We start from the raw sequence: 57,671 nt of genomic DNA, 5'->3' as shown, positions 1-57,671 counted from the left end.
GGCGTTGTCGGTCGGGTCGCTTTGGGTCACGATTCAGCCTCCGGATCGAGCCCGTTTGCGGAATCAGTATCCGTCGCCGCCCACAGCCCCTTCCTTGCTTCCGAATAAAGCCAGGCTTTGTCAATCCGTGGCTTTTTTGGGGCGTAGCTAAGCGCGCACCGGCGGTAATTTGTTCTTCCAGGGCCGGACCTGTTCGAGCTGGCCGGCCAGGCGGAACAGAGTGGCCTCGTCGCCGAACTTGGCCGAAAACATCATGCCAAGCGGCAATCCGGCCTTGTTCCAGGCCAGCGGCACCGACATGGCCGGCTGCCCGGACATGTTGAACATGGAGGTGCCGGGCATGTAGCGGCGCAGGATCGGGGCAACGTGCGACAGATCGTTTGACATGGTGTTGAGTTCACCGATGCGCAGCGGCGGCGCGCATAATGTCGGGCACAGGAAGACGTCGCAGCTCTCGAAGAAGATCGCCAGTGAGCGGGAAATCTGGAAGGCGGCGAGCTGGGCCGCCACATAGTCGGTCGCCGAGGTCCTCGTCGCGTTGCGCGAATGCGCCAGCGTCAATACCTCGAGATCATTATCCGTCATCTCTCGCCCGAGCCGCTGCTCGATCAAACGAACCGTCAGTGCGGTGTTGCCGCTGACGATAGTGGTCATGACCGCGGCTGGATCGGCGGCAAGCGCCGGCGCCCGTTCCTCGACGTGATGGCCGAGCCCCGCCAGAAGGCTTGCGATCTCACGCACGGCTGCCGCGATTTCCGGATCGATGGCATCGCCATACGGCGACTTATCGGTGAACGAGATACGAAGCTCGCCCGGGTCGCGGCCGACTTCCTGCGAAAACGGCCGCTCCGGCGGCGGCGCGAAATAGGGGCTCGACGACTCCGGCCCGTGAATCGCGTCCATCATCACCGCGCTGTCGCGCACGCTGATGCTCACGACATGGCCACAGGAGAATCCGCCCCAGCCTTCGCCGCGATCGGGGCCGAGCGGATTGCGCGCCCGGGTCGGCTTCAGGCCGAACACGCCGGAAGCGGAGGCGGGGATGCGGATCGAGCCGCCGCCATCACTGGCGTGCGCGACGGGAAGGATGCGGGCTGCAACGGCCGCAGCGGCGCCGCCGGATGACCCACCGCAAGAATGCTCCAGATTCCAGGGATTGCGGGTTGGCCCGAACAGGCGCGACTCCGTCGTCGGCATCAGGCCGAATTCGGGACTGGAGCTCTTGCCGAAGATGGATACGCCGGTCCCGAGGAAACGCCGCGCCAGCGTCCCAGTGTGGTCAGCCACAAAATCCTTCAGGACGGTGGCTCCTGAGGTCGTGCGCGTGCCCTCCAGCAGGTCGAGGTCCTTCAACAGAAATGGCACGCCGGTAAAGGGACCGTCGGGCAGACCGTGTTCGATCTGACGCTCGGCATACTCGTAATGCTTGACGACCACCGCGTTGATCTGCGGATCGACCTTTGCCGTGCGGGCGATGGCCTCATCGAGCAATTCCTTGGCCGAGACCTCCTTCTTCCGAACTAGTTCGGCAAGGTCGACCGCGTCGTAATCGCCGTATTCCTTGAAGGCCATGCACACACCTCGCTTGCCGGCCGGCCGATAGACCGGCCATGCCCTGGACCATTTGCGATCTAGCCGAGCACGTCCTGATTGATCACGTTCTGGCGCAAGGGATCGCCGTCCAATACGCTCAGAATGTTGCGGGCGGTCTGCTCGCTCATCCGGTCCACGGCTTCCACCGTGACGCCGGCAACATGCGGCGCCATGATGACGTTCGGCAGCGCGAGCAACGCCTGACCGGCCGGCGGCGGCTCCTGCTCGAAGACATCGAGGCCGGCGCCCGCGAGCTTGCCGGATACGAGTGCGTCGTGCAGGGCGGCCTCGTCGACGATTCCGCCGCGCGCTGTGTTGATCAGATAGGCGGACGGCTGCATCCGCTTCAGCCTGTCGGCATTGAACATGCCGACCGTCTCCGGATTCTTGGGGCAATGGATGCTGACGAAATCGGCGCGCGGCAACGCCGCGTTGAGGTCGGCGACCGGGTCGCAACCGGCGGCCTTGATGTCGGCGGGGAGCTTATAGGGGTCGAAAACCAGGACGTTCATTTCCATCGCGAGGCAGCGCTTGGCGGTGCGCGTGCCGATGCGCCCGAAACCGACGATCAGGACGGTCTTGCCGAAGAGGTCGTAGGGCAGCATCCCGAGCCTATCAGCCCATCTGTCGTCCCTGACGAGAGAATGCATTTCCGTTGCGCGCTTGGCGAGCGTCAGCATCATGAACAGCGCGTGTTCGGCAACCGACGGCGAATTGGCGGTGCCGGCCACCATCAGCGGCACCTTGCGGCGGCTCAGCGCGGGGACGTCGACGGCGTCGAACCCGACGCCGATCCGCGTCACCACGAGCATGTCTTTCGAGGCTTCCAACTCGGGCTCGCCGAAGCGGGTGGCGCCAAGAGCGACACCGTGCACCGGCGCATGCTCCTTCAGCTTGGCTTCGAAATCCTTCTGCGAAATCATGTTGGGAAATTCGACGAGTTCGATATCGTCTCGCGCGTGAAGTAGCGCTCTTCCCTGCTGCGACATCGATTCCGTGATGAAGATTTTCTTCTTGTTGGTAGCCATTTCCTGCCCTTAGGTCACGCAATTGCGCCGTCAAAGGACGACGCCGGTCACCTCGTTTAGCAGGTGCATATTGTTGAGGTCCACAGCCAATCGCAGGGGAGCGCCATCCTCCGCGCCGGCATTGGGATTGACCCGGCCGCAGACCTGCGAGCCTTCCAGCGTAAAATAAATCAGCGTCTCCATTCCCATCGGCTCGGTGACGTCGAGCACGGTATCGAAGGCCTCCACGCCGGGTGCAAGATGCGGCCGAGCCTCGGTGATATGCTCGGGCCGCAGCCCCAGCAGCAATTTGTCGGTGCGCGGAATGCCCTGATAGCGGGCGGCACGGGCCGGCGGCAGGGGGAAGGCGATGCGGTCGGTCAGCCGGACGTGCAACTTGCCGGCGAGATCCTCCAGCCGGCAGGGGACGAAATTCATCGCTGGCGAGCCGATGAAACTGGCAACGAATTTCGTCGCCGGCTTGTGATAGAGCTCGTTCGGCGTGCCGATCTGCTCGATCCGTCCATGGTTCATCACCACCACGCGATCGGCCAGCGTCATCGCCTCCACCTGGTCGTGGGTCACGTAGACCGTCGTGGTGCGAACCTTCTGGTGCACCTTCTTGATCTCGATCCGCATCTGCACGCGCAGCTTGGCGTCGAGGTTGGACAGCGGCTCGTCGAACAGAAATACCTTTGGGTTACGCACGATGGCGCGGCCCATGGCGACGCGCTGGCGCTGGCCGCCGGACAATTGTTTCGGCTTGCGGTCGACGAGTTCGACGATGTCGAGCATGCGCGCGGCCTCGTCGATACGGCTCTTGATCTCGGCTTTCGGATAGCGCTTCAGCCGCAATCCGAACGACATGTTTTCCGCAACGGTCATGTGCGGGTAGAGCGCGTAGTTCTGAAACACCATCGCGATATCGCGATCCTTCGGCGGCACGTCGTTGACGATGTCGCCGCCGATCATGATGTCGCCGTCGGAGATATCTTCCAGGCCGGCGATCATTCGCAGCGTTGTCGACTTTCCACAGCCCGATGGTCCGACCAGTACCACGAACTCATGGTCCGCAATGTCGAGATCGATGCCGCGCACCGCCTCGACTTCGTCATAGCGCTTCACAACCTTACGCAACGTCACGTCAGCCATGAGATCAACCCTTCGTCGCACCGGCGGTCAGGCCGGCAATGTAGTAGTCCATCAGGAACGCGTAGATGATGAGCGGCGGCGCCGCGCCGAGCAGGGCGCCGGTCATGATCTGCCCCCAGTTGAACACGTCGCCCTTGATCAGCGAGGTAATGATGCCGACCGGCATGACGAGCTGGTCGGTCGACGTCGTGAACACCAGTGGATAGAGGAATTGCGCCCATGACACCGTGAAGGCGAAGATGGTCGCGGCAATGATGCCGGGAAAGGCAACCGGAATGAATATCCGCGTCAGCGTCTGGAGCCAGGACGCGCCGTCGATGACGGCAGCTTCATCCAGCTCCTTCGGGATCGAGGCGAAGTAGCCGATCATGATCCAGGTGCAGAACGGCACCGTGAGCGTCGGATAAAGAATGAGCAGCACGTACCATCTGTTGATGAGCTGGATGCCGGTCCAATCGCCGATCACCGCAAACATCTTGAACAGCGGAATGAAGAGCAGTGTCTCGGGGATGAGATAGGTCAGAAATACGCCGGTCGCGAGCGTCGCCGAGCCCCAGAACCGCATCCGCGCCAGCGCGAATGCTGCCGGCACCGATATCAGCATGGTGATGGTGACGACGAAGATAGAGACGATCGCCGAATTCCAGAAGAAGCGTAGGAACTGGTTCGAGGTCAGCAGACCGACATAGTTCTCGAGCGTTGGGTGGAACACCCACCACGGATTGGTCGCGGCCGAAATCTCGGCGCTGCTCTTCAACGACGTGATGAGCATGTAAATCGGAGGCGTCAGCGAGAAAATGGCGAAGATCACCAGGAAGAAATATGACCAGCGCAGCGCCCAGGCCCGGTCGCGGCTCATGCTGCCATACTTGACCTTGCGGGTCGGCGCTGCCTTGTCGACTGTCACTGTTGTCATCAGGCTTCGTTCCCGCGTTTGTTGATGTCGCGCAGGATGAAAATCGCTGCGATCGCCAGGATCGGCACCATGAAGAGGGAGACGCTGGCGCCCAGCGGTATATCGCTGCCCTCGATTCCGATGCGGAACGCCCACGTCGCGAAGATATGCGTGTGATCGAGCGGGCCGCCCGCGGTCAGGATGCGTACGATGTCAAAATTGGCGAATGTCACAATCAGTGAGAACAGCGTCGTAATCGCGATGATGTTTCGCATCATCGGCAGCGTGACGTACCAGATGCGCTGCCACCAATTGGCGCCGTCGATGGCGGCGGCCTCGTAGAGCTGTTCGGGCACGGATTTCAGCGCCGCCAGATACATGATCATGAAGAACGGCGCGCCGACCCAGATGTTGACGAGAATGACCGAGAAGCGGGCCCACATGGCATCGCCGGTCCATGGGATCGGCCCGATGCCGAAGAACGAGAGCGTGTAGTTGAATGCGCTGTAGGAGGGATCGAACAGCCACAGCCAGGCGAGTGTGCTCATCGCCGGCGGAATCACCCACGGCACCAGCAGCATGCCGCGCCATTTGCGCTGGCCCTTGGCCGGAATGTTGTGAACGAAATGCGCAATGATAAAGCCCAGCAGCGCCTTGAAGACGACGGCCGTGATCGCGAAGATGCAGGACTGCTTGACGACGAGCCAGAACGTTTCGCGCCTGAACAGGAACTCAAAATTGCTGAGCCCGACGAAGCGCTGCATCGACTTGTTCAACGTCGCCAGATGCAGCGCATAAAAGGCGGGATAGATCACGAGAGTGGCGATCAGCAGGATCAGCGGCAGCGTCATCAGGAACGCCACTGTCGATTTGCGCTTGAGCATCTTGTGTAGGCTTGAGCGCTTGCGCGCGGCTTGTGCGGCGCCCCGATTCGGCTGCAATGCGACGTCAGCCATGGTGTGCTTTCATCCCTATAACGTTTCTGTCGGCTTTGCCGGGCCTACGATTGAAGGTGGATAGGGAATGGCGGCCTGCGATCAGGCAGGCCGCCATGTCATCCTGTCCGTCAGCTCCGCATGAAGCCTTCGCACTCACCTTCGGCCCAGGCGAGCACATTTTCCATCGCTTCGCCCTTGTGATAGCGCAGGCACATCTTGGTCAGGGTCGCCTGCGTATAGATCTGCTGCGCAATCTTCGGCGGTGCGGGCGCCGCGGCAATCGAAAGGGTCTGGTGGTTGTGCGGGTTCGGATAGTGGTAGAGCGTGCCCTTTGGCGGCCCTTCCTCCTGCCAGACCTTCAGCATGGTTAGTTTTTCGTAGCAAGGTAGATCGTAGCCTCCGCTCGCCACACACATTTTCTCAATCGCATCCGCTTGCGAAAGCGCCCTGAGCACGCTCTTGGCCGCTTCCTTGTTCTTGGAAAACGACCAGGTGCCCCAGAAGTAGGAGAGGTAAGGCGCGTAGCGGCCCTTCGGTCCGGCTGGGAAACCATGAGTCCAGCACTGCTCGGCCACCTGCGGTGCGTCGCGCTTGGCCACCGCCCAGGCGCTCGGCGGGTTCATGACCATGGCGCCTCTGCCGGAGACCAGCCATTTGTTGTTGGAGGAGTCGTCCCAGGCGCCGGCGTCCGGCGGCAGGAAGGAGATCAGCTTCTTGTAGAATTCCAGTGCCTGGCGCACCGCGTCGGTCTTGACGGTGACGTTACCCTTCTCATCGACAAGGGCTGCGCCGAACGACTGGAAGATCGCGCCGGCCGTATCGACATTGTCGCTGGTCTCGCCAAGTCCGATGCCGAACGGAACGCCGCCTTTATGGCAGGCCTCTGCGGCCTTGAGGAAGGTGTCCAAGGTCCAATTGTCGGCCTTCGGCGCGGCACCGGCAGGATACAGTGCTTGCACGTCGATGCCGGCATGTTGCTTCATCAGGTCGATGCGGGAGCAGGGCCCCTTGATCTGGCTGCCGACGCTCGCGGGCACCGCGAGCCATTTGCCTTTGGACTGGCCGAGATATTTCACGGTGCCGTTGGGCTCGCCATTCTGCTTGATGAGGCCTTCCATGACGTCGTTCATGGGTTCCAGCAGCTCGGCCTGCGCATGCGGCCACCAGGTCGGCATGGCGAGAATGTCGTGGCCGGATTTCGCCTGTGCTTCGGCTGCGATGGTGAGCAGGTTCTTGTTGCCCTGGCTCGGGATATAGTCGATCTGAACCTCGACCTTCTCCTTCTCCGCCCAGGCGTTGACGATATCTGTCGAGGCCTTGTTGGCGCCGGGAACCCAGTGGTCCCAGAAGCCGATCGATAGCTTACCGGCTGCGTGGGCGCCGCGCACATAGGGCGCGGTGATGAGCGCTGCGGATGATAGCGCTGTCGCAGCAACGAATTGTCGGCGAGAAAGCTTCCTGCGTGACATAGCGTTTCCTCTTTGCTGAGCCAGATTTTGCTTCTTATTATTCTTCTCCGTCTGGAGGAGAGCCGCATGAGGCGGCCGCCAGCGGAGATTTTGTAATCGGATCAGACCAGAATTGTTTGCATCTGTCGAGAAAACACAACGGCCGCCGTCATTGAACTAACGTTGCGTGGAAATTCCGGGCTGCGGGAGCAAGGATGTTGTGGCCTCGACATCGTCAATAATTGACGCGGCAATATTGCGCCGCACACTTTAGCTCAAGCAGGTGTGCAGTTGCGCCGCAGCCGATCGAACGCGCATGTAACGGCTTTGCCCGGAAGCTGCTTCCTGCCGGGGAACCGTGCGGCGCAGCGGTGGACGAGTTTGGGGCGGAAACGATAGTTTAGGCAAAGAGGGATTCTCGCGCGCGTTGGCGATTGCGCGTGGCAAATTTCTCGATCGGACCATGGAGACCCGACAATGACACGTCCTCAGCAGCTTGCGCCGACGCCGTCGCGCTGGTGTTTTGTACTTGGCGCCATGGTTGCGCTGGCTCTTGGCACATGTGCGACCGCGAACGCGCAAGGGCTGGTGCAGGGCGTGCAACAAGGGGCGCGCGAAGGCAACAAGGCTGCCGGCCCGGTCGGTGGCGTGCTGGGCGGCGCGATCGGCGGCGTCGTCGGCGTGGTCACGGGCGTCACCGGCGTGCTGACCGGAGGCAACAATAACAACAAGGGTGGACAGGCTCCGGCGGCGAAAGATTCCAAACAAGGCGAGGCTGCCAAGCAAGGTGATGCCGCGAAGCCTTCGAAGGGGTCCAAAGCGACGAAGACCGCAAAGCAGCAACAACCGCAGCAGCCGGCCGTCCTCACCCAGACCGGTGCGCCGCAACTGACGGCCGAACAGATCGTCGCCAACAGCGACGCCAATATCGAGCGGATCAAGAAGGAACTAAATCTCACGCCCGAGCAGGAGAAGCACTGGGCCGCGTTCAATAGTGCGATGCACTATCTCGGTCATAACGGCGCCGATCGGCTCAATCTGCGCATTGCGCGCGCCAAACGCGATCCTCCCGACGACATCATCGAGCAGATGCGCAATGAGGCTCAATTTCTCAACGATCGCGCCGTCGATCAGCGCAACGTGGCCGATGCCGCCGAGCCGCTATTTGCCACCCTGAACGATAAGCAAAAGGCGATCTTCATTCAGGAAATGGTCAACCTGAGCCACGAGCGCGGGCTCGACTAGATGGTCGGCCGGACGAACAGCCGGGTACGTGTGCCCTGGGGTAGGTTGAAAGGCACGGCACCCGGCTATTCTGCCGCAGCGGCGCGGCCCCTCCCAATCTCATTGCAATGATGATGAAACCCTGACGGACTCGCGCCTTACTGATGGCTGACTTGCGGCGTTGTCGGGAACTTGGTTCTTTGACCGGTGGTGTTGCAGCCCGACATCACACGTAGGTCAGGTGGTGCAGCGGGCCCTTCAAGTTTTCGCAAAGTTCAGCTCCACGCCGACGCCATCGGGATCGTAGAGAAAGAACTGGATATCGCCGGTGCGCGGCACGACGCTCTCGCGGAATTTGACGCCTTTCGACTGCAGCCGCTTGCGCATACCCTCAACATCGGTGGCGGCAAAGGCGATATGGTCAAGCCGGCCGGTATCTTCATACTTCTTCTCGGTACCACGGACGACGATGCCCTCACGCGGCTTGCGCGTGCCCATCAGGTGCACGGTGGCCGTGCCGCCGGAATAGAGCCAGTAGCCGGGGAAATCGAGCGGCGGGCGATCGCCGTTTTCCAGCCCGAGCACATCGCAATAGAAATCCTTGGTGCGCTCGAGATCGGCGGGCTCGATGGTGTAGTGCTGCAGTCCGCCAAGTCCCATGGTCGCTCTCCCTAAACAAAGCTGAGGTCGGTATCGACGCCCATCATCCAGGCGCCGACGGTTTCAAAATGCCTGAGCTGGCCTTGCAACTGCTGGGTCACGGTATGGATGTCGCGGAACCGCCGCTCCAGCGGATGGTTCTCGAAGATCGCAGTGGCGCCGGCGGCGTTGTAGGCGAAGTCGACCGCCTCGCGCGCCTTGTGGATGGCATGGGTCGAGGCCATGCGGATGTTCATGCGCTGCGCGACCGTGATGGTGGCGCCCGCGGTGAGAGCCTTCCAGGTGTCGGCCATCGATTGCAACACGTAGCCTCGCGCGGCGCGAAGATTGACTTCCGCCTGGGCGAGGTTGCACTGGACTACGGCATTATCCCGCAACGAGATCCTCGCGCCACGCGGCACCTTGTTGCGCATCGTATCGACGAAGTTGTCGAGGGCGGTGCGGGCGATGCCGCAGGCGACACCGGCAAAGCCGACCTGATAGCAGGTGTGGTTGCTCATGCGGTAGAGCGGGCCGCGCTCGCGGCATTCCCGGTCGAACTCACGCGTGATCGAATGGTCGGCGCGCACGAAAAAGTCGTTGAGCGCGAACTGGTCGCTGGCGGTGCCGCGCAGGCCCACGGTGTTCCAGATGTCGGTCCACTCGACGTCTTCGGCGCGTACCAGCATGGTGCGCTCGAGCGGGACTCCATTGCCGTCGTATCTGGGCGATCCGTCGGCCGCATAGATCGGGCAATGCGCGCCGAGCCAGGTCGCATGCCGGCCGCCGGATGCAAAGGACCAGACGCCGGTTACCCGATAGCCGCCGTCGCATTCGACCGCGCGAACCCTGGGGCCAGGGCCCCACGCTAGTACTGCGCGCGGATCGCCGAAGATCGCCTGCGCCACCGGCAGATCGAGATAGGCCGCCGACATCGCGCAACCGCCGGCCTGGCTGAGACACCAGGCGGTGGAAGCATCGGCTTTGGCAATGGTTTCGATGACGTGGAAGAAAGTCACGGGATCGGTTTCGATGCCGTTGGTCGAGCGGGGCAGCAACAGCCGGAACAATTGCGCGTCGTGCAGCTTGTCGAGCAGCGCAGACGGCAGCCGCCGCGCGGCCTCGATGTCGTCGGAAGCTGCTGCGACATCAGAACGTATGGCCTCGGCCCGGGCGATCACTGCCTGGTCGCCGGCAACATCGGCAGAGTTTGCAATCGGTGTATTCAAGGCGAGCCTGCCGGTTCGTCGCGTTCGCGTGCCAGTGACCAGTAGATAGTGATCAGTAGATAAAGCTATCGCGCCATCGCCACGATCGGCAAGTCCATAGCGACGCGGAGCACGCCTGCGCATAGGCGAGGGGGATTTCGTACCGCTCTGCACAATGGGGCCCAACAATCCATACCCCAACATCCATACGGCGAACGCGTCCGACTTGTTTAAGGTTTTGCGCTAGCCTTTCGGTTTGGCCGGAATCGATCCGGGGATGGGATAGGCGGGATGGAAGAGCGACGAAGATATCCCCGAACGGAGATCGAGGAGCCTGCCTATGTTTCGTCGAGTGGCTCCGTGATGCGCTGTGTAGTGCGGAACATCTCACGCGAGGGCGCCGCGATCGATGTCGACAATCCGGCCTTCGTCCCGCAGCGCTTTCGCCTGGTGATGGCAAAGGATTCATCGATCGTGCACGAGTGCCGGGTAGCATGGATCCAGAAGAATCGTATCGGCTTGACCTTTATCAGGATGGTGGACGCGGTTATGAATCGGCCGACGTCGAACGGGACGCGCTGAGCACATTACTCGATCCGCAGCTTTGCATCGCGTACCACCTTGCCCCACTTATCCATCTCCAGCTTGATGCGCGCGCCGAACTGATCTGGCGTATTCGCGATCGCCTTGAAGCCGAGCGTCGTGAGGCGTTGCGTCACGTCCGGCTGTGCGACAATCCTGGCGATCTCGCGATGAAGCAGATCGACGATTTCCTTCGGCGTCCCTGCGGGGGCGACGATCCCGGTGAGTGTATCGGCCTCCTGATCCTTGATGCCCTGTTCGGCGAAGGTTGGGACGTCAGGCAGGCCTGCGGCCCGTTCGGTCGAAGCCACACCAAGCGCGCGCAATTGTCCGCTCTGCACCGCCGAGAGGGCAGGCGGCAGCGCGGTAAAAGCGATCGGCGTGTGGCCCCCGATGGTCGCCTGAATGGCCGGGGCAGCGCCCGTGAACGGGACGTGGACCAGGTCAAGCTTGAAAGCCAGCCGGAACAGCTCGCCACCCAGATGCGGCGTCGATCCGACGCCGGGGCCGGCAAAGCTGTATTTGCCGGGATTGTCCCTGACGAGCTGCACCAGTTCCGGCAACGTTTTGGCCGGCACTTGCGGGTTGACCACGACGACATTCGGCGAAACCGCGACCAGCGTCACCGGCGCGAAATCCTTGACCGGATCGTATGGCACCTTGGCATAAAGGCTGGGATTGACGACGAATCCGGTGCTGACCACCATGATGGTGTAGCCGTCCGGCGTCACACGCGCGACCTGGCCGGCTGCGGTGTTGCCGCCGGCGCCGCCGATGTTCTCGACAAAGAACTGTTGGCCGAGATGGTCGGTGAGCTTCTGCGCCACGATGCGGGCAATGGCATCGGTTGGTCCGCCCGCTGGGAAGCCGACCACGACGCGCACCGGCTTGCTTGGATAGTTTTTCGCCGAGGACGCCAGGACGCCGGACAGCAACCACGCGGTTGCCAACAAGACCCGCAAAGCCGTGGCCATGGCGCTCTCCCCAATATGTTTGTTGGGGCCATCATCGGCGAGGCCGCGACGCCGGACAAGGGGTTATTGCGACGGCCGGCGAGCGTTACTTCTTCAGCAGCGGCTTGAGCCGTTCTTCCAGCTCCTCGAACGACATCGAGCCCTGCAGCCGCACGCCGTTGAGGAAGAAAGTCGGCGTAGAGGTAACCTTCAGTTCGCTATAAGCGTATTGTTGGTCGGCGGTAAGCTTGTCGAATTGCGCCTGATCTTTCTCGCAGGTCTCGACTTCCTGCTCGCTCATTCCATGCAGTTTACCGACATGGATCAGCGTATCCTTGGTCTGCGCCATCAGGCGTTCCTGCAGTTTGAACAGGGTCTCGACTGCACTGAGATATTTTTCGGAATCACCCTTCCCGGCGCAGCGCGCCAGTATCGAGGCTGCGGCAGCCTTGATGTCGAGCGGAAATTCGCGGAACACGAAGCGTACCTTGCCGGTGTCGATATACTTCGAACGCAGCATCGGAAGCACGTTCTGGCTGAACGCCGCGCAATGCGGGCAACTCATCGAAGAATATTCAGTGATGGTCACCGGCGCCTTCCCAGACCCAATGGCGATTTCGGGGAGGGATCCCGGTTTGGCGACATTGGCGGCAATCGCGCTTTGCGCCAACGCGGAGCCCGCGAAGGCGAGCGACGCGAATGCAACGAGTGCGACGACGGCGATAGGACGATAGTCGTTCAACGGGGCTCCGAACCCGAATTTGACAAACAATCGTGCGACGAGAGTGCGTCTTTTATTGGTTTAGCGAGGCAAAAGCCACCGATCAGATTGATTGCGCGGCGGGAACCGTCGCATTTTGCAGGCCGCGCCGTGCAAAGGGATGTTGTCGCCTGTCATGACCGATGGTTTGATGCAAGCTTGATGCCTATGCCGGCCACCCACGCGGCCGGGCCTCATTCTGCTCAGCGAACTACAACAAGAGAACGTCATGACCGAGCACACGGCGCTGTTGAGCGAAACGCAGACAGCGGATGCCATATTGCGGGAGCGGGCCAAGCGGGTCGTTCCCGGCGGCATGTGGGGCCACCTGAATGCCGCGCGGCTCCCGGAAGGATATCCGCAGTTCTTCGCCTCCGCGGAGGGCTGCCGCGTGCGCGACGTCGACGGGCGCGAGTACATCGACTTCATGTGCAGTTGGGGGCCCATCCTGCTCGGCCACCGGCATCCCGAAGTTCAGGCGGCGGCTGAGGCGCAGGCCGCCAAAGGCGACTGCTTGAACGGCCCGGGCGAGGTCATGGTGGAGCTTGCCGAGGACCTCGTCGCCATGCTGCCGCATGCTGATTGGGCGATGTTTCAGAAGAACGGCGGCGATGCGACCACGTGCTGCGTGGCGATCGCCCGTGCCGGCACCGGACGCCGCAAGGTGCTCGTCGCGCGCGGCAGCTATCATGGCGCGCTGCCATGGTGCTCGCCGAGCGTTGCCGGCGTGACCGCCGAGGATCGCGCGCACCTGGTGCACTTCGAGTACAATGATGTGCAGAGCCTGCGAGCAGCGGTCGAGGAAGCGGGCAAGGATCTCGCTGCGGTCCTGGTGACGGCTTTCCGCCACGACATGGGGCGCGATCTCGAACTGCCGACGAAGGAATTCGCGGCGGCCGCTCGGGCCGCATGCGACGCGGCTGACGCCGCTTTGATCATCGACGAAGTGCGGGCCGGCCTGCGTCTCGATATCAGCGGGAGCTGGGAAGCGCTCGGCGTACGTCCGGACTTGTGTGCCTGGAGCAAGGCGATCGCCAACGGCTACGCGCTGGCCGCCGTTACCGGCAACGACCGCTTCCGCGAAGCCGCCACCAAGGTATTCGTTACCGGGTCGTTCTGGTGCGGCACGGTGGCGATGGCGGCAGCGCGAACCACGCTGCGGATCGCGCGCGAGACGGATGTGCCCGGGCATATTCGTGCGATGGGCATCAGGCTGCGCGAGGGATTGGCATCGTTGGCGAACGAGCACGGCATCGCGATCCGCCAAAGCGGCCCGCCGCAAATGCCGCTGATGCTGTTCGAGGCTGACCCGGAAGTACGCAAGGGTAGGGTGTTCTGTTCGGTCGCTCTCCGCCACGGCGCGTTCTTTCATCCCCAGCACAATATGTTCCTGTCTTCGGCACATCGCGCATCCGATATCGACGAGGCGCTGCAGGCGGCCTCGCGCGGCTTCAGGGCCGTGCGAGAATTGGAGGCGAGGTCCAATCGATAGATCGATTGGCGGGCATCAATAAAAATGCCCCGCAACGCGGCCTTTACGACCGGCGATGGCGAGACAGTCTTAGGAGAAAACGCCGAGAGCGCGCGCGGGTAGGTCGTTCCTTCAGCGGGAGGTGCCGGCGTGCCCAGCCCGCCTTTGTGTTCCATGCGCTCAAGAAATGGCAGAACGCCGTGGCTGGCGCTGCGCTGCCGATGTAGCCATGTTAGGGAAAGCTCGGGCGGGTCGATTGGACGGGATCAGGCATGACCCGCTCGTCGCGGAGAGACCGCACATGCTTGCGTGAGGATAGCGGACGAAATGCACGCCATGGTCCTGCAAGCGCCCGGCGCGTTACTGCGGTTTGAGCCGCGCGAGGACCCGGTGCCCGCGCCCGGCGAAGTGCGTATCAAAGTTGGCGCGTGCGGCGTATGCCGGACCGACCTGCACGTCGTCGATGGAGAACTGCCTGATATTGCCTACCCGATCGTTCCCGGCCACGAGGTGGTCGGTCGGGTGGAAGCTCTTGGTCCCGCTGTGACGTCTCTTAGGATCGGCGAAAGGGTCGGCGTTCCCTGGCTCGGTCATACCTGCGGCGACTGTCCCTATTGCCGGAGCGGCCGTGAAAACCTTTGCGACCGCCCGCGCTTTACCGGCTACACGCGCGACGGCGGATTTGCCACGCATCTCGTCGCGGATGCGCTCTATTGCTTTCCACTCGGCGAGGCCAACGACGACGTCGCTGTCGCTCCTTTGCTGTGTGCGGGCCTGATCGGCTGGCGCTCGCTGGTGATGGCGGGCGATGGAGAACATCTCGGCATTTTCGGCTTTGGTGCAGCCGGCCACATCATCGCGCAGGTGGCTCGCTGGCAGGGCCGTTCGGTCTACGCGTTCACGCGCGCGGGCGACGTCGCGGCGCAACGCCTTGCACTATCGCTCGGCGCAGCTTGGGCCGGCAGGTCGGAGGAGAAGCCTCCAGTGCCGCTCGACGCAGCTATCATCTACGCGCCGGTCGGCTCCCTAGTGCCGTTGGCATTGCAAGCTGTGCGCAAAGGCGGCCGCGTGGTCTGCGCCGGCATTCACATGTCGGACATTCCCTCATTCCCTTACCGCATCCTCTGGGAGGAGCGGCGGCTGCTTTCGGTTGCCAACCTGACGCGGGGCGACGGGATCGAGTTTTTCAGGGTCGCGGCGGAAGCTGACATCAAGACGCACACCAGCGTGTTTCCGTTGCAGGAAGCGAATGAAGTCCTCTCCAAGCTGCGCGCCGGACAGATCACGGGCGCCGCTGTGCTGCAGCCATGACTATGCGGCCCCCCCCAGATGCTGCCGTAGCCGATGCTGACAACCAGCAGCACGTGCTCGATTTCCTCGATGGCTCCAGTTTCGGTGCAGCCGGGGGCGGCAAGCGGATCGATACCCATGCCTCCATGGTTTTTCTCGGAGCTGATCGGGCATTGAAGATCAAGCGTGCCGTGCGGTTACCATTCCTCGATTATTCGACATTGGAGAAGCGCAAGAGCGCCTGCGAGGAGGAACTAAAGGTCAACGCCGGCAACGCTCCCGAGCTCTACCGAGGCGTTGTTCCCATTACGCGCAATTCCGACGGCGGTCTCGAAATCGGCGGCTCGGGCACGGTGGTCGAATGGGCGGTCGAAATGGCACGGTTCGACGAGACGCAGTCGCTCGACCGTATCGCCGCTTCGAAGGCGATCGATCCGTTACTTGCGACGGCCGTGGCCGATGCGGTTCTGCGGTCCCACGACAGGGCAGCGCGCCACGACGGCGAGAGCTGGCTTGCCTCCATTCTACCTATCATCGGCCGCAATACCGCAAAATTTGAAACCGTGCACGGACTTGATTCCGTTGCGATCGATGAACTCGATGCCGCCAGCCGCGCCTCTGCAACGACATTGCAGCCGCTGCTCAGACAGCGCGCCGAGCAAGGGTTCGTGCGCCGTTGCCACGGCGACCTGCATCTGGCGAATATTACATTGGTCGACGGCCGGCCGCTGCTGTTCGATGCCATCGAGTTCGATCCCGTCATTGCCACGACGGACATTCTCTACGATCTCGCGTTTACGCTGATGGATATGATCCACTTCAATCAGGCGGCAGCGGCAAACGCAGCGTTCAATAGCTATATTACCGCAACCGCCGATGAAGATTTCGATGGGCTACGCCTGCTGCCGCTGTTCTTGTCGATGCGGGCAGCGATCCGCGCGCACGTGCTGTTCGTGAAGAGCGAACATGCCGGAGAGAGCGACGCAGTGTGGCAGGAGGCGAAGCGCTATTTCGATCTGGCGAGACGCCTCATTGCGCCCACGCCGCCGATGCTGGTGGCAATCGGCGGGCTATCGGGGACGGGGAAGTCGGTGCTTGCTCGCGGACTCGCGGGTCTGATCGAGCCACCACCCGGCGCGCTCATCGTGCGCTCGGATGTCGTCCGCAAGCGCCTGTTCGGTATCAGCGAAACTACCGCTCTGCCGGAATCTGCCTATCGATCCGCAACGACGGAGCGAGTATATGCCGGTCTCTCGATCACCGCGCAGCGTGTGCTCGCCCAGGGCTGTTCGGTGGTGCTCGATGCCGCCTATCTGCAGGAGGGAGAACGAAAGGAAATCGAGAATCTCGCGGCCACGCACAATGCAGGGTTCGTCGGCCTTTTTCTGACGACCGATCTCGCGACGCGGCTGGCGCGGATCGAGCAGCGCAAGGATGATGCGTCCGATGCGACACGAAGCGTCGCCCTGAAGCAGGAGACTTTCGCGCTCGGCGCGGTACAATGGCATATGATCGATGCCTCTGGGACGCCGGAACAGTCGCTGCGCAACGCCCGGGCGGTCCTGCCTTTGGCGCCGGACGAGCCTTGACGATGCGCGGCCGCCCAACCAGTACATCCCGCCTGCACGACACCTCTGCGGTGAGCCTCGACTGTGCAACCGCATTCCAGACGATCGCGCTCGACTGCATCACCTCGATCAAGGCCCAGCACAGCAGCGCATGCGCCGGCGATGCCGAGGCAGTGCATCAAATCCGCGTCGCAATTACACGGTTGCGCGCCGCTGTGGCGTTCTTCGCGCCGATCGTGGTCGATGCGGAATGGCCGCGTCTGAAAAAGGAAATCGCCTGGCTGAATGGTTCGCTCGGCGCCGCGCGCGACAGCGACGTCCTAGTCGAATATTCGCGCCGCAAGCGTTACCGCGGTTGGGCGGAGCACATCATCAAACAGGTCGGTCAGCACCAGACGCGGGACCACCGCCGCCTGGTTCGTTGTCTGCGCACCGTTCGGACGCGCCGGCTGATCTCGGCAATCGATGACTGGATCAGACAGGGAGGGTGGCTAGCGCGGTGCAAACGGAATGAGACGGAGGCTCTGCAAGTCTATTGCGCTCGCGAACTCAACCGTTGGCACAAACGGTTGATCCGCAGGGGACGCCACCTGAAGGCGCTGGGTGAATCGCGCCGTCACCGGCTGCGGATCAAGGTCAAACGCTTCCGCTACATGCTGGAAGCGTTCACGGAAACGGTCGCGCTGCAGAGCCGCGGCGAATTGCATCACCTCCATCGGCCGGCAAAGCGAATGCAACGCGCATTGGGCGACCTCCGCGATCTCAAGCGTTTCGCCCGCCTTCCCAGCCGATCGCCGCAAGCCAAAAACGGGAAACGGAGTAAGGTGCCCCCGCCGGGCTATCGTCATCGAAGGGAAGAGCTGCTCGGCGCCGCCATCGCGTCTTATCGTGAGCTGAAACACGCCCGAGCCTGCTGACGTCATCGTTCGCAGCGCGCCCATTGTCGTGCGCGGTTGGTTGCGCTGATCCATGGCGGGCGGGGATGCGACCTTTGTTCCCCGCGAGTTCCTTGTCTCATCTCCTAGTGCGGTAACTGCTGTCGCAATAACGCCAGTTTGATGCAGCTAGATGTTCGGTGCGAAGCCGGTCAGTATCGCTTTCGGTGGAAATTCAGAAATCGGAGATTGTCATGTCAGAGCTGTCTGAACGGGCTGCTTCCGGTTCCTTTCCAGCAGCCGCAAACGCAGAAGCGGAAGCCACCAAGCTAAACCAGGGCGTGCTGGAGTTCATGCTTGGTGCGCAGAAGATAATGTTCGAGGAACTGCTGTTTCTCAGCGACGAGATGCTGGAGCGAACGCAGACCGAGATGCACTTGTACACTGAGTTCGTCGCGAAGATGGCTAGCGCGCATTCGGTACGGGACGTCAGGACGATGTGCCAGGAATGCGGCCAGCATCAGCTCGACTTCTTCCGCCGCGACTCCGAACGGCTGTTCAGGCACGCCGAGCGGATGATCGCGGCCACGTCGAACTTGATCAGTGGGCGCTCCTTGAGCTGATTGGCCAGTGCCATGCATCAGAAATCGCCCCTGCCGACGGCGGTAAGCCGCCCTCTTGCCGCTTCGCATAGGCCGCGACCTGCCGGTACTGGAAAACGATGTCCACCTATCGTCTGAAAAATTTGCTTTCGCCGCATTCCGTCGCATTGGTAGGGGCTAGCCCGCGCCACGGCTCCGTAGGCCGTGCCATTCTCAACAATATTCGCAAGGCCCAATTCAAGGGCGAATTCGGCCTCGTCAATCTGCGCTATCACGAGATTGACGGCGTCGCGGCCGCAGACAGCATCGCAAAACTGTCTTTTGCGCCGGAACTCGTTGTCCTCACTGCACCAGCCCACACCATCGCCGGCCTGATAGATGAGGCGGGTCAGCGCGGCGCGGCCGGCGCCGTCATCGTCAGTGCTGGGCTCGGCCACGGTCCGGGGTCGCTCGCGGAAGCAGCCGAGCGGGCGGCACAAAAATACGGCATGCGGCTGATCGGTCCGAATTGCCTCGGCATCATGATGCCCGACGTCAGTCTCAATGCGAGCTTTTCCGCACATATGCCGGCCGCGGGTCATTTGGCGCTCATCTCGCAGTCCGGCGCCATTGCCGCCGGCATGGTGGATTGGGCGGCACAGCGGGCCGTCGGATTTTCCGGCATTGTTTCAATCGGTGACCAGCTCGATGTCGATATCGCCGATCTGCTCGATTATTTCGCGCTGGATGAAAAGACCCACGCCATCCTGCTGTACATCGAGGCGATCAAGGATGCCCGCAAGTTCATGTCGGCGGCGCGGGCAGCCGCCAGAATAAAACCGGTCGTGGTCGTCAAGTCAGGCCGAATGGCACAAGGCGCGCGGGCCGCTGCAACCCATACCGGAGCGCTCGCCGGCGCTGATGCCGTCTACGACGCTGCGTTTCAACGCGCCGGCATCCTGCGCGTATCGGATCTGCGCGAATTGTTCGACTGTGCCGAGACGCTCGGGCGGGTCAAATCGCCGCCTGGAAAGCGGCTTGCGATTCTGACCAATGGCGGCGGCATCGGCGTGCTGGCGGTTGACCGGCTGGTCGAACTCGGCGGTATTCCGGCGGCTCTCTCGTCGGCGATCCGCGAGAAGCTGGACGCTGTTTTGCCGCCGACATGGTCGAAATCGAACCCGGTCGATATCGTCGGGGATGCCGATCCCGCGCGCTATGCCGCAGCGCTCGAAGCGTTGCTGGCCGATCCCGAAAACGACGCCGTGCTGGTGATGAACGTGCAGACGGCGATTGCGCGCGCCGACGAAATCGCCGTGGCCGTGACCCGCGTGGTGCAGAAATATCGCGCCGGGCAGCGCATGGCGCCGAAGCCCGTTCTCGCGGTCTGGGTCGGCGCGGAGCCATCGATCGGCGATCTCTTGAGCGCCGCCGGCATTCCGAACCATCCGACCGAAGACGACGCCGTGCGCGGCTTCATGCATCTGGTCCGCCATCGCGAGGTGGTGGAGGCGCTGGCGCAGGTTCCGCCCGCCATGCCGAGCGAATTCGCTCCCGATATCAATGCAGCGCGGCAGATCGTTGCTGCGGCGCTGGCCGACGGCCGTTCATGGCTCGATCCGATCGAGGTCAAGCGGCTCCTTGACGCCTACGATATCGCGGCCGTGCCGACCTTTGCCGCCGCCGATGCCGAAGAGGCGGTTACGCATGCGAATGCGATCTTTGCGCGGGGGGCGACTGTCGTGCTCAAGATCATGTCGCGCGACATCGTCCACAAATCCGATGTCGGCGGCGTGGTGCTCAATCTCACCAGCGCCGATGCGGTGCGCAAGGCGACCAGCGAGATTCTCGCGCGGGCAAGATCGCTGCGGCCGGAGGCGCGCATATCGGGCGTGATGGTGCAGGCGATGGTGGTGCGGGCGAAGGCGCGCGAGCTTATTCTCGGCCTCGCCGACGATCCGACGTTTGGCACTGTCGTCGTGTTCGGTCGTGGCGGAACGGCAGTCGAGATCATCAATGACAAGGCGCTGGCGCTGCCGCCGCTCGACCTGCAACTGGCGCGCGGCCTGATCGAACGTACCCGTGTCTCGCGGCTGTTGCGCGCCTATCGCGACGTGCCGGCGGTGAAGCATGACGCAGTTGCAATGGTTCTGGTCAAGCTGGCGCAGATGGCCGCCGACATACCCGACATCCGTGGGCTCGATATCAATCCGCTGCTGGCGGATGAGGCGGGCGTGCTGGCCGTCGACGCGCGGGTCGTGATCGGGCGCGTGGAACGAAAGTTTCGTGGTTCGGGCCCGGCGAACTTCGCCGTGCGGCCTTATCCCTCGCAATGGCAGCGTCACATCGAGGTCAAGGACGGCTGGCGCGTGTTCGTCCGTCCGATCCGTCCCGAGGATGAGCCGGCGATCCACGAGATGCTGAAACACGTTACGATGCAGGACCTGCGGCTCCGGTTCTTTGCACCGATGAAGGAATTTTCCCATGAATTCATCGCCCGCCTGACCCAGCTCGACTACGCCCGGGCGATGGCCTTTGTCGCCTTCGACCAGACGACCAACGAACTGGTCGGGGTGGTCAGGATCCATTCGGACTCGATCTATGAGAGCGGCGAATACGCGATCCTGCTCCGATCCGATCTCAAGGGCAGGGGGCTCGGCTGGACCCTGATGCAGATGATCATCGAGTATGCGAAGTCCGAAGGATTGAAGGCGATTTCCGGCGATGTGCTGACGGAAAACACGGTGATGCTGGCGATGTGCCGCAGCCTCGGCTTCGAGGTGAAGTCGGACCCGCAGGAGCACGATATCTGCAACGTCAGGCTGGCGCTTTAGATGTGGTCTTTCAGGAGTTGTCCATCTGGTCCGAACCGAGGAAGCTGATGAACGCTCAGCGAACGAAATTGCCAAAACCAAATGCCAAAACTGGAGGTAAGGATTGGTTCTGCTTAAAATTGGCGGAAGGGGTGGGATTCGAACCCACGGTGCCCTTGCAGGCACGCCGGTTTTCAAGACCGGTGCCTTAAACCACTCGGCCACCCTTCCAGCTCTGGAATTTCAGTCGCTTAGCGTAGGGCTGGCTTGAACGCAATGCGAACATCGCCCCAATGTGCATCCCATCGCTTTATTTTGGAGGAAACCCAGCGGCGAGGGCGTTGCCCTTTGGCCAGCCGCGTGCACGTTGCGTGGTGCACTTCATACGCGCCGGGAAATCATGGGTGGCGGCATCGGCCGCAATGCGTTCTCCGGCGGTTCGTCGGGCGGATGCTAATTCTGCCCGGGATCACATCGTCCCGGTACCGTCGCCGCAATTGGTTCGTGTCCTTGTTTAACCGAACGCAACGGCCAGCAGGCTGGAGCACAGCAGCACGAAGCTGGCAGTCGCCAGCGCAAGAAATCCGTTAGAGATGATGTCGTGGTTGCGCATCAGACACCTACCACACCAGATGCTCGTCCGAATTTGTTAGACCTTTCCGATTCCCCGATCGGAACTACCGAGCCATCTCTCTCTGAAGCCGGGCGGCTACCGCCGCCGGCTGTCAAAACTCACGCTCTGGAACGATAGCCTTCAAACGCATGCGCAAGGAAAATGCCTGCGCTTACCAGACCCATCAACGCTGTTACTGTCTCGATCATCGCACAAATCCTTTGCGCCCCTGCAACGCACAGAACGACTGCACCGTTGCACAGTCAAAAAGATTCACGGGCCAGAATCGCATATCGGTCGTGAGTGATGATTTGGTGCAACAGATTGTCTGAAAGCGGGCACAGAAAGGCTATGACGAAGGGCGCAAACACAGTGAATCGAACCGTTGCACCCAGTTCGACGGGCGCGCGAAGCAACCATTCATTCACCACGCGGGACCAGACCCCATTTCCGCCGTGTTCGGGTTGCGATATCTTCATCATGTGATGCGGAGGTGGGCCGCATCGTTGGGGTAAGGCCGCAACGCTTCCATAGGCGGTCGGCCGCTAGAAATGGTAGTTGGGGTGATGGGGATTCGACGGCCAACAACAATCGTTCTGGCAGTTCGTGGTACTGTTGCCATGGCAACATGCCTTGTCCTTGCCAATTGCGCTTCGTCGGACAAATTCGCCAGGCGGATTGATCCCAAATACGGCGTTTCCTCGAGCCCCCGCGTGGTGGCGTTCGGAGAGCCCGTGCCGAAGGGCGGGGGAACTTACCGTATCGGCAAGCCCTACACCGTCGCGGGCCGGGTCTACGTGCCGGAAGAGGATCCAAACTATCGCGCCGAGGGAATGGCTTCCTGGTATGGCGACGACTTCCATGGCCGGCTGACCGCTAATGGCGAAGTCTTCGACATGACCTCGCTGACGGCGGCCCATCCGACGCTGCCGATCCCGAGCTACGCCCGCGTGACCAATACTCGGAACGGCAAGTCGCTGATCGTCCGGGTCAATGACCGCGGCCCTTATCACGGCAACCGCCTTATCGACGTCTCGAACAAGGCGGCGGAACTGCTCGATTTCAAAGCAAATGGCGTCGCTCGGGTGCGGGTTGAATATGTCGGCCGGGCCCCGCTTGAGGGTTCCGACGACCGCCAGCTCCTGGCGACGCTGCGGACCGGCGAGCCCGCGCCGTCCCCGGCCACGGTCCGGGTCGCCTCGGCCCGCCCGTTTGTTCCCGAGATGCCGTCGTCCGCAGGTCGAATCCGGGGCGAGGTGCCGATGCCGGAGGGACGGCCCTATAGCCTCGGCAATACCTCGGCGGACTACGCCTCGATCAACGCGACCTCGGAAATGTCGGCTTCCAGTCGCACGCGTGGCCGTGCCACGGAAAATCCGCGCGCCGTGTCCTACGAGAACGAGGCCAGCTATGTGGCACCACGCCAGGCTTACCTGCCGGTCGATCCACGTGGTCCGAGCGAAGTCCTCAGCGGGCGAGGACTGTACTAGATAGCGTTTCAGGCGAAGCATGCCCTCGGACTTGATCCGGGGTGGCGCCCCGTTCGCGTCAAGAAAACGCGTCGAATACAGCTACCCCTTCAGGAAGGCGATCAGGGCGGCGTTGACCTCATCGGGCCGCTCCTGCTGAATCCAGTGACCGGCCCCGTCCAGTATGAGCTTTTGTCGCAAGTTCGGCAGCACACGCTCCATCTCGTTGACCAGCTTGGCGCCGATCAGGCCGGTGATGACGCCATCCTTCGATCCCGCGATGAACAGCGACGGCTGGTGGATTTGCGCACCCTGCCAAGGTGCGGTCAGTTCCCAATTGCGGTCGATATTGCGATACCAATTCAGTCCGCCGCGAAAGCCGGACTCCTGATAGACGGCCGCGAAATAGGCGAGGTCGGCCTCGGTCAGCCAGCCCGGCAACGGCCGATTCGGATCGGCGCCTGCGAGAAATCCCTTGCCCTCCTGAACAAATTGGTGGGCCGCCGGATCGGAGAACCCGCGCCCGGCCAGCACGATTCGCATGGTCGCTGCGACATCGCGCTCGAATTCGGCCTCTGCCACGCCCGGCGCCTGAAAATACTGCCAGTAGAAATTGGTGATGCCGTTGTTTCGCAAGGTCTCCAGCGGCAGGCCGCGTCCGCGGGAAGGGGGCGGAACGCTGAGGCCCGCCACTTTGGTAAAGATGTCGGGCCGGAACATCGCCGCATGCCAGGCGACCGGCGCGCCCCAATCATGGCCGACAATGACGGCCTGCTTTTCGCCAAGTGCCGCCACCAGCGCGACCATGTCGCCGACATTGTGGAAGATGGTGTAGGCGCCGACGTCCGCCGGCGCGCTGGTCCGGCCGAAGCCGCGCATGTCCGGGGCTACGAGATGGAAACCGGCTTCCGCGATGGCTCCGACTTGGTGCCGCCAGGAGTAGGATAACTCGGGCCAGCCATGGCAGAGCAGCACCAGCGGCCCCTGGCCCTGTTCGAAAACAAAGAAGTCGAGCCCGTTGACGGAAATAGTGCGTGAGGTTGGCATCGCGTTTCCGCCCTGTTTTTCGTATCTTGTTCTGAAATTGCAGCATCGCAACGATACGTTTCTTCGTTCGGCACCGCAATCAGATCGACACGGCCACAAGTCCAAAAACCTGTGTTGTTTGCGATACTTCCAACTGTTAGAACACATGGATTCAGGACATCGCCGATGGCAGCAGAGACTTCCGTTTCCCGCAAATCCGACACGGCGGCCATCATCCCGTGGCGCCGTCTGATGGCCGCCGTCTTCGCCCTCTCGGTCGGCTGGGGCGGCATCGTGTATGCCGCCAATAACAGCGTGCAGGGCGCTCCGAAGAAGGACGACGGCGGCTTCGATGGTGATGCGCCGACCGCGATCCTGGTCGAGGCGTCCAGCGGCAGCGTGCTGTTCGAGAAGAACGCCGACGAATTGCGGGCGCCGTCCAGCATGATGAAGCTGATGACGGTCGAGGTGGTGTTCGATGCCATCAAGCAGGGCAAGGTCAAACCGACAGACGAATATCGGATCAGCGAGAACGCCTGGCGCAAGGGCGGCGCGCCGGCCGGCGGTTCGACGATGTTTGCCATTCTCAACAGTAAGGTGTCGGTGGACGACCTGCTGAAGGGCGCGATCATCCAGAGCGGCAACGATTCCTGCATTGCGCTTGCCGAAGGCATGGCCGGCAACGAGCGGATTTTTGCCGCCGACGTCATGACCAAACGGGCGCGCGAACTCGGCCTGACGAAATCGACCTACGGAAACTCCAGTGGGCTGCCCGACCCCGCCAACAAGATGACGGTTCGTGAACTGGCCAAACTCGCCCGCCACCTGATCCTGGCCTATCCCGACATGTACAAATTGTTTGGAGAGAGAGAATTCACCTGGAACAAGATCCGGCAGCAGAACCGCAATCCGCTGCTGAACTCGCTAAATGGTGCCGACGGGCTGAAGACCGGCTACACCAAGGAGGGCGGCTACGGCATGGTCGGCTCCGCCGTGCAGAACGACACGAGGCTGATTGTCGCGATCAACGGACTGGATGATCCCGACGATCGTGCCTCAGAGGCCAAGAAGATGCTGGAGTGGGGCTTTCGCAATTTCGAGACGCGCACGCTGTTCGCGGCCAACCAGCAGGTTGGCTACGCCAAGGTGTTTGGCGGCGAAAGCCGCTCAGTGAAGCTTGCGAGCCCCGAGCCGATCAAGGTGATGGTGCCGAAGAACGGCAGCGAGAAACTGATCGCGCGGATCGTTTACAAGGGCCCGATCCAGGCGCCGATCCAATCCGGCCAGCAGGTCGGCGTCGTCAAGGTGTGGCGCGGCGCCAACATCGCCGTGGAGGCACCGGTCTATGCCGCTGAAGCGATCGGCACCGGTTCGACCGTGCGTCGCGCAATCGACGGGGTCAGCGAGCTCGTCATCGGCATGTTCCGCGCGGGCGCAGAGAAGCTCTGAGCATGACCCAGGCAACGCTGCAGCGGCCTTCCGGACGCGGGAAGTTCATTACGTTTGAAGGCGGCGAGGGCTCGGGCAAGTCCACGCAGATCAAGAAACTCGCCGAGCGCCTTGCTGCGGCAAAGCTGCGTACCATCGTCACCCGCGAGCCCGGCGGCTCGCCGGGCGCCGAAATCATGCGGCATCTCGTGCTGTCGGGAATGGGCAAGCTGCTGGGACCGGACGCCGAGACGTTGCTGTTCGCCGCCGCCCGCGACGATCACGTTCGCACCGTCATCCAGCCCGCGCTTAGCCAAGGAACATGGGTGCTGTGCGACCGCTTCTCGGATTCGACCCGCGCCTACCAGGGCAGCCTGGGGCAGGTCTCTCCGATCGTGCTCAACGCCATGCAGCGCGTCACCATCGGTGATCTGAAGCCGGACCTCACCATCATTCTGGACATCCCGGTTGAGGTTGGTTTGCAGCGCGCGGCCGCTCGCCGCGGCAGCGGTGTGCCTGACCGGTTCGAGTCAGAGGACCTGCAATTCCATCAGGACCTGCGCAATGCCTACAGGCAAATCGCCGCCGAAGACCCGCAGCGCTGCGTGCTGATCGACGCCAATGCCGATGCCGACGCGGTTGCTGCCCGCGTATGGACGGCGGTGCGCGACCATGTGTTCGCGGTCCCGACCTCGGCGGGGACGGCATGAGCGCGTGCAAGGTCGAGCAGGAGACGGCGGTCACACATCCTCGCGAGACGGCCGATCTGTTCGGTCACCGCGAGGCGGAGACGGCCCTGCTGAATGCCTATCGCAGTGGACGCATTCCGCATGCCTGGCTGATCGGCGGCCCGCAGGGCATCGGCAAGGCGACGCTGGCCTATCGTATGGCCCGTTTCGTGCTTGCCAATCCCAATCCATTGCTGCCTTCGGTGCAGCGCGCCGAGACGCTGGCACTGGATCCGGGTGATCCGGTCGCGCGTCAGATCACTGCCGGTGCCCATGGTGGGCTGTTGGTGCTGGAACGAGGTCTCAACGATCGCGGCGTGATACGCACAGTCATCACAGTGGATGAGACGCGGGAGACGATTTCGTTTTTCGGCTCGACCGCGGCGGTCGACGGCTGGCGCGTATGTATTGTCGACACCGTCGACGAGCTCAATCCAAACGCCGCCAACGCGCTGCTCAAGATTCTCGAGGAGCCGCCGCACCGATCGCTGTTTCTGCTCGTCAGCCATTCGCCGGCGCGGGCTCTGCCCACGATCCTGTCCCGCTGCCGAAAGCTGCCGCTGCGGCCGCTTGCGACCGGCGACGTCGTGCGCGCCGCGGCGCGAGCCGCCGACATCGCCCCTGATGATCCCGCGCTGTCGGAAGCTGCCGATGCCTCGGAGGGGAGCGTGTCCCGCGCGCTGACGCTGCTCGGCGGCGACGCGCTAAAGCTGCAGCAGCGGACAGCGGCGCTGCTGGCGACGCTGCCGCAGGTCGACCCGCGCGAGCTGCATGCGCTTGGCGATGCGCTGGGCACCAGCGACCGGGTGGCGCTGGCTGCTTTCATCGACGGCATCGATCGTTGGATCGGCGAAAAGCTGCGCGCTGGCGACGCCAATGCAAATCTGCCCCGCCTTGCACGGCTGGCGGAGGTATGGGAAAAGATCATCCGCGCCGCGCGCGATACCGAAGCGTACAATCTGGAGCGAAAACCGCTGGTTTTCTCGGTGTTCGGGATGCTTGCGGAAGCGACGCGGTAACGCTCCGTCCGATAATAATCCCGACAATCGTTGAGTTGAGAAGGAATTCGTGGTGGCGAAGGCTGGAAAGAAAGCTTCGAAAAAGCTCAAGGCGAAGAAGACTCGTAAAGCGCTGCCCGCCCGCGCCAGCAAAAAAGCCGCGACGAAAAAGCGTGCCGCCAGGAAAGGTGCGACCACGAGCAAGCGCGTCGTGAAGAAGTCCGGCAAGCCTTCGAAGAAAGCTGCAAAGAAAGTCGCGCGGAAGTCACCCAAAAAGGCTGCGAAGAAGGCGGCCACGAAATCTGCCAAGAACTCGGCAAAGAAATCCGCGAACAAAACGAGGAAGGCGCGCGCGGTAACTTCGCAAGAAGCCAACCCTGTCGTACCGGCGGCCCCCGTAGCTGAACGTGCAAAACCAACCAGGCCGCGCGTGAAGCCGGCTGCCGCGGCCCAGCAGGCGGTGGCTGCCGAGCGCAATACTTACTTCGTCACGACGCCGATCTTCTATCCGAACGGTATACCGCACATCGGTCATGCCTACACCGCTATGGTAACCGACGCGATCGCCCGCTTTCAGCGGCTCGACGGATTCGATGTCCGGTTTCTAACCGGAACCGACGAGCACGGCCTCAAGATGCAGCAAACCGCTGTCGCGGAAGGCCTCGCGCCACTCGCTCTTGCGGATCGCAACTCCGCGCTCTTCCGCGAGATGATGACCGCACTCAACATCTCATATGACGATTATATCCGTACTACCGAGCCGCGCCACGAGCGAGCGTGCCAAGCACTCTGGCGTGCGATCGAGAAGAACGGCGATATCTATCTCGGCAAGTATGCAGGCTGGTATTCGGTCCGTCAGGAGGCTTATTTTGACGAAGCGGAAACCACCGTCGGGGCTGACGGTATCCGCCGCGAACCGCTGGGTTCGCCGGTCGAGTGGGCCGAGGAGGAAACCTATTTCTTTCGCCTCTCGGCCTATCAGGACAAATTGCTCACTCTCTATGCGAATGTGCCCGACTTCGTGCTGCCGCGCGAGCGGCTCAATGAAGTAGTGAGTTTTGTCAAAGGTGGCCTGAAGGACCTTTCCGTCTCGCGAACGACGTTCGATTGGGGCATCAAGGTGCCGGACGCTCCATCTCATGTGATGTATGTCTGGATGGATGCGCTCACGAACTACATCACGGCCGCCGGCTATCCCGATGTCGAAAGCGACGAATTCCAGCGTTACTGGCCAGCCAATCTGCACGTCACCGGCAAGGATATCGTCCGTTTCCACGCCGTGTACTGGCCCGCATTCCTGATGGCGGCGGGCGTCGCGGTTCCACAACGGGTGTTCAGTCACGGCTTCTTGCTCAACCGTGGCGAGAAGATGTCGAAATCCGTTGGCAATGTTGTCGACCCCTTCACCATGGCGGCGCATTACGGCGTCGACCAAGTGCGCTATTTCTTTATGCGAGAAGTGTCGTTCGGTCAGGACGGCAGCTACAACCACGAAGCCATCGTCGCGCGCATCAACGCCGACCTCGCCAACGATCTCGGCAATCTGGCGCAGCGCTCGCTATCGATGATCGCGAAGCAACTCGGCGGGGTGCTGCCGGAGCCCGGCGAGTTCACCGACAACGACAAGACGATCCTGGCGCAGGCCGACGCCATGCTGGAAACCTCGCGGACCGCGATGGCGACGCAACAGATCCATCAATGGCTGAACGCCGTATGGGCCGTGGTGGCGGAAGCCAACCGTTATTTCGCGGGCGAGGCACCCTGGGCGTTGGCCAAGACCGATCCTGACAGGCAGAAAACCGTGCTGTACGTGACGGCGGAGGTGGTGCGTCAGGTGGCCATTCTCACCCAACCGGTGATGCCGGATGCATCCAGCAAGCTGCTGGATAGTCTCGGCATTCCCAACGAGAAACAAGTGCGCGATTTCGCGGCGCTTGCCACGCGGATTAAGCCGGGAACGACGCTGCCGCCGCCGGTCGGTGTATTTCCGCGCTACGTCGAACCAAAGGTGGATTGAGCCGTTTGCAAGCCATGCTCGTCGACAGCCACTGCCATCTCGACTTCCCGGATTTTGCGGATGATCTCGACGCCATCGTCGCGCGCGCCGAGGCCGCCGGGATCGGTCGTATCGTCACGATTTCAACCCGGGTGAAGCGACTCGGCGGGCTGCTCGCCATCGCCGAGCGGTTCCCTAACGTCTATTGCTCGGTCGGCACTCATCCGCATCAGGCCGATGAGGAAGACGGCATCCCCGCAAGCGAGCTGATCGAACTAACCAAGCACCCGAAGGTCGTGGCGCTCGGTGAGGCGGGGCTGGATTACTTCTACCAGCACGGCTCCCGCGAGGCGCAGGAGCGCGGGTTTCGCGCACATATCGCGGCCGCGCGCGCCACGGGCCTGCCGTTGGTCATTCACACTCGCGAAGCCGACGAGGATTGCGGCCGTATTCTCGAAGACGAAGTGGCAAAGGGACCTTTTAAAGCTGTCCTCCATTGCTACACCGGCGGACGCGAGCTGGCGATGAAGGCAATTGCGTTGGGCCTGTCGATCTCGTTCACGGGCATTTTGACGTTCAAGAAGTCGGAAGCCTTGCGCGAGCTCGCCGCCGAACTCCCGGCCGACCGCATCATGGTCGAAACCGACTCGCCCTATCTGGCGCCCGGCAAGTTTCGCGGCAAGCGCAACGAGCCGTCTTACGTGGTCGAAGTCGCCAAAGTGCTGGCGGAAACGCGCGGCGTCTCGCTGGAAGAGATTTCGCGGCAGACGACCGAAAACTTCTTTCGCCTGTTCTCCAAAGTGCCGGCGCCGAAGGTTGCGGCATGATGCTGACGCTGACGATCCTCGGTTGCGGCTCCTCGGCCGGTGTGCCCCGCCCGGCGCTCGGCTGGGGCGCCTGCGATCCCAACAATCCCAAGAACCGTCGCCGCCGCTGCTCGCTGCTGGTCGAGCGGACGGGTGCCCACGGCACCACGCGGATCGTGATCGACACCTCGCCCGACCTGCGCGAGCAATTGATCGACGCGAACGTCGATCACATCGACGCGGTGTTTCTGACGCATGAGCACGCTGACCAGACCCATGGCATCGACGATCTGCGTTCGGTCGTGCTGCACCAGCGCCGCCGCATTCCCGTCTACTTCAACCAGTCGACCGCCAAAGACATCATGGCGCGGTTCTCCTATTGCTTCATCTCGCCGGAGGGGAGCGACTATCCGCCGATCCTGACGCGCCACGCGATCGAAGCCGGCGAGAGCCACACCACCGAGGGCAGAGGCGGCCCGCTGAAGCTCTCTGCGTTCCTGGTTCAGCACGGCAAGATCCCCGCGCTCGGCTTCCGCATCGGGGCCGCCGCCTACACCCCCGATCTCCACGACATTCCCGAGGAGAGCTGGCCGTCGCTCGAAAACCTCGACCTCTGGATCGTCGACGGCCTGCGCTATGCCGGGCATCCCAGCCATTTCAGCGTCAACGACGCGCTGTCCTGGATCAAGCGCTTCAAGCCGAAGCAGGCTGTCATCACCAACATGCATTCCGACCTCGACTACGAGGTATTGCGCCAGAGCCTGCCGCCGGGCGTGATCCCGGCCTATGATGGCTTGCGGCTGACGCTGAACAGCGCAGGCTGAGTCTGCCGCGGCAAGTCTGCGCGCCGGGCGCGGAGGGACGTCGATGATTGGTCTGTTCTTTGAAGTCCAGACAAGGCCCGGGCACCGCGATCAATATCTCGATCTTGCGGCCTCGCTAAAGCCCGAGCTTGAAGCGATCGGCGGCTGTCTCTTCATCGATCGTTTCAGGAGTTTGACACGGGAGAACCTACTGCTGTCGTATCAGATATGGCAGGACGAGGGGACCCTGACGGCGTGGCGCACCCATGCTCACCATCACGACGTCCAGACAATCGGCCGCGAGAAGGTCTTTTCGGACTATCGCATCCGGGTCGCCCAAGTGATCCACGAAGCGAGGCCCGGACAAGCAGTCTGGCAGCCCGAGCGGCGTACGTCCTACAACGATCCGGCAAGGCGCAAGCCGACATATGTGCTGCTGGCTGAGTCGAAGAACGCCACGCTGCCGGCACAGACCGGATGGCGCCGTGACGCTTTCGCAAGCGTCTATCGTGACGGGCACTTCGCGCATTTGATCGATCTACCAGACGATCAAGCCGGCATCGAATTCGGCACCAGGCTGTTTGCCGATCCGACAACCGAGTATTTCCGCGTTTTCGAGGTCATGCGCGATTACGGGATGTACGAACGGACCGAAGCGCCGCAGTACTATCCGCCCGTCACGCTTCGCTCGCAATAACGTGTCACGCCGATATCGCCTTTGCCGATTCCACCTTGTTGCGCAGCATGAATTTCTGGATCTTGCCGGTGGATGTCTTCGGGATCGGGCCGAACACCACTGCCTTGGGCGTCTTGAAGCCGGACATGTGGCTGCGGCAGAAGGCGATGATCTCGGCCTCCGTGGCCTTGGCGCCATCCTTCAGCTCGACGAAGGCACAGGGCACTTCGCCCCATTTGGGGTCAGGCTTTGCGACGACGGCTGCGAACAGCACGGCGGGGTGCTTGTAGAGGACATCCTCGACCTCGACGGAGGAAATGTTCTCGCCGCCGGAGATGATGATGTCCTTGGAGCGGTCCTTGATGATGACGTAGCCATGCTCGTCGAGCACCCCGAGATCGCCGGTGTGAAACCAGCCGCCGGCGAAGGCTTCCTGCGTCGCCTTCTCGTTCTTGAGATAACCCTTCATCACGATATTGCCGCGGAACATGACCTCGCCGATGGTTTCGCCATCGCGCGGCACCTCCTGCATGGTCTGCGGGTCGAGCACGGTGACGGCTTCTTCCAACGGGTAGGGCACGCCCTGCCGGCGCTTGAGCTGCGCGCGCTGGTCGGCTGGCAGTTCGTCCCAACCCGGCTGCTCGGCGCAGACGGAGGCGGGGCCGTAGACCTCGGTCAGCCCGTAGACATGCGTCAGTTTGATGCCGATGCTCTCGGCGCCCTCGAGCACGGCAACCGGAGGTGCTGCGCCCGCGATCAACCCGACCACGCGGCGAGCCTTGTCGCCCTTGGGCGCACCGGGCGCGTTGATCAGCGTGTTGTAGACGATCGGTGCACCGCACATGTGGGTAACGCCGTGCTTCGCGATCAGCTCGAAGATTTTTGCCGGATCGACCTTGCGCAGGCAGACATTGGTGCCGGCGGCGGCAGCGACCGTCCACGGGAAGCACCAGCCGTTGCAATGAAACATCGGCAGCGTCCAGAGATACACCGGATGCTGGCCGAGATTGCCGGCCAGAATATTGCTGACAGCATTGAGATAAGCGCCGCGGTGATGAGTGACGACACCTTTCGGGTTGCCCGTCGTGCCCGAGGTATAGCTCAGCGCAATCGCGTCCCATTCATCGCCCGGAAGCCGTGCGACGAAGCCGGGATCGCCCGCCGCGACCGCCGCCTCGTACTCGATCTCACCAATCCGTTTGCCGCCTGCAAACGCCGCGTCGTCGACATCGACGGCGAAAGGCTTTGGCCCCTTCATCAGCGTCATCGCTTCCGCAATCACGCCGGCGAATTCTGGATCGACCAGGATGATTTTCGCGCCGCCATGGTCGAGCTGGAAGGCAATCGAGGGCGCGTCGAGCCGGATGTTCAGCGCGTTAAGGACGGCACCGGCCATTGGCACGGCGAAATGCACCTCGTTCATCGCGGGGACATTCGGCAACATCGCCGCGACCGTGTCGCCGACTCCAATACCCCGCCCGGCGAGCCAGGACGCAAAGCGTCGACAGCGTTCGTAAGTCTCGGCCCAGGTAAAGCTGCGGCCTTCATAGACCGTGCTGATGTGGTCGGGATAGACAGCGGCGCTGCGGGCAAGAAAACTCAGCGGCGTCAGCGGCACGTAATTCGCCGGCGTTTTGTCCAATCCGATCGAATACTGGTTCTGGGCTGCGCTCATTGGCTGTGTCCCATCTACAAAGGTTTGACCTTACAAGAACCCGATGGAAATCCACGGGAAGATCGCCACGATAATCAGGCCGACCATCAGCGCCAGCAGGTAACCCCAGATCGGGCGGATACCCTCGGCCGGATCGACGCGTCCGATGGCGCAGGCCGCATAATAGCCCACTCCGAAGGGCGGCGCGAATAGCCCGATACCCATCGCGAGAATAACGATCATCGCGTAGTGGACCTCGTGGACGCCGACCGCACGGGCGATCGGAAACAATAACGGCCCAAACAGCACGATCGCCGGAATGCCCTCGAGCACGCTGCCCAGGATCACAAAGGCTACGATCGAGACCGCGATGAACGTCGCCGAGCCACCAGGCAGGCCGGTCATGGCGGCCGCCAGCGTCCGCGAAAAGCCGGACTGTGTGAGGCCCCAGGCCATGCCGGTGGCGCAGCCGATGATCAGCAAGATCGCGCCCGACAGGCACGCGGTCTCGACCAACATTGGCACGATCCGGCGCCAGTCGAAGTTGCGGTAGATCAAGAGACCGTAAATCAGGTAGCCGACGACAAAGGCATATACGATGCCGATGGTCGAAACCTCGGTCGCGGTCGCGATGCCTTCGACCACGGCGTAGCGGATCACGAACGGCAGCGCGATGGCGGGCAGGGCGATGGCAAACGCGCGGGCGATCTCGTTGACGCTCGCCCGCGTGACGTGCCGCAGATCCTCGTTCCGGTAACGCCACCACACGAGCGCCGATAGGGTGATTGCCAGCACCAGGCCCGGCAACAGGCCGCCGGTGAACAGCGCCGCGATCGATACGCCCGTGACCGAGCCGATGGTGATCAGCACCAGGCTCGGCGGAATGGTCTCGGTCTGCGCGCCCGTGGCGGAGAGGAGGGCGACCAGATCGCCCGGCTTGGCGCCGCGCGCCTTCATCTCGGGAAACAGCACCGGCGCCACGGCGGCCATGTCAGCGGCCTTGGAGCCGGAGATGCCCGACACCAGATACATCGCCCCGACCAGCACGTAATGCAGCCCGCCGCGGACATGACCGAGCAAGCTTGCGAGGAACGCCACCATGGCGCGCGCCATGCCCGTCATCTCGATCAGCAGGCCAAGGAAGACGAACAGCGGCACCGACAGGAGGATGAGGTGGCTCATGCCCTCGTCCATGCGCCCGACCAGCACCATCAGCGGCGTGCCCGTGGTCAGCGCCAGATAGCCATAGGTTGCCAAGCCAAAGCCGAACGCGATCGGTACGCCGGCAAACACGCAGAAGCCGGCCACGCCGACAAAGAAGATGATCAGATTGAGGTTGCCGAGCGGCTTGAGCGAGCCCCTGAGCAGCCAGAATATCCCGATGACGAGCGCGACCGACAGGATCGCGCCCAGCACCATGCGAACGTTGCCGACGCGGGCCAGACGCAGGAAAGCAAACAGCGCCATCAGGGCAATGCCGACCGGCAGCGCCGCGGCACGCCAACTATTGAGAACCTGCAGGGCCGGCGTGGTGATGTAGCTTTCCTCGTAGGCGTATTCATAAGCCGGCCAGGCGATCAGGATAAGAAACGCCAGGGCGGCTGATGTCGCCACCAGATCGAGATAGGCGCGCATCGCGGGCTTCGCGTTGGCGACGACCGCCGTCATCCGCATATGCTCGGCGCGTCGGAACGCAACCGCGGCGCCAAGCATGGCGAGCCACAGGAACAGGATTGAGGCCAGTTCGTCAGACCAGATCAGCGGCCGGTGCAGCGCGTAGCGCGCCACCACGCCGGCAAACAGGATGATGATTTCGGCGACGACCAGCAGCGCTGCGGGAAGCTCGACCAGCATTCCCAGGGCGTGTTCGATGGAAGCCAGCAACGAACGGCGGCGAGGGGGCTGAGCCACCTCACCGCCAACCACTTCACTCAGTTCGGCATGAGCCACGACGGCCCCTCACATGCGCTTAGGACAGCTTGCCCACGGATTTCTCGAGCAGCTCCCAAGCCTGGTCGCCGTATTTACCTTTCCATTCCGCGTAGAAGCCGGCCGAGCGCAGCTTGTCGCGGAACGGCGTCACATTGGGCTGGTTGAAGGTCAGGGCCTTGCCGGCCAGTTCCTGCTGCAGCCCGGCGTTCAGCTTGGCGACGTCCTCGCGCTCCTTGATGGCCGCCGCGTTGATGTTCTTGGCGACGATCGTCCTGACATCCTCAGGCAGCTTTTCCCAGGCGCGGCGGTTTGCCAGGAACCAGAAGCCGTCCCACATGTGGTTGGTCAGCGAGCAGAACTTCTGCACTTCGTATAGTTTTGCGGTCGAGATGATCGCCAGCGGGTTTTCCTGGCCCTCGACGATCTTGGTCTGTAGCGCCGAATAAACCTCGCTGAAATTGATCGAGGCGGGCGCTGCATCGAACGCCTTGAACATGGAGGTCCAGAGCGGCGACACCGGCACCCGGATCTTGAAGCCCTTGAGGTCCTCCGGGCCGCTAATGGGTTTGGTCGAGGATGTGGTCTGGCGGAAGCCGTTATCCCAGATCTTGTCCATCACCACGAGATTGGCCTTGGTGATCTCGCCGCGGATATAGGCACCCAAGCCCCCGTCCATGGCCTTCCAGACCGTGTCGTAATCCGGGAACGCAAAACCGATGCCGCTGATGGACGCCGCCGGCACCAGCGTCGCCAGAATCAGTCCCGAGAGCGTGAAAAACTCGACGCCGCCCGACCTGATCTGGCTCAGCATGTCAGTATCGGAACCGAGCTGGTTGTTCGGGAAAATCTGCAGGTCAAACCGGCCGTTGGTCTCGGCCTTGATCGCCGCCGCCATTTCCTTGGCGCGAGCGTTCATGGGATGGCCGTCCGGAAGATTATTGGCGTATTTGTAGGTAAATTCCGCGCTCTGGGCCCGCGCCACCAACGGTGCGCCGATGCCGCCCAAAACCGCTGACGCAGCGGATGCCTTGAGAAGCGTGCGTCGTGAAAAGCTCATCTCATTCTCCCTTGAGAGTTATTGTTCTTGAGGTCCGAGACACGAACCTGCAGTCCACGGGATCACCGCGCTCGCGCGCTTATTGCAGCGTCAGCAGATGTCGGCAATAGGAATGGCCGGGACGCAGCAGATCACGACGGCCATGGCCGGCCAGAGCTGACTGGATTTGCCAACATATCCGTCTAAATATCTGATCTAATTGTAGATATAAATATTCCATAATATACCTTATGCGAATTACGGATATCTGAGCTGTCGTTTGATTTGCTCCGCTCAATCGCCTCTGTTGCGTTTCACGCCCTATCGTCGCGCGCAAATCGGGTGAATACCAAATCCTGATCTTTGAGATCTGGGTTGATGCATCGACCAACCGTGGAGAACGCAGAGTGATCGGCCATGGGCTGCTCGACGGGCTGCGATCAGGTTGTTAAGCCCCGCCTCCCTAGAGAGACTTTGAGTCGATACATGACCGTTGCGATCGAGATGGGACACACGACCGCAGGCGCCCCGGCGACTTTGGACCTTGAGGAACTGCTTGCGACCCGCCTGCTGGTCCAAGGCAATTCGGGCTCCGGCAAATCCCATCTGCTACGCCGGCTGCTGGAACAGAGTGCCCCCTGGGTGCAACAGACCATCATCGACCCCGAAGGCGACTTCGTCGCGCTTTCCGACCGTTTCGGCCACCTCCTGATCGATGCCGAGGACCATACCGAGCGGGGTCTGCAGGTGGCCGGCGAACGAGCGCGCATCCATCGCGTCTCCACGGTGCTCAATCTCGAGGGGCTCGACGCCGAGAATCAGATGCGGCGCGCCGCCGCCTTTCTTAGCGGGCTTTTCGAAGTGGTCCGCGACCACTGGTATCCTATGCTGGTGGTGGTGGATGAGGCGCAGCTCTTCGCACCGGCAGTCGCCGGCGAGGTTTCGGACGAGGCGCGCAAACTCTCGCTCGCCGCCATGACGAACCTGATGTGCCGCGGCCGCAAACGCGGACTTGCCGGGGTTATCGCCACCCAGCGACTGGCGAAGCTCGCCAAGAACGTCGCGGCCGAGGCGTCCAATTTCCTCATGGGCCGAACTTTTCTGGATATCGACATGGCGCGCGCCGCCGATCTTCTGGGCATGGAACGGCGGCAGGCAGAGGCCTTCCGGGATCTGGAGCGTGGACAGTTCATGGCGCTGGGACCGGCCCTCTCCCGCCGTCCGCTAGGGCTGCGTATTGGTCCAACCGATACCACGCCGCGCAACGCGACCCCGCGCCTGATGCCTCTGCCGGAAGCGACACTTGACGCACGCGCCATCATCCTGGCGGCGCCGCCGCCCGAGAACAATCGGGCCCAGCGTCGGTCGCCGCCAGACCTCCTCGCCCAGCTCATGGCGGCGAAGTCAGCGGCGCTGGAGATCCGTCCCGAGGCGGTGGAGCAGCCACTCAGCGCTGAGGAGCTGGTTGAGCGGCGTGAACGAGTGGACCGTATTCTGCGCGCCATCATGGCGGAACCCGAGGCCGGATTCCGTGCCGTCGGCGTGCTCTATCAGGAGTTCGTGGTCCGCTGCCGAATAGAGGGCCTCGGTTCGGCCGTGCCGGACCTAGGTGACTTCCGTCGCATGCTGACACGCGCCCGCGCCGGGCTCAGCTCCGATATGGCAGAGGATGACGGGTGGCAGGATGTCTCGGTCCGCGCCTCACTTCTGCCGGAGGATATGCAGGGCGTCTTCATGATGATCGCCCGCGCCGCGAAGGAAGGTTGGCCCTGCCCGGGCGATGCAGCGATTGCGCGCGCCTACGGCTCACATTCGTTGCGCCGTGCACGGCGTCTGCTGACCTACATCGAGGAGCAGGGCCTCATTGTTTGCCAGCTTGACGGTGCCGGTCGGCGGATCGTGACGCTCGTCGAACTGGCCTGGGCCACGGCACCGGGCGACCCCAATGCCGAGGAACTGCCGGCCGAGCTAGGCTGCAGCAATTCGGCTCTATGATGCGACGGTCGAGCGCGCACTCAGACATTACCATGCCTAAAAGGAGTTCCGAGCTTGAGCGTTGCCTTCGCCAAGGAAGACAGTGCCGAAACTGCGTCGGAGACTTTGCTTCCCGACCGCCCGGTTTCACCTCATCCGAATCTTGTTACGGAAGCGGGATTGCAGGCTCTGGAATCTGAACTCCACCAGGCCCGCGAGGCTTATGAGACGGCGCAGAAGATCGAGGACGTTAATGAACGACGGCGGCAAGCGGCAATCCCGCTGCGCGATATGCGCTACTTTGCGGCGAGAGTTCGGACGGCTCAGGTCATCCCCAATCCGACGTCGACTGACACTGTCGCCTTCGGGAGCACGGTGACCTTCAGACGCGACGATGGACGCGTACAAAAATATCGTATCGTGGGGGAGGACGAGGCAGATCCTAAGGCAGGATCCATTTCCTTCGTGTCACCAGTAGCAAGGCTGCTGATGGGCAAAGCCGTTGGTGATGAGGTCGACGCATCAGGTCAAAAACTTGAGATCATTTCGATCTCGTAGCACCTCCCGCGCCGGACGCCGCCGATGTTCGGGATGGCCGATTTGCGCCAAAACCGGACCTCTACAACCGCCGATCACTACCCCTCGCCCGTGGCGCGGTATCCAAAGCAAGGCTGGCATGCCGTTTTCGGTTATCGGCTGAGTTGAGGCGGAAAAACGAAACGGCTTTGGCATTTTGGTTGTGGGCACGCTGCCCGGCAACATCTAGTTAGCGCGCTTGCGGCCCGCCACAAAAGCAAGCGCGCGCTCAGCCTCGCGAGCTGATTGAGCTGTCGCTGGTCCGTCTATCAGATCGGCAACGTTCACCGCATCGTGAAGGCACGCTCAAGGCGAGGCTTGAGCACCAATAGGCTCTCAAGTTGTTGTTGGCTTCGAAAGCAGGACCAGAGTTGCCGCCAGAAGCAGGCGCTTCTGATCGAAGGCGTTGGACTCGTCTCTTGCCGGGACTGGCAGCGCTTGTCGTCCCGCCAGTCGCGTGCCTTGTGCCCGGCGCCATCGCAAAATGAGTGGCGGCAATTCCTCGGCGGGCCCGCCACTCTGCTGCGCCAGCAAACGTGGGTCCAGGACTTGGTAGATCGAGGACTTGGACGTCACAGACAAAGCATGCCGATATTGAAACCTGTCTACGAAAGGAGAGCACAATGAGCGATCTGGTCGTTCTCGGCTTTGATGGACTGCACACCGCAGATGAGGTGCTCAACAAGCTGCGGTCTCTGCAGAAGGAGTACCTCATCGATCTCGAAGATGCTTGCGTCGTTGAACGCGAGAAGGGCGGTAAAGTCTACCTCAAGCAAGCCGTCAGCCTAACGAAAGTTGGCGCGGCCACCGGCGGGACCACCGGCGCCTTGTGGGGCGCGCTTGTCGGTCTGCTCTTCCTGAATCCACTCGCCGGAATGGCGCTCGGTGCAATTGCCGGTGCCGGCATGGGCGCTTTATCAGGCTCTCTCACCGACTTCGGAATCCGTGACGACTTCATCAAGAAGCTCGGAGAGACGATTCCGGAAGGATCCTCCGCGCTCTTTGTGCTCTTCAGGAAAGTCACCGAAGACAAGGTGCTGCCGGAGATCGAACCATTCAAGCCGCGCGTCCTTCGAACTTCCCTCTCAACCGATGCGGAGAAGAGGCTCACGGCCGAGCTAAGCAAGGCGGCGTGAGTCGAGGAAACAGCTTAAGGCACTAGAAGAGGCTCGCGCTGCTAAACTACGGATTTGGCAGCTCGAGCTATTTCGTTCTGAATTTTAGTTCTTGATCACATGGAGGCGGGCATGAACACCCGGGCCGTATGCGGCGCTTTGATCATGAGCGGATTGGTGGCGGTCGCTGCACCTTCAAATCTGTCCCTGGCTCAATCGACTGACACCGGCGTGTCCGCGCCAAAAGGATACCGGCGCATCCGCCCCCAAGAGTGCCACGCCAAATACGAATATGAACCCGACGAAACACCGGTATTGGCGTCAGCGCGGCGGAAGGCATCCGCACTATGGCAGCCGGCGCGTTCGTACCTAGGCGCAGGCGTCACTTGGGCGGCGTTTCTCGGGGAAACTAACGGCTCCCTAGCGTTTTCGCGATCGAGGCTCAGACGCAGCCGGAAACGACAGCCAGCGTTCGTCAATCTGCATTGGAGCTCGCCGATTTCACCGCTGGTAGGAACCCCGCTTCCCACTCACAATGCGGCTCCAGGCGAAACACAAAGCCCCGAGGCCGGTTGGTTCAAGCCGGCCGCAACGGAGGTCCTCATCATGCAAGAACACGTCAGTCGCCCGACCGAACCTCGCGCCATTCCATTTGACACCGCCAAGCTCGACTCCCTTATGGAAGCGGCTGGACTCGATATCCTGGTCGCGACGTCGAAGCACAATGTCCAATACCTGCTCGACGCGGAGCGCGCGATCTTCTTCGACTACATGGACGCGCTCGGCGTCACCCGGTACTTGCCCGTCCTGATCTACCCGAAGGGCGCGCCCGACAAGGCGGCCTATATCGGGCACCGGCTGGAAACGCACCAGCGGACCGTGGCGCCACTTTGGGTTCCGCAAGTTCGCACCGAGGGCAACGGCTCGTTGGATGCTGCTTCGCTGGCGGCAGGCCTGATCAAGAGCGCGGGCGTACCGATGAAGCGCATCGGCGTCGAAATGCCGTTTATGCCGATGGATGCCGGCAAGGCCCTTTCGGACGCCCTGCCCGATAGCGAGATCAAGGATGCGCTGTTGGTGCTCGAGCGCCTGCGTGCCGTGAAGTCGCCGGCGGAGCTGGCCAAGCTGAAAAAGGCCTCGGAATTGGTGATCGAATCCATGGACGAGGTGATCGCAAACCACGGCCCGGGCACCACCAAGCAGCAGCTTTTCGACGCACTGAGGATCGCAGAGGTCAAGCGCGGATTGACTTTCGAGTATTGCCTGCTCGCCTGCGGCGCCAGCCACAACCGCGCGCCTTCCGCCCAGCGCTGGGAAACCGGCGACGTGCTGTCGCTGGATTCCGGCGGCAACTATCACGGCTATATTGGCGACCTCGCGCGGATGGCTGTGCTGGGCGAACCGGACAGCGAGCTCAAGGACCTGCTGGCCGAAATCGAAGCCATCCAGCGGGTCGCGTTCGCCGCGGTGCGGCCGGGCGCGATGGGCGGCGAAATCTATGCCGCGGCGGAAAAGCGGCTCGCGCAGTCCAGTCAGCACGACTGCACCGACTTCCTGGCGCACGGCATGGGGCTAGTCACCCACGAGGCCCCTCGCCTGACGGCCAACGGCCCTATTCCCTACGATGACCCGGACGCGCGCCGGCCCTTGGAGCCCGGCATGGTGGTATCGATCGAAACGACGATGAAGCACCCGCGCCGTGGCTTCATTAAGCTGGAGGACACGGTTGCAGTGACCGCAACCGGCTACGAGATATTCGGTGAAGGCAGCCGCGGCTGGAATATTGGCGGCAGCGCAGTGGCGCGGTGAGGTGCTTTTGAAGTCAGGTTGCGACGACCGTCGCGCGATGCGCGGTCGTGCGCGAATGTTGGCTTGAACCTCAGCCCTTTTCGACGTCTCCGCCTGCGTCCAACCAGCCTTTGAAGCCGCCGAGATTGCGTACGTTGCCGTAACCCATATCCTTCAGCGTCTTTCCCACCAGCGCGGAACGCCCGCCGGATGCGCAGTAAGCAATAACCGTCTTGGTCCGATCGAAGGCCTTATCATGCATCGCTGAGGCAGGATCCGCCTTGAACTCCACGAGGCCGCGCGGTATGGCGACGGCACCCGGAACTTTTCCAGAGGCAGTAACTTCCGCCGGCTCCCGAACGTCGAGGAAAACCACATCGGCCCTCCCCAGCAATCCCTTGGCTTCATCGGGACTGATACGCGGGACTTCAGCATCGGCTTCGGCGAGCATCGCTTGTACGGTTTTCATTAGGCCTTCTCCATATGTGGGCTCGCCAATAACGGCGGTGTACAATCTAAGCTCCCGCAAGGCACGCAATGCTCGCAGGTTGCAAGGGGCAATTAGCCCATCCTGTTTTGATTTCGATCATGCAATTGAAGGATGCTGCGATATATTTTTGGGTGTGGCAATCCCACTGGTTGTCGCGGCAAATCCGGCTAACACGGCCATACCGCGCTATTTCCCCCTGAACTTCGGCTTGCGTCGCTCCAGAAACGCCGCGACGCCTTCCTTGTGGTCCTCGGTCATGCTCGCCAGCGCAAACTGGTCGACGTCCATGTGGCTGGCGAGATCATCGAGCGCATGCGCAAGGCGATTGACGGTCAGCTTGGTCATCGCGACGGATAACGGCGGCTGAGCAGCTATTTTATTGGCGAGCGCCATCGCTGCGTCGAAAGCCTTGCCGGGATCAGCGACCTCCTCCACCAGGCGCCATTCGTAAGCCTCGGCCGCGGTGATGCGCTGGTCGGCCAGGATTACGGCCTGCTTGGTGCGGGCCGGTCCCATCAGGTGCAGCATGCGCGGCACGCTCTGCCAGCTCATATTCATGCCGAGGCCGATTTCGGGCACGCGCATATGGGCATCGCGGGCCATCACCCGGAAATCCAGCGCAACCGCCAGCGCCACGCCGCCGCCGACGCAAAAGCCCTCGATGGCGCCGATCGTGATCTGCTCCATGTCCTGCCACGCCCGGGTTAGCCGCGGCCCGAGCTTCAAGTGCCGGCGCAAGGCTCCGAGGTCCATGGTCTTGCGCGAACGTCCCTCGGGGTCCTTGAGATCAAAGCCGGCACTGAACGACTTTGCGCCGCCGGTCAGCACCACGACCGAGGTCGCGCCGTCGTTTTCAAAACTGCGGGCGGCGTCGGTGAGCTGGCGCAGCGCCTCCGGCGACAATGCGTTGATGCCGTCGCCGCGGTCGAAGCGCACGACAGCGATACGGCCGTCGGGCCCGAGGCCTTTTTCAATCGTCACAAACCCGGTCAATCCATCGCTCCCTATCGGTCTTTTCCGAAAGCTTAGACCAGAAATAATTCCGGCGAACCTGAATCCTTCGTCCATTCCGGTTCGTCTTGTTCGCGAAACCATCGCATCCGCTTGGCGCGGATCGGGGCGAACAAGGAGCATTTTGCAGATGGGACCATCATATCGCTGGGTGATCGTCGGCATGGGTGCATTGATGACATGCGTCGGCATCGGCGCCATGTTCTCGCTCGCCGTTTATCTGGAACCGATATCGACGGAAACGGGATGGTCGCGCGCCGGAATTTCGGGTGCGATGACCATCGATTTTCTGACTATGGGCATTGCCGGGTTTGCCTGGGGCGCGGCCAGCGACAGGTTTGGCACGCGTCCGGTCGTCCTCTGCGGCGCCCTGCTCCTGGGTTCGGGCCTGTTTCTTGCCAGCCGCGCGACCTCCCTGTTCGAATTCCAGCTCACCTACGGCATTCTCGTCGGCCTCGCCGCGGGCGCCTTCTTCGCGCCTATGATCGCCGCCGCGGCTGTGTGGTTCGAGAACAACCGCAGCCTTGCCGTCTCGCTGGTGTCCGCAGGCATGGGCGTGGCGCCAATGACGATCTCGCCGTTCGCGCGCTGGTTGATCTCGACCTACGATTGGCGCACCGCAATGATGATCGTGGGCTTGATGGCGTGGGCCTTGCTGATACCGGCCGCGCTGCTGGTCCGGCAACCCCCGGCAGTGAGGCCATCCGCCTTGCCGGCGTCGCTCGCTGGCAACGATCCGGGGGCGGGATGGTCTGTTGCGGGTGCGCTTCGCTCGCCCCAATTCCTGGTGCTGGCGCTGACCTTCTTCGCATGCTGCGCCGCGCATTCCGGGCCGATCTTCCACATGGTCAGCTACGCGATGCTTTGCGGCATCCCGGCCATGACCGCGGTCAGCATCTACAGCGTCGAAGGCCTGTCGGGGCTCGGCGGGCGTCTCCTACTCGGCATCCTCGCCGATCGGCTGGGCGCCAAGCGGGTGCTGGTCTGCGGCCTCCTGGTGCAGGCGCTGGCGATTGGAACCTATCTCTACGTCAGCAAACTCGGCGAGTTCTACGCGCTCGCGATCGTGTTCGGAACGGCCTATGGCGGCGTGATGCCGCTTTATGCCGTGCTGGCGCGCGAATATTTCGGCCCCCGTATCATGGGAACGGTGTTCGGCGCCGCGACGATGGTATCGAGCCTTGGCATGGCGTTCGGGCCGTGGGCCGGCGGCATGATCTTCGACACCTTCCACGACTATCGCTGGCTTTACATCGGCGCGCTCAGCGTAGGTCTTGCCGCAATGGCGATCGCGTTGACGTTCCCGCCACTGCCGTCGCGATCACGCGAGCGGCTGCAGCCGGCTTAAGGGGCGGATTCCCTGCCTCGACATAGCCCGGATTTTGCGCCTATCCTGACGCCATGAGCGACCATGACCACGACAACCACGGCCATCATCACCACCACGACCACTCCGAACTCTCGGAGACCGAGCTGCGCGTGCGCGCACTGGAATCGATCTTGACCGAAAAGGGCTATGTCGATCCGGCCGCGCTCGACCTCCTGATAGATCTTTACGAGAAGAAGATCGGACCGCGCAACGGCGTTCGCGTGGTCGCCAAGGCATGGAGCGATCCCGGCTACCGCGAACGGCTGATGAAGGACGCGACGGCTGCGATTGCCGAGCTCGACTATTCCGGCCGCCAGGGCGAGCACATGGTCGTCGTAGAGAACACGCCCGAGCAGCACAACATGGTCGTGTGCACACTGTGCTCCTGCTATCCGCACCCCGTGCTGGGGCTTCCGCCAGTCTGGTACAAATCCGCACCCTATCGCTCCCGCGCCGTATCCGATCCGCGTGGCGTGCTCAGGGATTTCGGTGTGACACTGCCGGACACCACCAAAATCCGGGTGTGGGATTCCACCGCCGAAATCCGTTACCTCGTGCTGCCGATGCGCCCTGAGGGCACCGATGGCTGGAGCGAACAACAGCTCGCCGAACTCGTCACCCGCGACAGCATGATCGGCACCGGCCTGCCCAAGCAGCCCGGCGAGGCTGCCTAATGGACGGCGCGCATGACATGGGCGGCGCCAAGGGTTTTGGGCCTGTCGTCCCTGAGCCGAACGAGCCGGTGTTTCATGCTGACTGGGAGCGTCGGGCCTTTGCGCTGACTGTTGCCATGGCACGCCCCGGCGGCTGGAATATCGATATGTCGCGGTTTGCGCGCGAGAACCGGTCGCCCGATGATTACCTCAGCAAGAGCTATTTCGAACTATGGCTGGCCGGGCTGGAAACGCTGATGATCGAGCGCGGGCTGGTGACGCGCGAGGAAATCGAGGCGGGCAAAGTGCTGTCGCCGCCTAAGCCCGGCGTCAAGCCGATCGCTCCAATTGAGGTCACGCCGGCGATCCGCCGCGGCGGCCCGACCGAGCGCGAGCCGAAAGCGCCCGCGATGTTTGCGGTCGGCGAGACCGTGCGAATGAAGAACATCCATCCGGTGACGCATACGCGGCTGCCACAATATGTCCGTGGCCATCTCGGCACGATCGAGCTCAATCACGGCTGCCACGTCTTCCCCGACACCAACTCGCTCGGCCAGGGCGAAGACCCGCAATGGCTCTACACCGTGCGTTTCGACGGACCGGAATTGTGGGGCAAGGACGGCGACCCGACGCTCAGCGTCTCCGTCGACGCCTGGGAATCCTATCTGGAGCGCGCGTGATGGATTTGACCCCGCAACAGGCCATGCGCGCCGCGGTCGCCGTTCCCGGCGTGCCGCGCGATGAAGACGGCCCGGTGTTTCGCGAGCCATGGGAAGCGCGCGCCTTTGCGATGGCGCTGGCGTTGCATGAGGCCGGCGTCTTCACCTGGAAGGAATGGGCGGAGACGCTGGGTGCGCAAATCAAGCTCGCGCAGGCCGAAGGCGATCCAGATACGGGCGAGACCTATTACCGGCACTGGCTCGCAACGCTGGAAACGCTCGTCGCCGCCAAGGGCGTCACAACGTCAGATGTCCTGCATCGCTACCGTGACGCCTGGGACCACGCCGCCGACCGCACCCCGCACGGGACGCCGATCGAACTCACGCCGGCGGACTTTACTCGTTAGGCCAGCGCCGCATATTCCCGCCAGCCCTTCGCCCGCAGCGTACAAGCCGGGCATTCGCCGCAGCCATAGCCCCAATCGTGCTGCGCGCCGCGCTCGCCGAGATAGCAGGTGTGAGAGTGCTCGCGGATCAGGTCGACCAGCCCTGCCCCGCCAAGCTCGTGCGCGAGTTTCCAGGTGGATGCCTTGTCGAGCCACATCAGCGGCGTATGCAGCTCAAAATTCTTCGCCATGCCGAGATTGAGCGCGGACTGCAGCGCCTTGATGGTTTCGTCGCGGCAGTCTGGATAGCCGGAGTAATCGGTCTCGCACATGCCGCCGACGATGTGGCGGATGCCACGCCGGTACGCCAGCGCCGCGGCGAAGGTGAGAAACACTAGGTTACGGCCTGGCACGAAGGTGTTGGGTAAGCCGTCAGCGCCCATCTCGATCGCGACATCGCGGGTCAGCGCGGTATCGGAAATCTCTGCAAGCGTCGGGATCTCCAGCGTGTGGCTCTCGCCGAGTTTTGTCGCCCAATCCGGCCGCAACGACCTTAAGCCCGACAGCAGCCGGTCGCGGCACTCGAGCTCGATGGCGTGGCGCTGGCCGTAGCTGAAGCCGAGCATTTCGACGCGCGCAAAGCGCCGCAAGGCCCAAGCCAGGCAGGTAGTGGAATCCTGCCCGCCGGAAAACAGCACCAGCGCGGTTTCGGACGGTGATTGGTCGCTCATGATGGGCAATTAGCACTCCCGCTCCCCAAGGCCAACCGGTGGAAATTGCCTCGACTTTAGCCTCTTCCGCTGGGATCGGTCGACCGCTTGCGGCATAAAGCGACCTGCCCCTCCAAGCGACGGAAATCCCATGACCCCTTCCCGCGATATTTCCCGCCTCATCGAGATCATGGCGGCGCTGCGCACGCCGGTCACGGGCTGCCCGTGGGACCTCGAACAGAACTTTGCGACGATCGCGCCCTACACCATCGAAGAAGCCTACGAGGTGGCCGACGCGATCACACGCGGCGATCTCGATGATCTCCGCGAGGAACTCGGCGATCTCCTGCTGCAGGTCGTTTATCACGCCCGCATGGCGGAAGAGCAAAACGCCTTTAGCTTCGGCGACGTGGTCGAGGCGATCACAGGCAAGCTGATACGCCGTCATCCGCATGTGTTCGCCGACAAGGACGGCAACATCGCTCCCGCGGGCGTCAAGAGCGCGTGGGAACGCATAAAGGCTGAGGAAAAGGCCGAGCGCGCGGCGCGGCGGCCGCCGGAGGAGACCACGCACAGATCGCTGCTCGCAACCGTCAAGGCCGGCCAGCCGGCGCTGACGCGCGCGATGGAATTGCAGCGCAAGGCCTCCACCGTCGGCTTCGACTGGAACGATCCCCGCGCGGTGCTGCACAAGATTCGCGAGGAGGCTGACGAGATCGAAGCAGCCCTGGACAACGGCAAGCCTGACGAACTCGCGGCCGAAACCGGCGATCTCCTGTTCGCCTTGGTCAATCTGGCGCGGCATGTCGGCGCTGATCCCGAAACCGCGCTGCGCGGCACCAACGCCAAGTTCGAGCGCCGTTTTGCCTATATCGAGCGCGTACTGGCGGCCAAAGGCCGTTCGCTCGAGGACGCAACACTCGCCGAAATGGATGCATTGTGGAATGAAGCCAAGGATGCGGAACAGCCAGCCGCAGCCTCAGCGCGGAGTGATCGAAGATAAGGTGCACGTTCGCGCGACAATTATGCCACCCGCGGAACGGCATCAAACCGCGACACAACGATATCGCGCTTGGTCTCGTCGACGCGCACCGTCATGTCGAAGCGTCCGTCGCGGAGCTCCTTGTTGAGCACTTCGGCATTGCGATGCAGCCAACTGATGCCGGCGCCATCGGAAGCGTCGATGGAGAGGTCGAGCGTCGTACGCGTCGCCGCCAGGCGATCCTCGATCGCGGTCAGCAACGCATCGATCCCCTCGCCTGACGCGGCGGAGACCAGGAAGCACGGCCGTTCCGGCGGGCGACGCGCGGCGATGTTGCGCAGGTTCTCGCGTTCTTCGGGATCGAAGCGATCGATCTTATTCCAGACCTCGAGGATACGTGCGCCGGCATCCGGATCGATGCCGAGCTGACGCAGCACGGCATCAACGTCGCGCTCCTGCGCCTCCGCGTCTTCATGCGAGATGTCGCGCACGTGGAGGATGATATCGGCCTCGAGTACCTCTTCCAGTGTGGCGCGGAAGGCGGCGACGAGCTGCGTCGGCAGGTTGGAGATGAAACCGACGGTGTCCGAGAGCATCGCCTTGCCGCCATGCGGCAGGCTCAGCGCGCGCAAGGTCGGATCCAGCGTCGCAAACAGCATGTCGGCCGCCTGCACGTCGGCACGTGTAAGCCGGTTGAACAGGGTCGATTTGCCAGCATTGGTGTAGCCGACCAGCGCAACCACGCGATACGGCACCCGCTGCCGGCCGGCGCGGTGCAGCCGCCGCGTCGCCTGCACCTTCTTCAGTTCATTTTCCAGCCGCGTGATGCGGTCGCCGATCAGGCGGCGGTCGGCCTCGATCTGGGTCTCGCCGGGGCCGCCCATGAAGCCGAAACCGCCGCGCTGGCGCTCCAGATGGGTCCAGGACCGCACCAGACGGCTGCGCTGATAGTTCAGGTGCGCGAGCTCGACCTGCAGCGCGCCTTCCTTGGTTTTGGCGCGGCGGCCGAAAATTTCCAAAATCAGCCCGGTGCGGTCGAGCACCTTGGTGTTCCAAGCCTTCTCGAGGTTGCGCTGCTGGATCGGCGACAACGCGCAATCCATTACCACCAGCTCGATATCATGGCCCGCGATCAGGCCCGTGATCTCCTCGACCTTTCCCTTGCCGAGGTAAGTCGCTGGACGGATCTGGGTCACTGGCGCAATCAGCGCGTCGGCGATCGTGAGGTCGATGGCGCGCGCCAGACCCGTGGCTTCCTCGAGCCGGCCCTCGAAATCGCGCGCAGCCTCGTTCGCCTGCGCATCGGCATCGCCGCGGCGCATTCGCAAATATGGGCCGATGACGATCACCCGCCCGCTTTGTTTGGCCCCCGCCGACCGCGGACGGTCGGCGCTCCCTTCACGGTCGAAGGGTTCCAATCAGTTCACTCTCAAGCCGGAGCATCCTCACCGCCCTCGAACAACTGGATCGGAGCGCCGGGCATGATGGTCGAGATCGCATGCTTGTAGACTAGCTGCGAGTGGCCGTCGCGCCGAAGCAGCAAGCAGAAATTGTCGAACCAGGTGACTATCCCCTGCAGCTTTACTCCGTTGACCAGAAAGATCGTCAATGGCGTTTTTGTTTTACGAACGTGATTTAGGAAGGTGTCTTGTAGATTTTGTGCGCGGTCTGCCGCCATTGTTTTTGTCCCGCCGTCTTGTGCTTCTTTTTATTAAGCCGGTTGTTGCTCTCTCACGGAACCTGCCCCGACCTGCCGGCCTACCCTGAGATCCCCCTCCGGTCGGCTCGACAGCACGATTAGAGGGTACGCGCGGTTATTAGGCAAGCCGGTTCGGGCGCCACCGGCGCGGAACCCAGTGGCCATTCTCCGCAAGTGTCCGGAAAGAGATAAATATTCCCAAGCAGATGCATGGATCGGAGAGATGCCATTGGGTTGGGGGTGCGTTCGATCCGTATCGCATACGCGCTTCAATCAGCCTAGCCAACACCCAGTGCCTTGAGCTTGCGGTGGAGCGCTGAACGCTCCATGCCGACGAATTCGGCCGTACGCGAAATATTGCCCGAGAAACGGCTGATCTGCGCGATCAGGTAGTCACGCTCGAACACTTCCCGCGCCTCGCGCAGCGGCAAACCCATGATGTGCTCGCCATTGTTGCTGGTCGGCATCGCCGGTACCATCGAGCCGACGTCCTGAGGCAGCATATCGGCTGTGATGATCGCTTCGGGGCCGCCGCCGGCCAGAATCATGACGCGCTCGACGTTGTTCCGGAGCTGGCGGACGTTGCCGGGCCAGACGTGGGACTGCAATACCGCCATTGCATCCTGGCCGATCTGCCGCTTCGGCAAGCCCGTCGCCGCCGATATCTGGTCCATGAAATAATCGATCAGTTCGGGGATATCCTCGCGGCGTTCCGACAGCGGGGGAACACGGATCGGCACCACTGACAATCGATGGTAGAGATCCTCCCGGAATCGCCCTTCCGCGATCTCCTCCTCCAGATTGCGCGCGGTCGAGGAGATGATTCGGACATCGACATGAATCTTGGCAGCGCCTCCCGAGCGTTGAAAGGTCTGATCGACCAGCACGCGCAGGATCTTGTTCTGGGTTTCGCGCGGCATGTCGGCGATTTCGTCGATGAACAGCGTGCCGCCGTGCGCCTCTTCCAACGCGCCAGGCTTGCGCGGTTGCTCGCCGTTCGTCTGCTCGATGCCGAAGAGCTCGACTTCCATCCGCTCCGGGGTGATCGCCGCGGCGTTGATGACGACGAACGGGCCTTCTGCACGGCTCGATGCGTTGTGCAGCGTGCGCGCCGCCAGTTCTTTGCCCGAACCGGAGGGGCCGACGATCAGGATACGGCTGTTGGCCTTGGCCGCGCGGTCGATGGTCTGGCGTAACTGGTTCATGCAGGCGGAGCGTCCGGTGAGAACGCTCGCGGTGGGAGCCAGTTGCTTGAGTTCCTTCACTTCGCGCTTGAGGCGCGAGGTCTCCAGCGCCCGCGTCGCCACAAGGATCAGCCGGTCGGACTTGAACGGCTTTTCGATGAAGTCATAGGCGCCCCGCTTGATCGCCGCCACCGCCGTCTCGATGTTGCCGTGGCCTGAGATCATCACCACCGGAACGTCGGCGTGCTCCTTCTTGATTTGCTCGAGCAGTTGCAGGCCGTCGAGCTTGGAGCCCTGCAGCCAGATATCGAGAAACACCAGATGCGGGCGGCGGTTGGCGACCTCGGCCAACGCCGAATCGCTGTCGCGCGCTGTACGGGTATTGAAGCCTTCGTCTTCGAGGATGCCCGCAACGAGGTCACGAATATCGGCTTCGTCGTCGACAATCAGAATGTCACTGGCCATGGGTTACACCTGCCTTGTCAGTTGCCCGTTGCGGCTTCGGTTTTTGTTCATCATTGGTCGCGGATGCCGCCTCATTGGTTTCGTCAATCTGTGGTTTTGCCTCTGGAGCCGGTTGCTTCGGCGCATGGCCGGATACGGCGAACCGCAGCCGCATCCAGGCGCCGCGCTGTTCGGGGCGGAAATCGGAGGCGTCCTTGAGCTCGATACGGCCGCCATGGTCTTCCAGCACGCGGCCGACGATGGCGAGCCCGAGACCGGTGCCCTTCTGGCGCGTCGTCACATAGGGCTCCAGCAACCGCGCGCGGCTTACTTTCGGCAGGCCGATACCGTTGTCGATCACGTCGATCACGATGTCGTCGTTTTCGCGCGCGGCGATGACGTCGATGCGTCCCTTGCCGAGTTCTTCCGGCGGCACCTGCTCGATCGCCTCCGTCGCGTTCTTGATGATGTTGGTCAGCGCCTGCGAGATCAGCCGGCGGTCGAACTGCGCGCGCATCGGATCCTGCTTGATATCGGCCTCGATATCGAGATCGGGATGTCCGACCTTCATCAGGAATACTGCCTGCCGCACGGTATCGGCGACGTCCTCGCCCTCCATGACCGGCTTTGGCATCCGCGCGAAGCGGGAGAATTCATCAACCATCCGCCTGATGTCGTCGACCTGTCGCACGATGGTTTCGGTACATTGTTCGAAGATGTTCTTGTCTTCGATGATGACCTTGCCGAATTTGCGGCGGATGCGTTCGGCCGAAAGCTGGATCGGCGTCAGCGGATTCTTGATCTCATGGGCGATGCGGCGCGCCACGTCGCCCCATGCCGAGGTACGTTGCGCGGAGACGAGCTCCGTGATGTCATCGAGCGTGATGATGTAGCTGTCGCGCGAGTGGCTGGTCTGCTCGGCGCTGACGCGGACCGACAGGTTGCGCTCGTGGCCGTCGCGGGTGATCGTGATCTGGCCTTGCACCAGGCGCTGCGTCCCCTCACGCGCGGTCTTCATCATGTCGTCGAGCTCGGGCAGCACGTCCGACAGCGGATGGTCCAAGGTCTCCGATTCCGCATGGCCGATCAGTTTCTCGGCCGAGCGATTGAGGATGCCGACGCTGCCCGAAGCGTCGACGCCGATGATACCGGCGCTGGCCGACGACAGCACTGCCTCGATGAAGCGGCGTCGGCTGTCGATCAGCTCCGAGGCGCTGACCAACTCGTCGCGCTGGGTGCGCAATTCGGCCGTCATCTTGTTGAAGGTCTCGCCGAGTTGGGCGAGATCACCCTCAGATTTATGGACCGGCACCTGGACGTGCAGATCGCCGGTCGAAACGATGTTGGCCGCGCTCATTAGATTGCGGATCGGCGCCACCAGCCAGTTGGCGAAATTCAGCCCGATCAGCACCGACGCCATCAGAATGGTCAGCGCAATCACCGCAAACATCAGCGCGAAGGCGACCTGAATGCCGAGTCGGCGGGCTTCGATCTGGGCATATTCGGCGACGCTGGCCTCGGTCTGCTTGAGCTGGCTGATCACACGCGGATCGAGCAGGCGTGCCACGTAGAGGAAAGTATCGTCAAAGGCGCGTAACCGGATCACCGCGGCCACATAGTTGGCTTCGGGAAAGACCGCGATCGGCGGCTCATCTTCATTGACGTTGCTGAGAAAATCCTGCGGCGGTGTCGTGAATTCCTGCTGGATTCCGGTCTTCGCCGTGACCAGGATGTTGCCATTCTTGTCAACCAGCATCGCGGCCGGCAGGTTTCGCGCGGCCGCATTCGCGGTCAGCAGTTCCTGAAACGACCGCCGGTCCTGATCATACAATGGCCGCGCACGGGCAATATCTTCCGTCATACCCAGGATGTCGCCACGGATAAGCCTTGCGTGCTCCTGCATGTAGGCACGGGCAACGGTCAGCGAGTTCTCTATGACCTCGCGTGTCGGACCCGAGAACAGCCGGTCGAGGCCGCGGTCGATGGTCACGTTGGCGACGATCGCGACGAGTACGGCCGGCAGCACGGCGATGATGGAGAACAGGCTGACGATCTGAACGTGCAGCCGTGCCGCGGCCCGGCCGCGCCGCCGCGCCTGGATCACCAGCCAGACTTCGCGGGCGATGATTGCGACCAGCAGAAGTGTGGTCGCTGCATTGATCAGCAGGAACGAATAGACAACCTGGCGCGTCGGCTCGATCGGCGTCAGACCGGCCAGGACGATGAAGGTCAGAAATGCCGACAGCAGCGCAACGGCGACCGCAAACGGCGCCACCCACTTCCGCAGGATCCCTCCTCCGGATTCGGTAAGCGATGGATCGAATGATGGTGCCGAGCTAGTCTCTGCGGTGGTCATTCCGGCAATTCGGTGAGCTGAAAGGCTATGGCCCGCCAATTGCGGACTGATGCATTCATATCACAATGTTGCCGAATTGCGGCATCAGTAAGATGTTCGTTTTATCAATAGCTTATGGGCATTCTTTTCACGCGAGTGGTAAAATTACCAAGCGTCGAATCATCCTCACCAGGCAATTATCCGCAACGTGACGGCAACCCATCGGGGAAGGTGCCATCGGCAAGCTTTGTCGCAGAATCGGACAAGGCATGGGGGATTCGGGAAAGACGCCCCATGCCGTCCTGGGCCAGAACCGTGCACCAACATTCGAACCCGAGGTCCCGTCCTGTCCAAGTTCCCGCGCGGCCCTGCCAGCCCGGCATCCATTGTCGCCGCTATGAAGTGGGTAGCCGGCCTTCCGCCAAAGGCACGTGCCAGCTTTGCCAGGGAACGATCGTGATCACCGGTGTTGAAGCAAACGATGCGTGCGACGAGCCCGTCTTCACTGGCCGAAGGCATCGGTCATCCGCTGGACGAGATGTTTGCGGCCCGCCGCGCCGCCTAGACTATCTCGCAGACAAGCCGTCGCTGAGCGAACGAGGCCGCTTCAGTGGCTCCGATCACGTTTCGCTTTCCGGTGCGCCCAGCATTTCGCGACGCCACGCTCCCGGGCTGACGCCGATCACGGAGGTAAACACCCGCGTAAAGTGGCTCTGATGGCAAACCCGACAGACATCGCAATCTCGGACAACGGCAGATCGCGGATGGTCATCATCTGCTTGGCCGCCATCACCCGCTGACGAAGCAGCCATTGGTGCGGCGGCAGGCCGGTGGAGATGCGAAATGCTCGCGAAAAAATGGCTGACCGAGAGGCCAAACTCGGCCGCGATCTGTTGCAATGAGAGCTTTCCGCTGAGGTTGGACTCGAGCCTTGTACAGGCCTGCCTCGCCTGCCACGGCGCAAGACCGCCGCGGGGCAATTCGGTGATGCGCCGCATTTTGCCATAGGTCTGCGCGACGTGTGCGGTGAGCGCGAGCATCATGTGATCGACGAAGAGCTGGTTGATCTCAGCCGGCCGACGCAACCCTTCCCGCAGCGACGCGCCGATGTGACGGATGACCACGTCATCATGGCCGATGCCAAGCCCACAGGCGAGATCTCGAACGCGCGGCGAGCGGGACTGTGCAGCAATGTCGTTGAGCGCCGAGCGCGGGCAGTGCTTCAGGCACTCCTGAAGCGTTTCCACCCCACCTTGCCGCGGCGGATGTCCAACGTGGCTTTGTAGGCGTGTCCGACGTGGAGATAGGGACCCAAGGAGTGGGATTGGGCGTGTGCCACTAATTTAGTCGATCTGCGAGCTCTTCGGCAGTTGCGAGATCGCCGGTCCAGAAGAATACGTCCGTCGGCCGGGTGGCGGTCGACGGCGACGTTTTTCGTTGGGTACCGGTCTTCTGGGACTACTGACCGCTTGTTGGGTCAGGGGCTGAACTTAGAGCGCGTACTCATAGCGTTGATGAGTTCACGCCCTCGCCATCGGCGGCCAAGTGGGCGATCGCCTCCGCTCCCAATTGCCAGCGATCCCAGTCCGGATCGGGGGTCGCGTCGACGCCCCTGTAGAAAGCCTGGGCTGGTGCGTTATCCTTCAGCACGAACCAGCAGAACCTTTCGTGCCCTGTATCCATCGCATGGCGGGCCATGCGCCCCATTAGTCGTCGGCCGATCCCGCGGCCGCGCACATCCGGGTCCACGAAAAGCCACTTCATCATGAGCAGCGGCCGCAGCGTGTGCATGAGAGGAATCTCGTAGTGCACGGCCATGCCGGCGAGCATGCTGTCGCCACGGTCGGCGACGAAGGCGCCGAATTCAGGACGTTCGCCGAAGCCGCGATGCAGCAGTTCGGCCTCAGTGAGTCGGAAGTCTGTGCCGCGCTCGAACTTGACGATGCCCTCCATCAGCCGCAGCAGCTCGGGCATATCCTGACGCACCATGGACCTGATCCGCACATCATTTTCGATCATTCGCATCTTACACTCTCCGTCTCGGGATGGGTTCGAGCTCACCGGCGCCGATTTCCGTTGATGCAGCCGCGATGCATTGCTATAGATTCCTAAAATCTGCTAATCAGTTCGGTATTCATGGAGGCACCCTCCAGCTTCGCCTTTGGGCCTTTCGCGTTTCACGCTCTAAGCCGCCGCCTGGAAAAGCAAGGCGAATTGGTGCCGCTCAACACCCGGGCAACGGAACTCCTGTTGCTCATGCTGAGGCGAGCGGGCGAACTCGTCACCAAGGACGATCTGCTGCACGCAGGTTGGGGTGACCGGGTCGTCGCGGAGAATAACCTCACCGTGCACATGGCGGCCCTTCGCCGCGTGCTCCGCGACGGGAGGGAGGCCGACAACTACATTCGAACCGAGCATGGTCGCGGTTATCGCTTCGTCATGCCCGTCGCGGTCGCGCAGGCCGAGGGGAGCAGTGTGCCCAGCGGATCGACGGTTCACGTCGGCAGACAGCTAGAGTCCCGAGGCATTTCCATTCTGATACCACCCGTCCAAAGCCTGCTCGACGACGAGCAGTCTCAATCGCTTGGAGTCGAGGTCAGGCGGCATCTCATGGTGCAGCTCTCGCGCGTGCCCGATGCGGTGGTCATCGGCGGAGGCGACGCCCGCTATGTCCTGCGCACGTCCATCCGGTCAGTGGAGGGCGGGGTCCAGGTCATTGCCATGATCGATGATGCCGCCACCGGAGCGACCATCTGGGCGGATCGGTTCCAGCACCGGCACATCGGCCTCAGCCCGATGGAGGGAGAGATTTCAGGCCGGCTGGCACGCGCGGTGATCATGGAACTAGTGGATCGGGAAGCCGCCCAGGGCCCATCCGAAGAGGCGTCGCACACCGCTGGCGCGCAGCACAGCGCCTTGCGCGGTTGGAGCGCCCTAAATCGCGAGCTGTGGGTCCCCCAGGATCTCGCCGAGGCAAGGCGATGGTTCGACCGCGCGCTCCTCGCCGACCCATCGAACGCGTCGGCTCTGGCGGGGTCGGCCTACACGATTGTCGCAGAGAACATAAGGGCCACTGCGCAAAGTCGTGATCTTGCGGATCGTGACGAGCTGCGGCAGGCCGACGAACTGGCGACGCGGGCGGTCGCGCGAGCGCCGGACTGGCCTCGAGCCTGGTTTTGCCGTGGCTACGTGCGGGAGTGTCAGCGCCGCTTCGACGCGGCGCTGATCGCTTTCGGTCGGGCCTTGTCGCTCGATCCATGTGACGCCGAGGCCCTTGCCTATACAGGCCATGTCCATTTCCTGATGGGCCGTCTTGAGGAAATGCGGGCACCAATCCAGCATGCGATTGCGCTTAGTCCGCGCGACCGCGGCGTCGGCCTGTGGCATCATTTCTTAGGCCAATACGACTTCTGGCATGGGCGCGACGAGCTCGCAATTCCGCATTTCGTGCGAGCCACCGACCTTGCTCCCAGCTTGGTCTATTGTGCGACTTTTCTCGCTGCCTCGCTTGCCCTTGCGGGCCGGATCGAGGAGGGACGAAGGTCGCTCGACTCATGGTGCGAGGCGATGGGGGGCTACCGCCTCACGATCGATAGTCTGCGCGCGCGGGTTTTCTCCGACGATCCCACCTACCTCGCCGGGCATGAGCGCCACTACCGCGGCCTACGTCTAATCGGGGTCGCGGAGCGCTGATGCGACAGGCAGGTCCGGCGATTAGCGAGATTTAGGAAGCCCGCCAACGACCTTGGCGGGACTCCCCCGGTAGAACGTCGGGCACGTCCATACGGCACGGCTCCCGCCGATACTATCCCAAGGTACAGGTCAATCTATCCGCCGAACCTGCCAGACCAAACCTGCTGCACGATTCCGTCAGGCGGCGGTTGCCGTCATTGTTGGAGCACAGAAGCAGCAGTGTCGCGCTTCATTGGTTCTGACGCCTGGCGCCACAACGTGAGCACAAGTCGATGAGCAAGCAAACCATACGCGATCAGTCGAACAATCTGCGGGCCGCGTCCGAGACGCACCGGGACAGTGAGCCAAATGGCCACCGGCCTGCCGATGTGGAGATGGCACGCGTTCTCGGGACCACGCCATTTCACATGGCTTTGGATGCCTCCGGTAGCGGGATCGCCC

At 62.5% G+C, this 57,671-nt stretch carries 49 protein-coding genes, 1 tRNA gene and 1 pseudogene (1 of these 51 running past the window's edge); 26 read left to right on the top strand and 25 right to left on the bottom strand.

Annotation, left to right across the window (positions count from 1 at the left end; translation table 11 throughout):
* From KJQ96_RS28295 to KJQ96_RS28265, 7 genes are all read right to left on the bottom strand, one after another.
* On the bottom strand, positions 1–30 hold the 5' end (the start) of the coding sequence (locus KJQ96_RS28295) for a hypothetical protein (protein WP_213289659.1). Its footprint begins 396 nt before the window's first position; the window shows 30 of its 426 coding nt (coding positions 1–30); it begins with the start codon at positions 28–30; the stop codon falls past the left edge of the window.
* Positions 31–147: 117 nt separating this feature from the next.
* Entirely contained in the window at positions 148–1,572 is a 1,425-nt protein-coding gene (locus KJQ96_RS28290) for an amidase (RefSeq protein WP_213289658.1), read from the bottom strand.
* Positions 1,573–1,631: 59 nt separating this feature from the next.
* On the bottom strand, positions 1,632–2,621 hold the full coding sequence (locus tag KJQ96_RS28285; protein WP_213289657.1) for a hydroxyacid dehydrogenase: 990 nt from the start codon (positions 2,619–2,621) through the stop codon (positions 1,632–1,634).
* A 30-nt stretch (positions 2,622–2,651) separates the two neighbouring features.
* Positions 2,652–3,752, bottom strand: a complete 1,101-nt coding sequence (locus tag KJQ96_RS28280) for an ABC transporter ATP-binding protein (RefSeq protein ID WP_213289656.1) — start codon at positions 3,750–3,752, stop codon at positions 2,652–2,654.
* Between the two features lie 4 nt (positions 3,753–3,756).
* On the bottom strand, positions 3,757–4,668 hold the full coding sequence (locus KJQ96_RS28275) for a carbohydrate ABC transporter permease (protein ID WP_213289655.1): 912 nt from the start codon (positions 4,666–4,668) through the stop codon (positions 3,757–3,759).
* A complete protein-coding gene (locus KJQ96_RS28270) occupies positions 4,668–5,603 on the bottom strand; it encodes a carbohydrate ABC transporter permease (protein WP_213289654.1) in 936 nt (311 codons plus the stop codon). Before KJQ96_RS28270 ends, KJQ96_RS28275 begins: the two co-directional genes overlap by 1 nt.
* Positions 5,604–5,713: 110 nt before the next feature.
* A complete protein-coding gene (locus tag KJQ96_RS28265) occupies positions 5,714–7,054 on the bottom strand; it encodes an ABC transporter substrate-binding protein (protein WP_213289653.1) in 1,341 nt (446 codons plus the stop codon).
* Between the two features lie 456 nt (positions 7,055–7,510).
* Here KJQ96_RS28265 and KJQ96_RS28260 point away from each other — a divergent pair, with 456 nt between their 5' ends.
* Entirely contained in the window at positions 7,511–8,278 is a 768-nt protein-coding gene (locus KJQ96_RS28260) for a Spy/CpxP family protein refolding chaperone (protein ID WP_213289652.1), read from the top strand.
* A 237-nt stretch (positions 8,279–8,515) separates the two neighbouring features.
* Here the strand turns inward: KJQ96_RS28260 and KJQ96_RS28255 are convergent, their stop codons facing one another.
* Together KJQ96_RS28255 and KJQ96_RS28250 are read right to left on the bottom strand one after the other, a co-directional pair.
* Positions 8,516–8,917 (bottom strand): VOC family protein, encoded by a 402-nt coding sequence (locus KJQ96_RS28255; RefSeq protein ID WP_213289651.1) that lies wholly within the window; start codon positions 8,915–8,917, stop codon positions 8,516–8,518.
* An 11-nt stretch (positions 8,918–8,928) separates the two neighbouring features.
* Positions 8,929–10,125, bottom strand: a complete 1,197-nt coding sequence (locus KJQ96_RS28250; RefSeq protein ID WP_213289650.1) for an acyl-CoA dehydrogenase family protein — start codon at positions 10,123–10,125, stop codon at positions 8,929–8,931.
* 270 nt (positions 10,126–10,395) lie between these two features.
* Here KJQ96_RS28250 and KJQ96_RS28245 point away from each other — a divergent pair, with 270 nt between their 5' ends.
* Complete coding sequence (locus tag KJQ96_RS28245) at positions 10,396–10,686, top strand: PilZ domain-containing protein (RefSeq protein ID WP_213289649.1); 291 nt, start codon at positions 10,396–10,398, stop codon at positions 10,684–10,686.
* A gap of 5 nt (positions 10,687–10,691) precedes the next feature.
* Here KJQ96_RS28245 and KJQ96_RS28240 read toward each other — a convergent pair whose 3' ends face one another.
* Together KJQ96_RS28240 and KJQ96_RS28235 are read right to left on the bottom strand one after the other, a co-directional pair.
* A complete protein-coding gene (locus KJQ96_RS28240; protein WP_213289648.1) occupies positions 10,692–11,660 on the bottom strand; it encodes a tripartite tricarboxylate transporter substrate binding protein in 969 nt (322 codons plus the stop codon).
* 85 nt (positions 11,661–11,745) lie between these two features.
* Entirely contained in the window at positions 11,746–12,381 is a 636-nt protein-coding gene (locus KJQ96_RS28235; protein WP_213289647.1) for a DsbA family protein, read from the bottom strand.
* A gap of 247 nt (positions 12,382–12,628) precedes the next feature.
* Between KJQ96_RS28235 and KJQ96_RS28230 the strand changes: the two genes are divergently transcribed.
* From KJQ96_RS28230 to KJQ96_RS28205, 6 genes are all read left to right on the top strand, one after another.
* Positions 12,629–13,891 carry an aminotransferase class III-fold pyridoxal phosphate-dependent enzyme gene (locus tag KJQ96_RS28230; protein ID WP_213289646.1) on the top strand — a complete coding sequence of 421 codons (1,263 nt, stop codon included), beginning with the start codon at positions 12,629–12,631 and terminating at the stop codon, positions 13,889–13,891.
* Positions 13,892–14,197: 306 nt separating this feature from the next.
* Positions 14,198–15,181: a zinc-dependent alcohol dehydrogenase family protein gene (locus KJQ96_RS28225; RefSeq protein WP_213289645.1), complete on the top strand. Its 984-nt coding sequence runs from the start codon at positions 14,198–14,200 to the stop codon at positions 15,179–15,181.
* A 2-nt stretch (positions 15,182–15,183) separates the two neighbouring features.
* On the top strand, positions 15,184–16,749 hold the full coding sequence (locus tag KJQ96_RS28220; protein ID WP_213289644.1) for a bifunctional aminoglycoside phosphotransferase/ATP-binding protein: 1,566 nt from the start codon (positions 15,184–15,186) through the stop codon (positions 16,747–16,749).
* 2 nt (positions 16,750–16,751) lie between these two features.
* Positions 16,752–17,645: a CHAD domain-containing protein gene (locus KJQ96_RS28215; protein WP_213289643.1), complete on the top strand. Its 894-nt coding sequence runs from the start codon at positions 16,752–16,754 to the stop codon at positions 17,643–17,645.
* Between the two features lie 212 nt (positions 17,646–17,857).
* Complete coding sequence (locus KJQ96_RS28210) at positions 17,858–18,226, top strand: hypothetical protein (RefSeq protein WP_213289642.1); 369 nt, start codon at positions 17,858–17,860, stop codon at positions 18,224–18,226.
* A 98-nt stretch (positions 18,227–18,324) separates the two neighbouring features.
* Positions 18,325–21,018: a bifunctional acetate--CoA ligase family protein/GNAT family N-acetyltransferase gene (locus KJQ96_RS28205; protein WP_213289641.1), complete on the top strand. Its 2,694-nt coding sequence runs from the start codon at positions 18,325–18,327 to the stop codon at positions 21,016–21,018.
* A 120-nt stretch (positions 21,019–21,138) separates the two neighbouring features.
* On the opposite strand, the gene KJQ96_RS28200 is transcribed toward KJQ96_RS28205, so the two are convergent.
* Positions 21,139–21,228, bottom strand: a tRNA-Ser gene (locus KJQ96_RS28200).
* Between the two features lie 1,002 nt (positions 21,229–22,230).
* On the opposite strand from KJQ96_RS28200, the gene KJQ96_RS28195 reads away from it, so the two are divergent.
* Positions 22,231–23,100, top strand: coding sequence for a septal ring lytic transglycosylase RlpA family protein (locus KJQ96_RS28195; protein ID WP_249734628.1), 870 nt, complete (start codon positions 22,231–22,233; stop codon positions 23,098–23,100).
* Between the two features lie 81 nt (positions 23,101–23,181).
* On the opposite strand, the gene KJQ96_RS28190 is transcribed toward KJQ96_RS28195, so the two are convergent.
* On the bottom strand, positions 23,182–24,126 hold the full coding sequence (locus KJQ96_RS28190; protein WP_213289639.1) for an alpha/beta fold hydrolase: 945 nt from the start codon (positions 24,124–24,126) through the stop codon (positions 23,182–23,184).
* A 231-nt stretch (positions 24,127–24,357) separates the two neighbouring features.
* Here KJQ96_RS28190 and KJQ96_RS28185 point away from each other — a divergent pair, with 231 nt between their 5' ends.
* The 7 genes from KJQ96_RS28185 to KJQ96_RS28155 are packed head-to-tail and all read left to right on the top strand — an operon-like array spanning position 24,358 to position 31,561.
* The gene (locus tag KJQ96_RS28185) at positions 24,358–25,554 is read left to right on the top strand and encodes a D-alanyl-D-alanine carboxypeptidase family protein (protein ID WP_249734634.1); all 1,197 of its coding nucleotides are present in this window, start codon (positions 24,358–24,360) and stop codon (positions 25,552–25,554) included.
* A gap of 2 nt (positions 25,555–25,556) precedes the next feature.
* A complete protein-coding gene (gene tmk, locus KJQ96_RS28180) occupies positions 25,557–26,243 on the top strand; it encodes a dTMP kinase (RefSeq protein WP_213289637.1) in 687 nt (228 codons plus the stop codon).
* A complete protein-coding gene (locus KJQ96_RS28175; protein WP_213289636.1) occupies positions 26,240–27,280 on the top strand; it encodes a DNA polymerase III subunit delta' in 1,041 nt (346 codons plus the stop codon). Before tmk ends, KJQ96_RS28175 begins: the two co-directional genes overlap by 4 nt.
* Before the next feature lie 52 nt (positions 27,281–27,332).
* Positions 27,333–29,276 (top strand): methionine--tRNA ligase, encoded by a 1,944-nt coding sequence (metG, locus tag KJQ96_RS28170; protein WP_213289635.1) that lies wholly within the window; start codon positions 27,333–27,335, stop codon positions 29,274–29,276.
* Between the two features lie 14 nt (positions 29,277–29,290).
* Positions 29,291–30,082 (top strand): TatD family hydrolase, encoded by a 792-nt coding sequence (locus KJQ96_RS28165; RefSeq protein WP_213289700.1) that lies wholly within the window; start codon positions 29,291–29,293, stop codon positions 30,080–30,082.
* On the top strand, positions 30,079–30,885 hold the full coding sequence (locus KJQ96_RS28160) for an MBL fold metallo-hydrolase (RefSeq protein ID WP_213289634.1): 807 nt from the start codon (positions 30,079–30,081) through the stop codon (positions 30,883–30,885). Before KJQ96_RS28165 ends, KJQ96_RS28160 begins: the two co-directional genes overlap by 4 nt.
* Before the next feature lie 43 nt (positions 30,886–30,928).
* Positions 30,929–31,561 carry an antibiotic biosynthesis monooxygenase gene (locus tag KJQ96_RS28155; RefSeq protein WP_213289633.1) on the top strand — a complete coding sequence of 211 codons (633 nt, stop codon included), beginning with the start codon at positions 30,929–30,931 and terminating at the stop codon, positions 31,559–31,561.
* Positions 31,562–31,565: 4 nt separating this feature from the next.
* On the opposite strand, the gene KJQ96_RS28150 is transcribed toward KJQ96_RS28155, so the two are convergent.
* From KJQ96_RS28150 to KJQ96_RS28140, 3 genes are read right to left on the bottom strand one after another with little or no spacing between them, the layout of a single operon-like run.
* Positions 31,566–33,215 (bottom strand): acyl-CoA synthetase, encoded by a 1,650-nt coding sequence (locus tag KJQ96_RS28150; protein ID WP_213289632.1) that lies wholly within the window; start codon positions 33,213–33,215, stop codon positions 31,566–31,568.
* Positions 33,216–33,245: 30 nt separating this feature from the next.
* Positions 33,246–35,144, bottom strand: coding sequence for a TRAP transporter large permease subunit (locus KJQ96_RS28145; protein ID WP_213289631.1), 1,899 nt, complete (start codon positions 35,142–35,144; stop codon positions 33,246–33,248).
* Positions 35,145–35,163: 19 nt separating this feature from the next.
* Positions 35,164–36,183, bottom strand: coding sequence for a TRAP transporter substrate-binding protein (locus KJQ96_RS28140; protein ID WP_213289630.1), 1,020 nt, complete (start codon positions 36,181–36,183; stop codon positions 35,164–35,166).
* Positions 36,184–36,648: 465 nt separating this feature from the next.
* Here KJQ96_RS28140 and KJQ96_RS28135 point away from each other — a divergent pair, with 465 nt between their 5' ends.
* The 4 genes from KJQ96_RS28135 (at position 36,649) to KJQ96_RS28120 (ending at position 41,636) form a co-directional block, all read left to right on the top strand.
* Positions 36,649–38,157, top strand: a complete 1,509-nt coding sequence (locus tag KJQ96_RS28135) for an ATP-binding protein (protein ID WP_213289629.1) — start codon at positions 36,649–36,651, stop codon at positions 38,155–38,157.
* 54 nt (positions 38,158–38,211) lie between these two features.
* The gene (gene greA / locus KJQ96_RS28130; protein WP_213289628.1) at positions 38,212–38,694 is read left to right on the top strand and encodes a transcription elongation factor GreA; all 483 of its coding nucleotides are present in this window, start codon (positions 38,212–38,214) and stop codon (positions 38,692–38,694) included.
* 641 nt (positions 38,695–39,335) lie between these two features.
* Complete coding sequence (locus KJQ96_RS28125) at positions 39,336–39,848, top strand: DUF1269 domain-containing protein (protein ID WP_213289627.1); 513 nt, start codon at positions 39,336–39,338, stop codon at positions 39,846–39,848.
* Positions 39,849–40,433: 585 nt separating this feature from the next.
* Entirely contained in the window at positions 40,434–41,636 is a 1,203-nt protein-coding gene (locus KJQ96_RS28120; protein WP_213289626.1) for a Xaa-Pro peptidase family protein, read from the top strand.
* Between the two features lie 70 nt (positions 41,637–41,706).
* Here the strand turns inward: KJQ96_RS28120 and KJQ96_RS28115 are convergent, their stop codons facing one another.
* Together KJQ96_RS28115 and KJQ96_RS28110 are read right to left on the bottom strand one after the other, a co-directional pair.
* Positions 41,707–42,129: a rhodanese-like domain-containing protein gene (locus tag KJQ96_RS28115; RefSeq protein WP_375293211.1), complete on the bottom strand. Its 423-nt coding sequence runs from the start codon at positions 42,127–42,129 to the stop codon at positions 41,707–41,709.
* Positions 42,130–42,291: 162 nt separating this feature from the next.
* Positions 42,292–43,098, bottom strand: a complete 807-nt coding sequence (locus KJQ96_RS28110; protein WP_213289625.1) for an enoyl-CoA hydratase/isomerase family protein — start codon at positions 43,096–43,098, stop codon at positions 42,292–42,294.
* Between the two features lie 148 nt (positions 43,099–43,246).
* On the opposite strand from KJQ96_RS28110, the gene KJQ96_RS28105 reads away from it, so the two are divergent.
* From KJQ96_RS28105 to KJQ96_RS28090, 4 genes are read left to right on the top strand one after another with little or no spacing between them, the layout of a single operon-like run.
* Positions 43,247–44,464, top strand: coding sequence for an MFS transporter (locus tag KJQ96_RS28105; protein WP_213289624.1), 1,218 nt, complete (start codon positions 43,247–43,249; stop codon positions 44,462–44,464).
* Between the two features lie 53 nt (positions 44,465–44,517).
* Positions 44,518–45,159, top strand: a complete 642-nt coding sequence (gene nthA, locus KJQ96_RS28100) for a nitrile hydratase subunit alpha (RefSeq protein WP_213289623.1) — start codon at positions 44,518–44,520, stop codon at positions 45,157–45,159.
* Positions 45,159–45,818 carry a nitrile hydratase subunit beta gene (gene nthB / locus KJQ96_RS28095; protein WP_213289622.1) on the top strand — a complete coding sequence of 220 codons (660 nt, stop codon included), beginning with the start codon at positions 45,159–45,161 and terminating at the stop codon, positions 45,816–45,818. Before nthA ends, nthB begins: the two co-directional genes overlap by 1 nt.
* The gene (locus tag KJQ96_RS28090; protein WP_213289698.1) at positions 45,818–46,204 is read left to right on the top strand and encodes a nitrile hydratase accessory protein; all 387 of its coding nucleotides are present in this window, start codon (positions 45,818–45,820) and stop codon (positions 46,202–46,204) included. Before nthB ends, KJQ96_RS28090 begins: the two co-directional genes overlap by 1 nt.
* Here KJQ96_RS28090 and queC read toward each other — a convergent pair.
* Positions 46,201–46,914 carry a 7-cyano-7-deazaguanine synthase QueC gene (queC, locus tag KJQ96_RS28085; protein WP_213289621.1) on the bottom strand — a complete coding sequence of 238 codons (714 nt, stop codon included), beginning with the start codon at positions 46,912–46,914 and terminating at the stop codon, positions 46,201–46,203. The genes KJQ96_RS28090 and queC overlap by 4 nt on opposite strands.
* Before the next feature lie 130 nt (positions 46,915–47,044).
* Between queC and mazG the strand changes: the two genes are divergently transcribed.
* Positions 47,045–47,896, top strand: coding sequence for a nucleoside triphosphate pyrophosphohydrolase (mazG, locus tag KJQ96_RS28080; RefSeq protein WP_213289620.1), 852 nt, complete (start codon positions 47,045–47,047; stop codon positions 47,894–47,896).
* 20 nt (positions 47,897–47,916) lie between these two features.
* On the opposite strand, the gene hflX is transcribed toward mazG, so the two are convergent.
* The 6 genes and pseudogenes from hflX to KJQ96_RS28050 all read right to left on the bottom strand — a co-directional run bounded on the left by hflX (position 47,917) and on the right by KJQ96_RS28050 (position 55,562).
* Positions 47,917–49,293, bottom strand: coding sequence for a GTPase HflX (gene hflX / locus KJQ96_RS28075; RefSeq protein WP_213289619.1), 1,377 nt, complete (start codon positions 49,291–49,293; stop codon positions 47,917–47,919).
* Positions 49,294–49,304: 11 nt separating this feature from the next.
* Positions 49,305–49,553 (bottom strand): RNA chaperone Hfq, encoded by a 249-nt coding sequence (gene hfq / locus KJQ96_RS28070; RefSeq protein ID WP_006020546.1) that lies wholly within the window; start codon positions 49,551–49,553, stop codon positions 49,305–49,307.
* A 299-nt stretch (positions 49,554–49,852) separates the two neighbouring features.
* The gene (locus KJQ96_RS28065; RefSeq protein ID WP_028346102.1) at positions 49,853–51,223 is read right to left on the bottom strand and encodes a sigma-54 dependent transcriptional regulator; all 1,371 of its coding nucleotides are present in this window, start codon (positions 51,221–51,223) and stop codon (positions 49,853–49,855) included.
* On the bottom strand, positions 51,213–53,558 hold the full coding sequence (locus tag KJQ96_RS28060) for a PAS domain-containing sensor histidine kinase (protein WP_213289618.1): 2,346 nt from the start codon (positions 53,556–53,558) through the stop codon (positions 51,213–51,215). The genes KJQ96_RS28065 and KJQ96_RS28060 overlap by 11 nt, the downstream gene beginning before the upstream one ends.
* A 599-nt stretch (positions 53,559–54,157) precedes the next feature.
* A pseudogene (locus tag KJQ96_RS28055) lies at positions 54,158–54,757 on the bottom strand (helix-turn-helix domain-containing protein); the annotation flags it as partial.
* A gap of 283 nt (positions 54,758–55,040) precedes the next feature.
* Complete coding sequence (locus KJQ96_RS28050) at positions 55,041–55,562, bottom strand: GNAT family N-acetyltransferase (RefSeq protein ID WP_213289617.1); 522 nt, start codon at positions 55,560–55,562, stop codon at positions 55,041–55,043.
* Between the two features lie 111 nt (positions 55,563–55,673).
* On the opposite strand from KJQ96_RS28050, the gene KJQ96_RS28045 reads away from it, so the two are divergent.
* Complete coding sequence (locus KJQ96_RS28045) at positions 55,674–57,230, top strand: winged helix-turn-helix domain-containing protein (protein ID WP_213289616.1); 1,557 nt, start codon at positions 55,674–55,676, stop codon at positions 57,228–57,230.
* Positions 57,231–57,671: the final 441 nt, after the last annotated feature.

Origin of the sequence: Bradyrhizobium sp. sGM-13, assembly GCF_018398875.1 — a bacterium.
GTDB lineage: Bacteria > Pseudomonadota > Alphaproteobacteria > Rhizobiales > Xanthobacteraceae > Bradyrhizobium.
The sequence above is the reverse complement of the archived record's forward strand: the minus strand, read 5'-3'. Positions and strand labels throughout refer to the sequence as shown.

Bases quoted from the DNA above. Each gene is read 5' to 3' on its own strand.
- KJQ96_RS28050 (WP_213289617.1), bottom strand. From the start codon at position 55,562: ATGCGAATGATCGAAAATGATGTGCGGATCAGGTCCATGGTGCGTCAG.
- mazG (WP_213289620.1), top strand. From the start codon at position 47,045: ATGACCCCTTCCCGCGATATTTCCCGCCTCATCGAGATCATGGCGGCG.
- KJQ96_RS28225 (WP_213289645.1), top strand. From the start codon at position 14,198: ATGCACGCCATGGTCCTGCAAGCGCCCGGCGCGTTACTGCGGTTTGAG.
- KJQ96_RS28255 (WP_213289651.1), bottom strand. From the start codon at position 8,917: ATGGGACTTGGCGGACTGCAGCACTACACCATCGAGCCCGCCGATCTC.
- KJQ96_RS28280 (WP_213289656.1), bottom strand. From the start codon at position 3,752: ATGGCTGACGTGACGTTGCGTAAGGTTGTGAAGCGCTATGACGAAGTC.
- KJQ96_RS28205 (WP_213289641.1), top strand. From the start codon at position 18,325: ATGTCCACCTATCGTCTGAAAAATTTGCTTTCGCCGCATTCCGTCGCA.
- KJQ96_RS28215 (WP_213289643.1), top strand. From the start codon at position 16,752: ATGCGCGGCCGCCCAACCAGTACATCCCGCCTGCACGACACCTCTGCG.
- KJQ96_RS28135 (WP_213289629.1), top strand. From the start codon at position 36,649: ATGACCGTTGCGATCGAGATGGGACACACGACCGCAGGCGCCCCGGCG.
- hfq (WP_006020546.1), bottom strand. From the start codon at position 49,553: ATGGCGGCAGACCGCGCACAAAATCTACAAGACACCTTCCTAAATCAC.
- KJQ96_RS28270 (WP_213289654.1), bottom strand. From the start codon at position 5,603: ATGGCTGACGTCGCATTGCAGCCGAATCGGGGCGCCGCACAAGCCGCG.
- KJQ96_RS28260 (WP_213289652.1), top strand. From the start codon at position 7,511: ATGACACGTCCTCAGCAGCTTGCGCCGACGCCGTCGCGCTGGTGTTTT.
- KJQ96_RS28285 (WP_213289657.1), bottom strand. From the start codon at position 2,621: ATGGCTACCAACAAGAAGAAAATCTTCATCACGGAATCGATGTCGCAG.
- KJQ96_RS28045 (WP_213289616.1), top strand. From the start codon at position 55,674: ATGGAGGCACCCTCCAGCTTCGCCTTTGGGCCTTTCGCGTTTCACGCT.
- KJQ96_RS28060 (WP_213289618.1), bottom strand. From the start codon at position 53,558: ATGACCACCGCAGAGACTAGCTCGGCACCATCATTCGATCCATCGCTT.
- KJQ96_RS28275 (WP_213289655.1), bottom strand. From the start codon at position 4,668: ATGACAACAGTGACAGTCGACAAGGCAGCGCCGACCCGCAAGGTCAAG.
- KJQ96_RS28240 (WP_213289648.1), bottom strand. From the start codon at position 11,660: ATGGCCACGGCTTTGCGGGTCTTGTTGGCAACCGCGTGGTTGCTGTCC.
- KJQ96_RS28140 (WP_213289630.1), bottom strand. From the start codon at position 36,183: ATGAGCTTTTCACGACGCACGCTTCTCAAGGCATCCGCTGCGTCAGCG.
- KJQ96_RS28090 (WP_213289698.1), top strand. From the start codon at position 45,818: ATGGATTTGACCCCGCAACAGGCCATGCGCGCCGCGGTCGCCGTTCCC.
- KJQ96_RS28185 (WP_249734634.1), top strand. From the start codon at position 24,358: ATGGCCGCCGTCTTCGCCCTCTCGGTCGGCTGGGGCGGCATCGTGTAT.
- KJQ96_RS28155 (WP_213289633.1), top strand. From the start codon at position 30,929: ATGATTGGTCTGTTCTTTGAAGTCCAGACAAGGCCCGGGCACCGCGAT.
- KJQ96_RS28290 (WP_213289658.1), bottom strand. From the start codon at position 1,572: ATGGCCTTCAAGGAATACGGCGATTACGACGCGGTCGACCTTGCCGAA.
- KJQ96_RS28210 (WP_213289642.1), top strand. From the start codon at position 17,858: ATGTCAGAGCTGTCTGAACGGGCTGCTTCCGGTTCCTTTCCAGCAGCC.
- KJQ96_RS28265 (WP_213289653.1), bottom strand. From the start codon at position 7,054: ATGTCACGCAGGAAGCTTTCTCGCCGACAATTCGTTGCTGCGACAGCG.
- KJQ96_RS28105 (WP_213289624.1), top strand. From the start codon at position 43,247: ATGGGACCATCATATCGCTGGGTGATCGTCGGCATGGGTGCATTGATG.
- KJQ96_RS28160 (WP_213289634.1), top strand. From the start codon at position 30,079: ATGATGCTGACGCTGACGATCCTCGGTTGCGGCTCCTCGGCCGGTGTG.
- nthA (WP_213289623.1), top strand. From the start codon at position 44,518: ATGAGCGACCATGACCACGACAACCACGGCCATCATCACCACCACGAC.
- KJQ96_RS28120 (WP_213289626.1), top strand. From the start codon at position 40,434: ATGCAAGAACACGTCAGTCGCCCGACCGAACCTCGCGCCATTCCATTT.
- tmk (WP_213289637.1), top strand. From the start codon at position 25,557: ATGACCCAGGCAACGCTGCAGCGGCCTTCCGGACGCGGGAAGTTCATT.
- KJQ96_RS28175 (WP_213289636.1), top strand. From the start codon at position 26,240: ATGAGCGCGTGCAAGGTCGAGCAGGAGACGGCGGTCACACATCCTCGC.
- KJQ96_RS28065 (WP_028346102.1), bottom strand. From the start codon at position 51,223: ATGGCCAGTGACATTCTGATTGTCGACGACGAAGCCGATATTCGTGAC.
- KJQ96_RS28125 (WP_213289627.1), top strand. From the start codon at position 39,336: ATGAGCGATCTGGTCGTTCTCGGCTTTGATGGACTGCACACCGCAGAT.
- nthB (WP_213289622.1), top strand. From the start codon at position 45,159: ATGGACGGCGCGCATGACATGGGCGGCGCCAAGGGTTTTGGGCCTGTC.
- KJQ96_RS28220 (WP_213289644.1), top strand. From the start codon at position 15,184: ATGCGGCCCCCCCCAGATGCTGCCGTAGCCGATGCTGACAACCAGCAG.
- queC (WP_213289621.1), bottom strand. From the start codon at position 46,914: ATGAGCGACCAATCACCGTCCGAAACCGCGCTGGTGCTGTTTTCCGGC.
- KJQ96_RS28190 (WP_213289639.1), bottom strand. From the start codon at position 24,126: ATGCCAACCTCACGCACTATTTCCGTCAACGGGCTCGACTTCTTTGTT.
- KJQ96_RS28230 (WP_213289646.1), top strand. From the start codon at position 12,629: ATGACCGAGCACACGGCGCTGTTGAGCGAAACGCAGACAGCGGATGCC.
- KJQ96_RS28195 (WP_249734628.1), top strand. From the start codon at position 22,231: ATGGCAACATGCCTTGTCCTTGCCAATTGCGCTTCGTCGGACAAATTC.
- KJQ96_RS28150 (WP_213289632.1), bottom strand. From the start codon at position 33,215: ATGAGCGCAGCCCAGAACCAGTATTCGATCGGATTGGACAAAACGCCG.
- KJQ96_RS28165 (WP_213289700.1), top strand. From the start codon at position 29,291: ATGCTCGTCGACAGCCACTGCCATCTCGACTTCCCGGATTTTGCGGAT.
- KJQ96_RS28245 (WP_213289649.1), top strand. From the start codon at position 10,396: ATGGAAGAGCGACGAAGATATCCCCGAACGGAGATCGAGGAGCCTGCC.